The 57671-nt window shown below is 70.0% G+C and carries 52 protein-coding genes and 1 pseudogene (2 of these 53 only partly in view); 27 read left to right on the top strand and 26 right to left on the bottom strand.

What is annotated here, in order from left to right; genetic code table 11:
• From EV376_RS25300 to EV376_RS31090, 6 genes and pseudogenes are all read right to left on the bottom strand, one after another.
• Positions 1-744 carry the 5' portion of a histidine decarboxylase gene (locus EV376_RS25300; protein ID WP_130327210.1) on the bottom strand. It extends 513 nt beyond the left edge of the window, so the window shows 744 of its 1257 coding nt (coding positions 1-744); it begins with the start codon at positions 742-744; its stop codon lies beyond the left edge, outside the window.
• The gene (locus EV376_RS25305) at positions 741-1403 is read right to left on the bottom strand and encodes a hypothetical protein (protein ID WP_207228427.1); all 663 of its coding nucleotides are present in this window, start codon (positions 1401-1403) and stop codon (positions 741-743) included. The genes EV376_RS25300 and EV376_RS25305 overlap by 4 nt, the downstream gene beginning before the upstream one ends.
• 353 nt (positions 1404-1756) lie before the next feature.
• On the bottom strand, positions 1757-3247 hold the full coding sequence (locus EV376_RS25310; RefSeq protein WP_207228606.1) for an APC family permease: 1491 nt from the start codon (positions 3245-3247) through the stop codon (positions 1757-1759).
• 407 nt (positions 3248-3654) lie between these two features.
• On the bottom strand, positions 3655-4389 hold the full coding sequence (locus EV376_RS25315) for an N-acetyltransferase (protein ID WP_130327212.1): 735 nt from the start codon (positions 4387-4389) through the stop codon (positions 3655-3657).
• A 707-nt stretch (positions 4390-5096) separates the two neighbouring features.
• The gene (locus tag EV376_RS25325; protein ID WP_486482932.1) at positions 5097-5753 is read right to left on the bottom strand and encodes an IS3 family transposase; all 657 of its coding nucleotides are present in this window, start codon (positions 5751-5753) and stop codon (positions 5097-5099) included.
• Positions 5744-6007, bottom strand: a pseudogene (locus EV376_RS31090) (IS3 family transposase); the annotation flags it as partial. The pseudogene EV376_RS31090 and the gene EV376_RS25325, both read right to left, overlap by 10 nt.
• Before the next feature lie 247 nt (positions 6008-6254).
• Between EV376_RS31090 and EV376_RS25330 the strand changes: the two are divergent.
• Positions 6255-7343, top strand: a complete 1089-nt coding sequence (locus EV376_RS25330) for an IS110 family RNA-guided transposase (protein ID WP_130321139.1) — start codon at positions 6255-6257, stop codon at positions 7341-7343.
• Here EV376_RS25330 and EV376_RS25335 read toward each other — a convergent pair.
• Both EV376_RS25335 and EV376_RS25340 read right to left on the bottom strand, forming a co-directional pair.
• A complete protein-coding gene (locus EV376_RS25335; RefSeq protein ID WP_165438117.1) occupies positions 7297-7611 on the bottom strand; it encodes a transposase in 315 nt (104 codons plus the stop codon). The genes EV376_RS25330 and EV376_RS25335 overlap by 47 nt on opposite strands.
• Before the next feature lie 314 nt (positions 7612-7925).
• Positions 7926-9314, bottom strand: coding sequence for an IS1380 family transposase (locus tag EV376_RS25340; RefSeq protein ID WP_130327216.1), 1389 nt, complete (start codon positions 9312-9314; stop codon positions 7926-7928).
• A gap of 287 nt (positions 9315-9601) precedes the next feature.
• On the opposite strand from EV376_RS25340, the gene EV376_RS25345 reads away from it, so the two are divergent.
• Entirely contained in the window at positions 9602-10978 is a 1377-nt protein-coding gene (locus EV376_RS25345; protein WP_130327218.1) for an NsdA family TPR-like regulatory protein, read from the top strand.
• Here EV376_RS25345 and EV376_RS25350 read toward each other — a convergent pair.
• A complete protein-coding gene (locus EV376_RS25350) occupies positions 10975-11841 on the bottom strand; it encodes an aminoglycoside phosphotransferase family protein (RefSeq protein WP_130327220.1) in 867 nt (288 codons plus the stop codon). The two genes, EV376_RS25345 and EV376_RS25350, sit on opposite strands and share 4 nt — an antisense overlap.
• 351 nt (positions 11842-12192) lie before the next feature.
• Here EV376_RS25350 and fxlM point away from each other — a divergent pair, with 351 nt between their 5' ends.
• The 7 genes from fxlM (at position 12193) to EV376_RS25385 (ending at position 22492) form a co-directional block, all read left to right on the top strand.
• The gene (gene fxlM / locus EV376_RS25355) at positions 12193-13431 is read left to right on the top strand and encodes a methyltransferase, FxLD system (RefSeq protein ID WP_130327222.1); all 1239 of its coding nucleotides are present in this window, start codon (positions 12193-12195) and stop codon (positions 13429-13431) included.
• A 14-nt stretch (positions 13432-13445) separates the two neighbouring features.
• Positions 13446-13592, top strand: a complete 147-nt coding sequence (locus tag EV376_RS25360) for an FxLD family lanthipeptide (protein ID WP_130327224.1) — start codon at positions 13446-13448, stop codon at positions 13590-13592.
• A gap of 63 nt (positions 13593-13655) precedes the next feature.
• On the top strand, positions 13656-16400 hold the full coding sequence (locus EV376_RS25365) for a lantibiotic dehydratase (protein WP_130327226.1): 2745 nt from the start codon (positions 13656-13658) through the stop codon (positions 16398-16400).
• Positions 16397-17473, top strand: a complete 1077-nt coding sequence (locus EV376_RS25370) for a lanthionine synthetase C family protein (protein ID WP_130327228.1) — start codon at positions 16397-16399, stop codon at positions 17471-17473. Before EV376_RS25365 ends, EV376_RS25370 begins: the two co-directional genes overlap by 4 nt.
• 15 nt (positions 17474-17488) lie before the next feature.
• Positions 17489-18265 (top strand): thiopeptide-type bacteriocin biosynthesis protein, encoded by a 777-nt coding sequence (locus EV376_RS25375; RefSeq protein ID WP_130327230.1) that lies wholly within the window; start codon positions 17489-17491, stop codon positions 18263-18265.
• A 151-nt stretch (positions 18266-18416) separates the two neighbouring features.
• Entirely contained in the window at positions 18417-18689 is a 273-nt protein-coding gene (locus EV376_RS25380) for a DUF7677 family protein (RefSeq protein ID WP_486482933.1), read from the top strand.
• A gap of 599 nt (positions 18690-19288) precedes the next feature.
• The gene (locus tag EV376_RS25385) at positions 19289-22492 is read left to right on the top strand and encodes a hypothetical protein (protein ID WP_486482798.1); all 3204 of its coding nucleotides are present in this window, start codon (positions 19289-19291) and stop codon (positions 22490-22492) included.
• 787 nt (positions 22493-23279) lie between these two features.
• On the opposite strand, the gene EV376_RS25390 is transcribed toward EV376_RS25385, so the two are convergent.
• The 10 genes from EV376_RS25390 to EV376_RS25435 all read right to left on the bottom strand — a co-directional run bounded on the left by EV376_RS25390 (position 23280) and on the right by EV376_RS25435 (position 31703).
• Positions 23280-24572, bottom strand: coding sequence for an AcrVA2 family anti-CRISPR protein (locus EV376_RS25390; protein WP_130327236.1), 1293 nt, complete (start codon positions 24570-24572; stop codon positions 23280-23282).
• Positions 24569-25249, bottom strand: coding sequence for a diguanylate cyclase domain-containing protein (locus EV376_RS25395; RefSeq protein ID WP_130327238.1), 681 nt, complete (start codon positions 25247-25249; stop codon positions 24569-24571). The genes EV376_RS25390 and EV376_RS25395 overlap by 4 nt, the downstream gene beginning before the upstream one ends.
• A 99-nt stretch (positions 25250-25348) precedes the next feature.
• Positions 25349-26239, bottom strand: a complete 891-nt coding sequence (locus EV376_RS25400) for an IS3 family transposase (RefSeq protein ID WP_130321138.1) — start codon at positions 26237-26239, stop codon at positions 25349-25351.
• Complete coding sequence (locus tag EV376_RS25405; RefSeq protein WP_130322071.1) at positions 26236-26532, bottom strand: transposase; 297 nt, start codon at positions 26530-26532, stop codon at positions 26236-26238. The genes EV376_RS25400 and EV376_RS25405 overlap by 4 nt, the downstream gene beginning before the upstream one ends.
• Before the next feature lie 357 nt (positions 26533-26889).
• A complete protein-coding gene (locus EV376_RS25410; protein ID WP_130327240.1) occupies positions 26890-27168 on the bottom strand; it encodes a hypothetical protein in 279 nt (92 codons plus the stop codon).
• A gap of 104 nt (positions 27169-27272) precedes the next feature.
• Positions 27273-27707, bottom strand: a complete 435-nt coding sequence (locus EV376_RS25415; RefSeq protein ID WP_130327242.1) for a hypothetical protein — start codon at positions 27705-27707, stop codon at positions 27273-27275.
• Between the two features lie 51 nt (positions 27708-27758).
• Positions 27759-28760 carry a DUF4192 domain-containing protein gene (locus EV376_RS25420; RefSeq protein ID WP_130327244.1) on the bottom strand — a complete coding sequence of 334 codons (1002 nt, stop codon included), beginning with the start codon at positions 28758-28760 and terminating at the stop codon, positions 27759-27761.
• Positions 28761-28900: 140 nt separating this feature from the next.
• Complete coding sequence (locus EV376_RS25425) at positions 28901-30103, bottom strand: hypothetical protein (RefSeq protein WP_130327245.1); 1203 nt, start codon at positions 30101-30103, stop codon at positions 28901-28903.
• A 285-nt stretch (positions 30104-30388) separates the two neighbouring features.
• Positions 30389-31255 (bottom strand): DNA methyltransferase, encoded by an 867-nt coding sequence (locus EV376_RS25430; RefSeq protein ID WP_130327247.1) that lies wholly within the window; start codon positions 31253-31255, stop codon positions 30389-30391.
• Positions 31248-31703, bottom strand: coding sequence for a hypothetical protein (locus EV376_RS25435; RefSeq protein WP_486482799.1), 456 nt, complete (start codon positions 31701-31703; stop codon positions 31248-31250). Before EV376_RS25435 ends, EV376_RS25430 begins: the two co-directional genes overlap by 8 nt.
• 386 nt (positions 31704-32089) lie before the next feature.
• Between EV376_RS25435 and EV376_RS25440 the strand changes: the two genes are divergently transcribed.
• Positions 32090-32866, top strand: coding sequence for a hypothetical protein (locus EV376_RS25440; RefSeq protein ID WP_130327249.1), 777 nt, complete (start codon positions 32090-32092; stop codon positions 32864-32866).
• A gap of 194 nt (positions 32867-33060) precedes the next feature.
• On the opposite strand, the gene EV376_RS25445 is transcribed toward EV376_RS25440, so the two are convergent.
• Positions 33061-33474 (bottom strand): hypothetical protein, encoded by a 414-nt coding sequence (locus tag EV376_RS25445; RefSeq protein ID WP_130327251.1) that lies wholly within the window; start codon positions 33472-33474, stop codon positions 33061-33063.
• Between the two features lie 569 nt (positions 33475-34043).
• Here EV376_RS25445 and EV376_RS25450 point away from each other — a divergent pair.
• The 15 genes from EV376_RS25450 (at position 34044) to EV376_RS25520 (ending at position 49848) form a co-directional block, all read left to right on the top strand.
• The gene (locus EV376_RS25450) at positions 34044-34331 is read left to right on the top strand and encodes a pilin (RefSeq protein ID WP_130327253.1); all 288 of its coding nucleotides are present in this window, start codon (positions 34044-34046) and stop codon (positions 34329-34331) included.
• 11 nt (positions 34332-34342) lie between these two features.
• A complete protein-coding gene (locus tag EV376_RS25455; protein WP_130327255.1) occupies positions 34343-35254 on the top strand; it encodes a TrbL/VirB6 family protein in 912 nt (303 codons plus the stop codon).
• The gene (locus EV376_RS25460; protein WP_130327257.1) at positions 35251-36141 is read left to right on the top strand and encodes a PrgI family protein; all 891 of its coding nucleotides are present in this window, start codon (positions 35251-35253) and stop codon (positions 36139-36141) included. The genes EV376_RS25455 and EV376_RS25460 overlap by 4 nt, the downstream gene beginning before the upstream one ends.
• A 44-nt stretch (positions 36142-36185) precedes the next feature.
• Positions 36186-37892 (top strand): TraG/VirB4 family ATPase, encoded by a 1707-nt coding sequence (locus EV376_RS25465; protein WP_130328861.1) that lies wholly within the window; start codon positions 36186-36188, stop codon positions 37890-37892.
• Positions 37889-40348: a type IV secretion system DNA-binding domain-containing protein gene (locus tag EV376_RS25470; RefSeq protein WP_130327259.1), complete on the top strand. Its 2460-nt coding sequence runs from the start codon at positions 37889-37891 to the stop codon at positions 40346-40348. Before EV376_RS25465 ends, EV376_RS25470 begins: the two co-directional genes overlap by 4 nt.
• Positions 40349-40552: 204 nt before the next feature.
• The gene (locus EV376_RS25475) at positions 40553-41407 is read left to right on the top strand and encodes a replication-relaxation family protein (RefSeq protein WP_130327261.1); all 855 of its coding nucleotides are present in this window, start codon (positions 40553-40555) and stop codon (positions 41405-41407) included.
• A 304-nt stretch (positions 41408-41711) separates the two neighbouring features.
• Positions 41712-42401, top strand: coding sequence for a hypothetical protein (locus tag EV376_RS25480; protein WP_130327263.1), 690 nt, complete (start codon positions 41712-41714; stop codon positions 42399-42401).
• 94 nt (positions 42402-42495) lie between these two features.
• Entirely contained in the window at positions 42496-43227 is a 732-nt protein-coding gene (locus EV376_RS25485) for a hypothetical protein (RefSeq protein ID WP_130327265.1), read from the top strand.
• A 617-nt stretch (positions 43228-43844) separates the two neighbouring features.
• The gene (locus tag EV376_RS25490; RefSeq protein ID WP_130327267.1) at positions 43845-45176 is read left to right on the top strand and encodes a helix-turn-helix domain-containing protein; all 1332 of its coding nucleotides are present in this window, start codon (positions 43845-43847) and stop codon (positions 45174-45176) included.
• A gap of 150 nt (positions 45177-45326) precedes the next feature.
• Positions 45327-46316, top strand: a complete 990-nt coding sequence (locus EV376_RS25495; protein ID WP_130327269.1) for a DUF932 domain-containing protein — start codon at positions 45327-45329, stop codon at positions 46314-46316.
• Between the two features lie 119 nt (positions 46317-46435).
• Entirely contained in the window at positions 46436-46834 is a 399-nt protein-coding gene (locus tag EV376_RS25500; protein WP_130327271.1) for a hypothetical protein, read from the top strand.
• The gene (locus tag EV376_RS25505; RefSeq protein ID WP_130327273.1) at positions 46831-47268 is read left to right on the top strand and encodes a ParB N-terminal domain-containing protein; all 438 of its coding nucleotides are present in this window, start codon (positions 46831-46833) and stop codon (positions 47266-47268) included. The genes EV376_RS25500 and EV376_RS25505 overlap by 4 nt, the downstream gene beginning before the upstream one ends.
• A gap of 538 nt (positions 47269-47806) precedes the next feature.
• The gene (locus tag EV376_RS25510; protein ID WP_130327275.1) at positions 47807-48088 is read left to right on the top strand and encodes a hypothetical protein; all 282 of its coding nucleotides are present in this window, start codon (positions 47807-47809) and stop codon (positions 48086-48088) included.
• A 140-nt stretch (positions 48089-48228) separates the two neighbouring features.
• Positions 48229-49344: a C40 family peptidase gene (locus tag EV376_RS25515; RefSeq protein WP_130327277.1), complete on the top strand. Its 1116-nt coding sequence runs from the start codon at positions 48229-48231 to the stop codon at positions 49342-49344.
• Positions 49345-49377: 33 nt separating this feature from the next.
• Positions 49378-49848 (top strand): hypothetical protein, encoded by a 471-nt coding sequence (locus EV376_RS25520; protein ID WP_130327279.1) that lies wholly within the window; start codon positions 49378-49380, stop codon positions 49846-49848.
• A 184-nt stretch (positions 49849-50032) separates the two neighbouring features.
• Here the strand turns inward: EV376_RS25520 and EV376_RS25525 are convergent, their stop codons facing one another.
• On the bottom strand, positions 50033-50539 hold the full coding sequence (locus EV376_RS25525; RefSeq protein ID WP_130327281.1) for an STM3941 family protein: 507 nt from the start codon (positions 50537-50539) through the stop codon (positions 50033-50035).
• A gap of 131 nt (positions 50540-50670) precedes the next feature.
• The gene (locus EV376_RS25530) at positions 50671-51351 is read right to left on the bottom strand and encodes a hypothetical protein (RefSeq protein ID WP_130327282.1); all 681 of its coding nucleotides are present in this window, start codon (positions 51349-51351) and stop codon (positions 50671-50673) included.
• A 164-nt stretch (positions 51352-51515) separates the two neighbouring features.
• Between EV376_RS25530 and EV376_RS25535 the strand changes: the two genes are divergently transcribed.
• Positions 51516-52220: a hypothetical protein gene (locus EV376_RS25535; RefSeq protein ID WP_130327284.1), complete on the top strand. Its 705-nt coding sequence runs from the start codon at positions 51516-51518 to the stop codon at positions 52218-52220.
• 59 nt (positions 52221-52279) lie between these two features.
• Complete coding sequence (locus tag EV376_RS25540) at positions 52280-52942, top strand: immunity 21 family protein (RefSeq protein WP_486482800.1); 663 nt, start codon at positions 52280-52282, stop codon at positions 52940-52942.
• Positions 52943-53166: 224 nt separating this feature from the next.
• Here EV376_RS25540 and EV376_RS25545 read toward each other — a convergent pair whose 3' ends face one another.
• The 4 genes from EV376_RS25545 to EV376_RS25560 form a co-directional block, all read right to left on the bottom strand.
• Positions 53167-54165, bottom strand: a complete 999-nt coding sequence (locus EV376_RS25545) for a hypothetical protein (protein ID WP_130327286.1) — start codon at positions 54163-54165, stop codon at positions 53167-53169.
• 149 nt (positions 54166-54314) lie between these two features.
• Positions 54315-54545, bottom strand: a complete 231-nt coding sequence (locus EV376_RS25550) for a PH domain-containing protein (RefSeq protein WP_130327288.1) — start codon at positions 54543-54545, stop codon at positions 54315-54317.
• 18 nt (positions 54546-54563) lie between these two features.
• Entirely contained in the window at positions 54564-55397 is an 834-nt protein-coding gene (locus EV376_RS25555) for an SAM-dependent methyltransferase (protein ID WP_130327290.1), read from the bottom strand.
• A gap of 177 nt (positions 55398-55574) precedes the next feature.
• Positions 55575-57671, bottom strand: partial view of an AfsR/SARP family transcriptional regulator gene (locus tag EV376_RS25560; protein ID WP_486482801.1) — the 3' portion only. 750 nt of this gene lie beyond the right edge of the window; only the last 2097 of its 2847 coding nucleotides appear in the window; its start codon lies beyond the right edge, outside the window; its stop codon occupies positions 55575-55577.

A 57671-nucleotide genomic window follows, 5' to 3' on the forward strand; every position in this document is an offset into this window, starting at 1 on the left:
GGGTGTGGCGAAGAACTTGTGGCCGGAGATGGCGATGCTGCCGATGCCGCTGGTGTCGTCGAGGCGTAGCCGGCCGTCGAGGGCGAGGGGGATGCCGGACAGGGCGGCGTCGACGTGCAGGTGCCCGGCGATGTTGTACTGGTCGAGCAGGGCGCGGATGCGGTTGGTGTCGTCGACGGCCTCGGTCATCGTGGTGCCGGCGGTAGCGACGATGATCGCCGGCCAGCGCCTGCGTCGGCGTAGTTGCGCGGCCAGGTGGGTGTAGTCCATCTCCCCGTCCGGGCCCGCGTGCACGATCGCTTTGTAGGCGCCGAGCATGTTCACGATCTTCGGGATCGAGTAGTGGGCGGCGGTTGAGAAGTAGATGCGGGCGGTGGGCCAGCGGCGGTAGGCGGTGTGCAGGGCGGACAGGTTGCCTTCGGTGCCGCCGGTGGTGACGTATCCCCAGCGGTCGTCGGTGGGCATGGCGAGCAGGTCCGCGACCCAGGCGATCACCGCTTGTTCCAACACGCGGGTGTGGGTGACGCCGCCGGTGTCGGCGGGGTCGCCGATGTTGTTCCACAACCGGTGGCCGAGGCGGGTCATGACCGTGCTGTGGTCGAGGTCGACCGCGCCCGGGTAGCCGATGCTCGTCGCCGCGGCGGCGTCGGCGTCGCGGAGGAGCTGGTCGAGGACGGCGGTGATGTCGATCGGGGCGCGGGTGAGGTCTGCGGCAACGGTGAGGTCGAGCGCGATGTCAGTCACGCGGGCTGCCCTCCACGGCACAGGTATGTGGTCAGGGTGTCGTGCAGGACCGCGAGTTGCCGCCACACCTCTCGGATCGTGTAGTCGCCCCGCTCCGGGAGGTCGGCGTGGGGGTTGTGCCAGTGCGCTGGCCGGTCCGCGTCGAGTGTCTTGGTGCTGCGGATGCCGTCGTCACCGAGGCGGGCGTGCGGGTTGCGGTCGATGTGCATGGCGGTGCCGTCGGTCAGCAGCACGTAGCACTGGCCGCGCAGGTCCCAGGCCGAGCGGTACCGTCCGGTCGCGGCCGGCTCGCGCAGGCTCCGGGCGATCTGGTACCAGTGGCCCTCCTCGGAGTCCAGAGTGCTCACCCCGATTCCGACGTAGGCGGCGTCGGATGGCGTGTTCATGTCGCCGCCGTTGACCATCGACCCGTCCGGGCCCAGCGGATGCCACCGGTGGCGGCCGGCCACGGCGCGGGCGATGTTGGACGCGGCGACCTGCGTGAGGTCGGCCAGCAGCCGAGGCAGGTTGTTGGACTCCGGTGAGGCGAGGAACAGCCGGTAGGCGGTGTGCAGTCGGTAGCCGTGCGGCTCGCTGGGCGCGCCGGAGGTGAAGAACAACGCCACGGCGTGCGGGCCGAGCGCGTCGCGGGTGCCGAACCGCTGGTCGGCTTCGATCATGTGGCCGGAGTTGAGGCGCTTGCACCGGTAGGCCACCTGGCGGCGGACATCCGCCCACCATCGGGCCTCGGCAGAAGGCGCCGCCCCGTCCGGCTCCTCCCCCACCACGTACGACGGCTCAGGTAGGGCTGGGGCTGGCGGTGGAGGGGGAATCGGCGGTCCCGGCGGGCGCTGGTGCGGGTACGGGCCGGGAGCCGGGCCGTGTCCAGGTGGTGGTATCTGGGTGGCCGGAGGCCGGTGGCCGGGCGGCGGTGCCGTCGCGGGTCGCTCTGGCCGCCAGTCGGGGTGTAGCGGGTCAGGGCCGTACCGCCCGGCGGGCATGGTCGCGTGAGTCCTCATCGTTGGTTCCCTTGTCAGATTGAGACGGTGATGGCGTCGGGAACGGCGTGCGTGGCCGGGGTGCCACGACCGATACCGGCGTAGACCTCGGGCCGGGACTGACGCAGATGACCTGTCCACGCCCCGCCGGCCGCGGCGGTGCCGGCCAGGATCGCCGGCAGCAGAAACGGCAGAGGCGACCCGGGATCCGCGCCCAGCAGGGAGCCGACGTTGACCACCATCAGCGCCAGCACCACCGCCCCGCCGAGCAGGCCGAGGGCGGGCGCCAACCGCCACTGCCACACCCCCGCCCGGTCACCCCGCATCCGCGCTGGCGCCGCCAGCGCGGCAACCGACGCCGCCAGCAGCAGGCACAACAAGCCCATCGCCCCCAGCGTCGACAACCACGTGAACATCACCGCGAGGGGGTCGACGCCGGCGACGGTGAACGCGGCCACCACGAGCGCGGCGACCGTGGTCTGCGTCAAGGAGCCGCCGCGCGGTGCGCTGACGCGCGTGCCGGTGCCGGCCCGCGCGAGCCCCGCCGGCAACACGCCCTCCCGGGCCATCCCGAACACATACCGGGCGATAACCGAATGGAAGGCCAGCATCGAGGTGAGCACCGCGAACACCAGCACCACGCTCGCCAGGGAAACCCACCAGCCGCCGGCTCGCTCCAGGACCACGAACGGCAGCCCGCCCGTCGGATCCGCCGCGACCGCCGCCACCGCGTCCGGGCCGACCGCCGCACCCATCGCCCACGCCGCCGCCGCGTACACCCCGCCGAGAACCAGCGCCCCGGCGATGGTGGCCCGGCCAACCGACCGCCGATCGGTGGCCTCTTCGACGAACGAACCGGGGGCGTCGACACCCATGAACGCCGCGACACACAACGCGACCGCACCGCCGATACCGCTGACCGCCAGCCGCGAGGCGTTGAACCCGTCCCAGGACAACCCGCCGTCGGCGGGCTGGCCGAGCCCGGCGAGGATGAACACCGTCACGATCAGCAGCGACACCGCCAGCACCGTCGCGAGGACCCGGGTCGACAACACGATCGCCCGCACCCCCAACACCCCGACCACCGCCAGGGCGATGCCCGCCCACACCCACCAGGTGCCGCCGAGCTGAGCGGCCATACTCGCCCCGAACAGCCCGTAAAGGCTGATCTGGATCGCGTTGTAGGCCACCAGCGCGACCAGGCCGGCGGCCACACCCCAACCAGGGCCCATCCCGCCCGCGAGGATGCCGTAGTAGGCCGCCGGGTGACCAAGCTGCCGGGCCATCGCCGTGTACCCGACCGCCAACAGCGCGACCACACCGGAGACCAGGAGGAACGTCAACGGCAGCGCCGTCACCCCCGTGGTGGCATACGTGGCGACGATGCCACCAGCGAGCACCACCATCGGCGCCGACGCCGCCGCCCCGAACACCCACAACCCGGTCGGAGTCATCGTCCGCCGCGCCAGAGCCACCTGCGCGTGCGTCGCCCTCACCGCTGCCCCCGCCCCACAGCGTCCGGGCAGCCAGAGCGCCGGCAGCCATCCACCGGGTGCCGGTCCACGTCGGCGGCGCTGGCGGCCACGAGATACACCGCCACTGGCCGCACCGGGCCAGCCCGCCAGTAGCCCTGGTCACGGTCGAGCCGCCGCTGTGCGACGTGAGCGTCCGGTGTGAACCCGAACAGGTCGTGAGCACCGTCGGGCCACTCGCGTCGAATCGCGTACCCCCACGCGAACTCGACCGACGTCACGCCTCCCGCGTCCGCCACGGTGGCACCGGTGCGGGCGGTGGTCAGCCGTGCCGGCCACCACCGTCCGGCATCGAGCCGTCGCGGTGGAGCCAAGGTGCGCACATGGGTAATAGCAGGCAGCATGAAAGCAGCCCTCCTACGAGATCAGGGGTGCAACGAGGTAGCCCGCCGGGCGCGAGGTCATCGCCCGCAGGTGATCGGCTTTCGGTACCGGCCGGTAATCAGGGAGAACGCGGTGACACCGGCAACACCCGGCTCGCCCGCCGGTATCACGGCTCGGCCGAGACGAACCCGACGGGGAAGGCCGTCGAGATGCCCGCCGCCGGCAGCGGGACGCCACAGCCGCCACAACGCCGGCCCACCCGGCTCCAACAAAATCGGCGAGCGCGGCACATACCCGAGCCGGGCCAGCAGACCCTCCCGCGGCCGATCACCGCACACCTCCGCGTACGCCGCCAGCCCGCCACCATCCAGCACCCGGTGATGACTGGCCAGCAACACCGCCGCAGCAGCGTCCTGACCAGGGCGCGCCGCCACCTGCGCCAGATAGTGATGCGGCGCTTGCGGATGCGCCGCGTCACGGTAAGCGTGCAACAACGCGAACCGAGGCGCGTACGGGCCGAGCAGCCGGCGCAGGTCGTAGCGCCACAGCACCGACGACGGCGGCGGTGGCCGCAACCGCGCGTACCAGACCGCCACCGCACACCGGTCAACCGTGGTATCGACCCGGCCATTCGCCAACCCACGCTCCAGCACGAACCGTGCGTAGCGGCACAGCACCTCACCGCGATCGGCCGCGTCCGGCACCAACCACACACCCAAGCCACCAGCCATCAACGCATCCGCGACGACCGGCACCAGCACCTGCACGTCCTCGCCGGACGCCCGATGCACGATCACGTCCACCGGCGTCATGGCTCATCCCTCTGGCATCCGGCATCGACCGCCGGCCCCAACCAGAGCAGCTCGCCCGGCGCTACGTGCCGCACCAGCATCCGGGACACCGAGCCCTCCTCGGCGGAGCGCACGTTCCGCTCCACCGGCCGCCCGCCCGCGCGCCCATAAGTGGTCGACGGCGCGGTCTTGCGCGTCGACGGCCATCGCCACGGCGGCTCCGGATCCTGTCCGGCTGTTTCTGGCGTCGGCTGCACAGGACTGCCCGGGAGCCCAGGGCTGTACTGGCCCGGGGAAGGGCAGCCGAACGGATTGAACGGCCGGTCACCGGCCGGGAGAAACCACTTCATCCGGCGCACTCACCCCCTCCTTTGTCGCCAGCGCTGGGGCATTCACGAGTAGCTCGTTTGCCAATTAACGATCACGCAACGACCCGGAGCTGGGAATACCGACTTCCGGTCCGACTTCCCGCACCGACCTGCGATCCGACCACCGGACGACCTGCGCAAACGTGACGCACCGTCAGCTGCGGCGACGTAGCAGGCGGCACGAAATCCCAGTACACCTGCGGCCGCAACTCCAGCCACAGCGACGATGGCAGCTGCTTCGAGGTTGCCTACACCCACGAGCGGGTCCTTGTGCGCGACTAGAAAACAGCACCGGGCCGTACTGCGATTCGACCCGACACAGTGGCACGTGTCAATCCCCCGGAATCGTGGAGGACTCCGTTATGCGGCCTGGGCTCCTCGGGCCTCGGCCATGAAGCGTTCGTAATCGATGGGTGACATGCCGTCGCAGGCGCTGTGACGCCTGCGGGCGTTGTAGAAGTCGACGATCCAGGTGGCGATCTTGATGCGGGCCTCGGCTCGGGTACGGAACCGTTGCCGGTGGATGTACTCGACCTTGATGGTGGAGTTGAACGCCTCGGCCGCGGCGTTGTCCAGGGCGCAGCCGACCCGGCCCATGGACTGGGCCACGCCGAGGCGCCGGCATGCCTTGGCGTAGTCGGCGGCGCTGTATTCGCTGCCGCGGTCGCTGTGGAAGATCACCCCGTCCACGGCACCGCCACGGGTCGCGGCGGCCATCGACAAGGATGCGGTGGTCAGGTCCGCGTCGTGATGCTCGCCCATCGCGTAGCCGAGCAGCCGGCGGGAGTACAGGTCGATCACCGTGGACAGGTACAGCTTGCCCTCGTCGGTGGTGATCTCGGTCAGGTCACCGCACCACAACAGGTTCGGCGCTACGGCGGTGAACTGCCGCCGGACCCGGTCCGGCGCGGCCGGGCGTTTGCCCTGCTTGGTGAGGCTTCGCCGGCGTCGGGATGTGCGGCCGGCCAGGCCGAGGGCGGCCATCCGCGCGGCGACGTGTTCTCGCCGACCCGCCAGCCGGCCGCCCGCAGGTCGAGGGTGACCCGGGGGGAGCCGTAGGTACTACCGGAAGCCGCGAAGCTCCTCCGGATCGCCTCATCCAGGTCGGCCTGCCGCCGCTGACGAGCCGTCGGCGTCCGACCGCGCCACTTGTAGAACCACGACTCGGACAGCCCCAGGGCGCGGCAGGTCACCGTGTGTGGCACGCCGTGCTCGGTCCTCTGGGAAGCGATGAACGCGGCCACGCTCACTTCGTCGCCTCTTTGACCCACAGGACCACGGATCGCTTGAGCACTGTGAGGATGGACGGGTGCCGCCCGGCGGCGGGGTTTGACTCAGCTTGAGACTGGCCCTGCGGGTGCCTTCGTGATGACCCGTCGACCTCGCTGCGGGTGGCACCGACCCGGCCGGGCGTGGCTGTGTCCCGATAGGGGCCTCGCCGATGGGCACCGTCACAGTCCTGACCACCGCGTCCGGTCGACGTCACCGCCTTGACCCCGCACCGAAGGAATCCCCGGTTTGTCCACCGTCACCTCGACCGATGCCACCGCCGTGGATGAGGAGATCATCCTGGGCGTGGACACCCACAACGACACGCACGTCGCCGCGGTGATCACCGTGCTGGGCGCCCTGCTGAGCACCCGCGCGTTCCCCACCACCACCGCCGGATACACCGACCTGCTGGCCTGGGCCAGCGAGCACGGCCGACTGCTGCGCGCCGGCGTGGAGGGCACCAGCTCGCACGGCACCGCCCTGACCCGGCACCTGCACCGCAACGGCGTGCAGGTCATCGAGGTCAACCGGCCCGACCGCGCCACACGACGCCGGCGCGGCAAGACCGACGCGATCGACGCGGAGAACGCCGCCCGAGCAGTGCTGTCCGGTCAGGCCACCGGCCTGGCTAAAAGCGGCGACGGCGCCGTCGAGATGATCCGCATGTTCAAGATCGCCAAGGACTCGGCGGTCAAGGCCCGCACCCAGGCCATCAACCAACTCAAGGCCGTGCTGGTGCGCGCCGACCCGACGCTACGCGAGTCACTCGACGGCCTCGGCCGCGTCGCGCTGATCCGCGCATGCGCGACCCTGCCCGGCACCACCGAACACAGCACCCACGCGGCGACCACCACCGTCCTGCGCAGCCTGGCCCGCCGCGTCCTCGCCCTCACCGACGAGACCCGCGCCCTGCAACAGCAGATGAGCAGCGCCGTCGCCGCCTGCGCGCCGCAGCTGCTCGACCAGTACGGCGTCGGCCCGGACACCGCCGCGGCGCTGCTCATCACCGCCGGCGACAACCCCGACCGGCTGACCAACCAGGCCGCGTTCGCCGCCCTCTGCGGCGTCAACCCCATCGAGGCGTCGTCGGGCAAGACCCGCCGCCACCGCCTCAACCGCGGCGGCGACCGGCGCGCCAACAGCGCCCTCTACACCATCGTCCTGACCCGACTCGGCCGCGACCCACGCACCCGCGACTACGCCACCAAACGGGCACACGAGGGCAAATCAACGAAGGAGATCATCCGCTGCCTGAAACGCTACGTCGCCCGCGAGGTCTTCCCCCTCATCACCGCAGCCCTGCCACCAGCGACAACACCGAACCCGGCGACTTGACAACCATAGGGGCGTCGTCACGCTCCATCGCCAGCTCGGCGTTCTCCCGCCGCAGCCGCAGCAACTCCGCACGCTCGTCGGCGTCCAGACCGCCACCGGCAGCGGCCTCACCACGGGCCCGCTTGTCCTGGTTCACCCAGTTACCGAGGGTGCCCTCGTTGATCCCGAGATCCCGAGCGACCTGCGCGATCGGCTTACCCGTCTCCCGCACGATCCGCACCGCGCCCTCACGGAACTCCCGATCGAACCGGCGTCTCGTTTCAGCCATGACCATCTATCCCCTTAGGTCTGGCCTCCACGCTAACGGGGGAACCTCACACGTTCTCATGGAAGGCCCTTGCTATGACGGATTCGCATCTCCGACCGCAGACACGGGCCGGTAGCGTCACGGCCCGGGCTGAGCCTCGATCCACCGACGCGGTTTCCACCGAACATCGGTTGATCATCTCGGTATTGGGTGATTCGGCGGGTATGGGGAAGCCGCTGATCACGTGATCGGCTTGCTCCGGGCGTGTTTGTTCGGGGTGGGACCGGGGTTGTGGCCTGTGGTCGGGCCGCCTGGTTTCAGTCGTTATGGCGTGGTCAGCCGGGCGCTGGGTGGACGGCGGTGAACAGGTTGTCGAATCCTGCCTGCCAGGGCCAGTGCTCGGGTAGGTGCAGGTGGATGGCGCGGGCCCGGTGCGCGAGGCGGGCGGTGACATTGATGATCCGGGTGCGGATGGTGGCGGTCCGAGCGGTGGCGTAGCGGCCGGCGGCGAGGTGTCCGGCGGCGCGGTTGAGGTTGTGACTGATGGCGGCGCAGGTCAGCCAGGCGTCGTTCGCGGCGAACCGGCCGGACGGCAGGTGCGCCAGGGGCCCGGCGATCAGATCCGCGTTGACTTGCTCGATGACAGCATGTTGGCGGTGCTGGGCTTCGGCCTGCACCAGGGTGAACGGGCTGTCGGTGAACACCGCGTGATACCGGTAGGCGGGCAGCAGTTCTTCCTGGCCGGGGATCTGTGCCGGGTTGTCGCGGCGAACCCTGCGCACGATCAGCCGGGCGGTCACAGCGTGCCGGGTGCCGACGAACGCGGTGTAGACGGTTTCGGCGATCTGCGCGTCGGAGATCCACCGCTGGGCGTCGTCGTCCCAGACGGCTTGCGGATACCGGATGTCGATCCACTGGTCCTCGTTGATGCTCGCGCACGCGGCACGGATCTTCGCATCGATCCGGCAGGTGACCGAGAACCGCACCTTCCGGCGGCGGCACGTGGAAATCACGGTCTTGGCGTAGAACGCCGAGTCGGCCCGGACCACGATCTCCCCGGTGGCGCCGCACGATCGGGCGGTGGTGATCGCTTCGGCGAGCATGCTCGCGGCACCGCGCGCGGAGCCGGCGTTACCGCTGCGCAGCCGGGTGGCGGCGATCACCGGCGCGGACAGCGGAGTGGACAGCGTTGTGATCAGCGGGTTGTAACCGCGTAGCCAGACGTTGTAGCCGCCGACCTTGGCATGGCCGAACCCGGTGCCCTGCTTCTGCTTGCCGTAGACGCGCCGCAGCATCGAGTCGATATCCACAAAGGTCAGCACGTCGGCGCCGGCCAGCAACGGTGTGCGCCCGGCCAGGCCGATCAGGGTGTCGCGGGCGGCGCCCTGCAACTGCCGCACGTGCCCGTGGGTGAACGTGCGCAGGAACGAGCCCAGCGTCGAGGGCGCGTACACGCCGGTGAACAGCGACCGCATGCCACCGTGCCGGGCGATGCCCAGGTCGTCGATGCTGTCCGCGCCGGCCAGCATGCCCGCCACGACCGTGGCGGCCTTGCCCGCCGGGTTCGCGCCCTTGTCCGTCGGCAGCCGCACCCGGTCGGCGACCGCGTCGTGCAGACCGGCCTGCTGAGCCAGGCGCATCACCGGGACCAGACCGGCACAAGACACCAGATTCGGATCATCGAACGTCGCGCGCACCACCGGCGCATCATGGCGTAATCTCACCTGCGAGGTGCCCTCTCGGACCGGCGGAATAGAAGCGTCGCAACTCCTATCCTTCCAGTTCAGAGGGCACTTTCTATCTCCGGGGTCCCGTCATCCCAGCATTGATCGGTGGATCGAGGCTGAGACCCGCATCCGGGAGGCCGATATCGGCCCCGCCCTCACGGCGACGCCGTCCGGGACTTCCTTGACTCTGTGTGTGCCCGCAACCACGATGGCGGCGGCAGGTCGCGCGACGCTTATGCGCTCGCCGGCCCCGGCGAACACGCCTGCACACGAGGGAGGTGTAGATGCCGCGGCACCCTGACACCGTCATCACGCCCAACCGGCTGCTCGTCCGTGCCCGCCAGCGCCGGACGTCACCGCATCGGCCCGGCCAGTACCTGTCCCGAGCCGAGTTGGCAGACGCCGTCAACGCCGCCCTCGATCGCCTCTACCCCGGGCGAAACCTCACCGCCCACTACGTTGACCACCGCTGGGTCGGCAAACTCGAACGCGGAGAGCACCGCTGGCCCAGCCGCGAACGCCGCGCCGCCCTCCGCCAGGTGCTCGACGCCGCCACAGACGCCGACATCGGCCTCTACAGCCCTCGACGTACCGATAGCCGCGCGATCCCTGGTCGCCGGCAGGTGACGGCTGCGTGGTTCGGCAAGCTGCCAGGTGACCTTGCGGAGCTTCCGGGGCCGTGGGCGCCCGGACTGGGGTTGCAGGCACCGGCCAGGATCGAGCGGCCTCATGTCGAGGCGCTTCAACGCAGCATCGCTCTGTTCGAAGAGTGGGACCACCAACATGGTGGTGGACTCGCCCGCGCGGCGATGGCTGGGCAGTTCGAGTGGGCCTGTCGGGTCGCCCGTCAGGCGTCGGCAACCGAGGCGGTACGCCGAACCTGGCTGTCGACTGCAGCCCGACTTGCTGATCTTGCCGGATGGGCGTGCTTCGATTCGGGCGATGAAACCACGACCACTCAGCGGTACCTCGTTACGGCGATACAGTTGGCCAGCGAAGCCGATGACGTGCAGCAACGGGCACACACCGCTACCACATTAGGCCGGCATCTCACGTACGTCGGGCAGGTCTCGGACGCTCTTGATGTGATTGGTCTCGTCCACTCGCATTGGCGTGAGATTCCTCCGCTGGGACGTGCGGCGGTGCGGATCGTAGAAGCTCGCGCCTATGCAAGGAGCCACGATGGACGAGCGTGCATCCGCGCGGTCGCTCTATGCGATGAAGAGTTTTTGGCCAGCGGTTTGGATGGGGCAGAAGATCCGGTATGGGGCTATTACGCCGATGCCGGACAGATTCTCGGTGACGCTGGTCATGCCTTGTTTGACATCGCTATGTCCAACCATGACCACCAACAGGTACCTATGACGATCGATCGGTTACGCTCGGCGTACTCCTACCATTCGATAGAAGCTGCCAGATCACGGGCTCTCACCATGATTAGGATTGCCTGTCTCCAGGTTCGAAGCGGCGATTTCGCCAGCGGATTGAACTCGATACGGGCTGCTTTGACAGATGCGCGGGGCGTTCACTCGAGCCGTCTACGCGATGACCTTCGCGCACTGGATTCCATCCTCGCAAACTCCAAACCGGAGCCGAGCCTTGCGGGTGAACTCGCGGCAGCGCGGGCGCACGTAGCCGAGACCGTACGCCAGCAGATCTAGTAACCTGTCCAGCCAGCGGGAGCGGTTCCGTCGCGCAGCGTGTCGATGCGATGCCGTAGCTGGCGAAGTCGTTGCGGGTCGTTGTCCGCTGACTGGGCCAGCCATAGAGTCATCCGCAGCATGCGAATCAGCCGCAGCACCGGCCACGACGGGCTGCGCCGGACATCGAATCCATAAGCTTGGACAAAGTCAGCGTATTCCTTGGCGGAGAACCATCCGCACTCGTAGTAGAGGGCCGTCAGGGTCAGATCCCATTCCGGGGGTCCGATACTCACTGTCTCCAGATCCACGAATGCCTTCCGACCGTCGGCCGTGACCAGAAGATTCTCCATGTGCGCGTCACCGTGGAGCACCGCCTCGCCTAGCGTGAATTCCGCGGTGGTCCACTGCGCCGAGACGTCATCACGGAACTGGCGAAGGAAAAGACGGTCGCCGGTATCGAGACCAGCGCCGGTCTCTAGCCGCTCTTCGAACTTGTCAAACGGCGACAAGGGGGGCAGCAAGTTTCTCGGGATAGGGACTCGGTGAAGCAGACGCAAGCACTCGGCGAGGGTGACCAAGTCGGCCGGGCGGCTATCGGGAAGATACTCCCACAGCGACACCGCGTACTGCCTGACGATGATCGGCTCCGGCCGTGCGGCGTGAACGACCGGCACCTGTCGCGAGGCCAACCAATCGGCTATCTCGATCTCCCGACGGTCGCTGTCCATGGCCGCCCTTGGTACCACCCGCGCCAGCACACCAGCGCTCGCCAGCAGGACCACACCGTTCTCCCCGACACGCACCACAGTGGCGTCGTGAACAGGGAGGCCCACTCCGGTGGCTGCCGATGTCGCCGCTTCGATCGCCTCTTCCGCACGCACCCGACCATCTTCCTCTCGGTGCGGCGCACCGCCTCGTTGCCTCTCTAAAGGTCCGACTGACACAAGATGACGGCAAGTCGGACCGCAAGTCGGTATTCCCGCAACGTTCACTATGGGTAATCGTGTGAGGCGTGCATGGTAGGCCTCCGGGCGCAGCTGGTCGCTCTACAGCCATCTTGTACGTAGATCAAGGGCGAACGACGCGGTGCAGTCGTGGCATCTAGTCACCGTAGGAGCCGTCGCGGCTGGTGTAGGCGTCATGCGCGACGTCGTGTCCGTCTTCCGGCGGACATCGGTGGGACCGGGTCGTCCTGTCGAAGCGGCCCTGACGATAGGGAGAGTGGCGCAAACATGAGTGTCGGCACGACGAGCAGCAAGGGCTTACGTGACGCAATGGTCGACCACCTGGTTGCCGATCACGAGGCCAAAGGGCTCATGATGCGGCCCGAGGTGGAGGCGGCGCTACGGGCGGTGCCGCGTGAGCTGTACACGCCGGGTGTCCCGGTGGAGGAGGCGTACCGCAGCGACACCGCTGTCATCACTAAGCGGCAGGGGGATGAGACGGTCAGTTCGGTCTCGGCGCCGTGGCTGATCGCGGAGATGCTCGGTCAGGCGGCCGACGCCCTCGACGGCGGTTTGACGGGGCGGCATGTGCTGGAGATCGGGTCGGGTGGCTATAACGCGTCGCTGCTTCGGGAGTTGGTTGGTCCGTCGGGGTCTGTCACGACCGTGGATATTGACCCGGAGGTGACCGAGCGGGCCGTGGCGTGCCTCGCGGCAGCGGGGTACGGCGACGTCACCGTGGTATGCGCCGATGCTGAGAAGCCGATCGACCCGAACCGTCGTTTCGACCTGATCATTGTCACGGCCGGCGCGTGGGACATCCCCCCGGCCTGGATCACCCAGCTCGTCGATGACGGCGTGCTGGTGGTGCCGTTACGCACGTTCGGGATGACCCGGTCGTGGGCGCTGCGCCGTGTTGGCGGCCGGCTGATCAGCCGCAGTCAGCGCCTGTGCGGGTTCGTGGCGATGCAAGGCGCCGGAGCCCACGAGATGCGGTATGTCGACATCGCAGATGGCGTCCACCTGAGGCTGGACGAGGGCCAGCAGGTCGACCCGGACGTCATTCGCGGTCTGCTGTCGCAGCCGCGGGAGCAGGCGTGGGCCGGGGTGAGCTTGCCGGCTCGGACCGTCCTTGCCGACTTGGACCTGTGGCTGGCGACGCGCCTCGCCGATGAGGCGGATCTGTTTGTGGTGCTGTCGGCGCAGCAGGCGGCCGTTGATGCCGGCATCGTCACCCCTGCCTGGCGGTTCGGCACCCCCGCCGCCTTGCACAACGGAACCTTTGTCTACCGCTCGTCACTGGCCTGGACCGACGAACTGTTCGACCTGGGCGCGTGTGTGCACGGGCCCGATGCGGTCGTGGCGGCTGAGCGGATGGTGGAGCACATGCGCGCGTGGGTGGAAGCTGGCGAGCCTGCGCCGGTGCTGCACGTTCTGCCCCATCGGACTCCCGACGGCGACCTGCCGGCCGGGACGGTGCTGGACAAGCGGCACAGCCGCGTCGTCCTCACCTTCACCCCCGCATAGGAAGGGAAACGCGAGTGGACGCCACAGAACTCGACGAGCTCGACCTGGACATCACTCTGGTTGACGCCGGCCCCGCCGCTGGCGGGTACGCCACCGCCACCGACGACGGCTGCGGCTCGGGCAACACGGGCTCGAACGCCTGCTCCGGCGGCGGCAAGTAATCGATCCTTACGCTTGCGGCCCGGCGTTCACGGACGCCGGGCCGCGCCTTTCGGTGGTGCGTCATGTTTTCCGCGGCTGCTGCGGCGCTGGTCAGAGTCGCCGCCTACCCGAGTGGTCTGTCCCTGCCGGCGTGGCCCGACCTGGCGTCCGGGCACCCCGATCAGTGGCGGCAGTGGCTGGACACGGTGTGGGCGTTGCCGGGGTTCGCCACGGCCGTTGCCTTCGCCACACCGGAGCTGGCCGAGCAGATCAGCCGGGCTGTGACCGGCGAGCCGACTCCACACCGTCGGCTGCGACGCCTGGTCGAATCGGCGGTCCGGTACCTGCTGAGGTGGACCACCCGTGCCACACCCTTCGGCATGTTCGCCGGGGTAGCTCCGGTCGAGTTCGGTGCCCGCGCATCTGTCCGCGTGGGCGAGGCACACCACGCGGTCGTTCGCCCCGACGGCCAGTTCATCGCCGAGCACACCGCGCGGGCCGAGCAGGACCTGGACGTGCTCCAGCGTGTCGCCGTGGTGACGAACGCGTTGGGATACCAACGCGGCGGGGTGTGGGTGCTGCCCTGCGCCCGCTCCTACGACGACCGCCGGTGGGACATCGAGATCCCACTGACCACGCACGTGCAGGCGGCGTTACAAACAGCGCGTTCTCCCGTCGTGTTCGGTGAGCTCGCCGCGACGATCGCCGGTCCGACGCTTACCGGGGTGGACGCGGTCGAGCGGTTGCTGGCCTCGCTGGTCCGCACCAGTGTCCTGCTGTCGGCGCTACGGCCGGCGATGACCGTCACCGACCCGGCCGCCCACCTGGCCCGTAACGTCCCAGTACCGGATCCAGGCGATCGGGTCGCGGTCGACATGCGGGTCGACGTCTCGGTGACACTGCCTCCGGCGGTTGTGCACGAGGCGGGCAAAGCCGCCTCGACGCTGGTGGCGGTGGCACCCCAGTTCCCCGAGTGGGCGGAGTACCACCGCGCGTTCATTCAGCGGTGGGGCCCTGGCGCGGCCGTGCCGGTACGTGATGTCCTGACCGTGCTGGGGTTCCCCGCCGGATACCGCGGTTCCACCCGCCGCCTACCTGCGGTGTTCTCCGCCCGCGATCGGCTCCTCGCGCAGCTTGCCCAGCAGTCCGCTCTGAACGGCTGCGCGGAGGTGGTCCTCGACGACGAGTTGATAGGCCGCCTGCGGGCCGACGATGACCGGCCGCCTATCCCGCACACCGAACTGCGGTTCACCCTCGCCGCCGCGACGCCACAGGATCTGGACCGGGGCGCGTTCACGTTGACGGTCATCAGCGGGGCCCGCCACGCAGGGGTTTCCGCCGGCCGATTCATGCACCTGCTCACCCGCGCAGAACTCGCGTCGTTCCAGCGCGCCTACCGCAACCTCCCCACTGCGATCCCCGAAGCGGAGCCCGTTCAGCTGTCCGGTCCTCCGCTGGATGCCCGCCTGACGTCGGTCGCCCGGACACCCGAGATGCTGCCCGTCCTGCCCGTCGGCGACTTCCATCCCGACCCGCCATACACGGTTGGGGACCTCGCGGTGACCGGGGATGGCCAGCGTCTGTGGCTGGTGTCGCGGACCAGCGGCCGGCCGGTAGAGCCGCTGCTGTTCAACAGTGTTCTGCTCCCCGGCCTTCAACATCCGCTGACGCGGTTCCTGACCGAGATCTGGGCGGCGTGGACGGCTCCCTGCAGCAGATTCGACTGGGGGCACGCGAGCGGCCTGCCGTTCCTGCCCCGCATCCGGCGCGGACGTAGCATCCTGCATCCCGCTCGCTGGGTCATCGACCGATCAGCCCTTCCGCACACGGCGCCGTGGCCGCAGTGGCGCGACGCCTGGCAGCGCTACCGCGACCAACACCGGATCCCCGGCGAGATCCTGGCCGGCGACGATGACGTGCAGCTGCGTCTGAACCTGGACGACTGCGCCTACCTGACCATGCTGCGCCGACACCTCGACCGGCAGGCCCGCACCGTCGTCACCGAAGCCCCCGGCCCGGCCGGCTGGATCGACGACAGGCCCGCCGAAGTTCTCCTCACCCTCTCCCACGCCTCCCCCGTCAGCCGACCGAGACGACCGGTTCGAGCCGCGACCGCACTACCGCACCGGCCCGGATCGTCACCGTGGCTGGAGGCCCGGCTACATGGCCGGCCCGACGACATCCTCACCGACCTCGCCCGCCGGGCCGACAATTTCCTCACCCCCGGCTGGTGGTTCCTCCGGTACCCCGAACCCGAAACGCACCTGCGGCTACGCATCCCGGTCCGAGATGCCGACCGGTACACTGGCGCCGCCAAGCGCCTGGCCGAGTGGGCCCAGTACCTCGAGCGGCAAGGCGTCCTGCACGACTACAGCCTGCACAGCTACCGGCCCGAGGCACGCCACGGCACCGGGCCCACGCTCGCCGCCGCCGAATCAGTGTTCGCCGCGGACTCCCGCGCCGTCCTGCAACGGCTGACCGGCGACCGCCACGCCACCACAGCCGCCGGCATGATCACCATCGCCGACGGATTCACCGACGGTGACGGGCTACGGTGGCTCGCCGACCACGTCCCCCATCGCAGCGGCCCCCGCCTCAACCCAGCGCAGCTCGACCTCGCCCGCACCCCCTACCGCGACGACGGTCTGCAAGCGGCGTTGGCCACCTACCGGCCTCTGGCCCACGCCGACAATCTCGACCTCGACCACGTGCTGGCCGACCTGCTGCACCTGCACCACGCCCGCATGATCGGCGTGGACACCGCCTCCGAACGGCACTGCCTACGCCTGGCCCGAACCATCGCCCGCTCCACCCAGGCACTGTCATGACCGCAGGACAGTCCCTCGCTGACGGCGCCGCCGGCGTCGCCCTCCTGCATCTGGAAGCCGGCAACTGGCCAGCCGCGTACGCGGCCCTGCGGGAGGCCACCGCCACCGGCGTCACCACCGCCGCCGGAGCCAGCCTCTTCTACGGCGCCCCCGCGCTCGCGTTCGTCCTCGCCACCACCAACCACCCACGCCTCGCCCGAGCACGATCGATCGCCGCAGCCGCAACCGCCACAGTGACACGTCGACAGTTGCAGGCAGCTCACCGCCGCATCGACTCTCACCGGCAGCCCCACTACGCCGAATACGACCTCATCCGCGGCCTGACCGGACTCGGCGTCGCCCTACGCCGCCTCGGCAACCACCACCTGCTCCGCCAAGTACTGGACTACCTGGTCCGACTCACCGAAACGATCAACGACCTGCCCGGCTGGTGGTGCGCCAACGGACCCGACCGCAACCAAGCCCCGCCACCCGGAGGCCACGCCAACCACGGCATCGCCCACGGCATCACCGGCCCACTCGCGCTTCTCGCCCTCACCCTTTACGACGGCATCACCGTCGACGGACACACCGAAGCGATCACCCGCATATGCCAATGGCTGGACACCTGGCAACAGCACACCGAGCGCAACGTCTGGTGGCCGCAGACCCTCACCCTCGATGACCTGCACCGCGGGACGCCGGCACAACAACAGCCGCTGCGCCCCTCCTGGTGCTACGGCACCCCGGGCATCGCCCGCGCCCAGCAACTGGCCGCCCTCGCCCTGCACGACACCACCCGCCAACAGCTCGCCGTGACCGCGTTCACCGCCTGTGTCAGCGACCCCGCCCAGATCCGCCGCCTCACCGACCGCAGCCTCTGCCACGGCACCGCCGGGCTCCTGGCCACCGGCCGGCGCATCACCGCCGACGCCCTCACCCCGGTACCCCTCACCCCGCTGGCACACCTGCACCACCGCACCGCCCCGTCCGCCGACGAACCCACCGGACTCCTCGACGGAACAGCCGGCTGCGACCTCGCCACAGCCCCCGCCACCTCAACCGGGTGGGACGCCTGCCTCCTCCTCACCTGAACGAAAGAGAACGCCGTGGAAGACAACCCCTGGCGACAGGTCAACATCGCCTATCCCGGCCACAGCCGCCGCGAGCGCGAACGGCACGCGACGACCCACCTCAGAAGCGTTCTACCCGCCGCCGAAACCGCCGGCCTCATCACCTCATGGTGGTTCATGCGCAAAGGACCATGGCGCATCCGCTACCTGCCCACCACACAAAGCGGCCCCGATCCCATACACCGCCTGCTCACCGAGACCGTCACCTGGACCAGCGACATCTACGAGCCAGAAATCCACGCCTTCGGCGGCCCAGCCGCGATGCACGCCGCCCACACGCTGTTCCACCACGACAGCCACCAGATACTCACCTACCTCGACGACCACCCGACCGACCGGCGGGAACGCTCACTCATCCTGTGCACCGCCCTCATGCGCGCCTCAGGGCTGGACCTCAACGAACAAGGCGACGTATGGGCACGAGTCACCCAACGCCGCTCCGAAACCCTCGGCTGGCCCCCTGCCCCCGACCCGGACGCATGGAAGACCTTCACCAGCAAGGTCCGCCACCTGCAACTCGGCACTCCCCGCCGCCCCAGCGACTGGCACACAGCGTTCGAACATGCAGGCACAACGCTTCGACGCCTACGCGAAACAGGCAAGCTCACACGCGGACTACGTGCCGTCATCACCGAACACGTGATCTTTCACTGGAACCGGATCGGGATACCCGCCAAAACCCAAGCCACCCTCGCGCAAGCGGCCACGGAAGCCATCCTCGGTAAGACTCCAGTCCGGGAAGGACAAAAGTGACTTAAGCTGGGGCATTCAGCCGACAAGACGGTCTGCCCCCACCCTCATTACACCGGCCTGGCTGGTCCTCGCCTGATGATCGCCGCCGCCGGGGTGGAGACAGTAAGGTTCGGGCCGTGTCTTCCCGGCTCAGCCCCGGCGCCTCTGGGCGATCCGCCGCTTCGCCGGATGGGTCGCCCGCGGCTCGGTCGGCCATCCCATGCTCGACGCAGTCAACTACTGGGACGAGTTGAAGGACTCACCGTCGCAGATGGAGATCTGCTTCGCCATTTTCGCGAACCTGCTGGAACTCGACGATCACGGTGAGCCGGTCAACGAGAAGTACGCCGAGCGGCGCGCCGCTACCTGGCTATACCGGTACTGCACCGGACAACTCCCGCCAGGCGAGCCCGACCTCGAACCGTGGGAATGCGAGCTGTACTGACACCGACGCCCCTCGCCTCACCCGTCCAGTTGCGGAGCAAGCCGCGTCTACACATCTCGGCAAGTCTCGCCGCGACGGCGTCACCGTCGAGGAGCACTCGGGCTTCCACCGGCCAGCAGACCACCTCCCCGCCATCGCAGCCGAGCAGCGCGACGACACCCCGCCTCACCCAGTAGGCGTTGTCCGGTTTCCCGCGAAGGTAGGCCGCCAGGTCGCCGAACCTGAAGTGATCGAGCACGAGCTCGGCATACCCGCCCGGCACGTCGTAGCCGGCGGCCCACTCGTAAAGGCGACCAGGTCGACCAGGCGGACGTCATCCACGTATGGCAGCAGCTCGCGCGCAGGCGGCGAACCGTCGCCCCACGGGCGGACCCTCGGACCTGATCTTGCGTACGGGCGGCGAGTTGGCACGGACCACGTGTGATGCAGCCTCAGACGCCTCGGCCCACCGTGCGTCCTGCAAACGGGGACAGCGACACTGGCCGGGTAACCGCATTAATGGATCTCGTCCGGGCGCGCTCGTGGGCACAATGAACGCCGTGCTCGCCGCCACCCGTGCCTTGCTGACGTCGCTTGATCCGCTGCCGTATCGAGCGCGGATGAAGCGCTTCGTGGAGTGGGCGCGGACCACGCCCGACTGCGCCCAGGTCTGCGCCGATCTGCGCGAGCAGGGTCCGCATGAGCGGTATCTGGCCCTGGTCGCCGCGATGGTGGTCCGGGACAGCGCCGGCATCGCCGCCGCAGTCGACGACCCGCTGCCGTCGATCAGGGCAGCCGCGCTCACCGCCGCGCTGCGCGCCGGCGTTCCAGTCGGTGGTCTTATCGATCGGCCGGCGGTGGAGCGGCGCCACGTCTACCGGGTGCTGCGCCGATGGCGTGCGCCGGGCGTCGCGGACGCGCTGATCGGCGAGGTCCGCGCGGCGTTCGGCGACGAGGAGGCTGCCGTGCTGTTGCCTGCCTGCGGCGCCGATACGGTACGGACGTTGCTGCCGGACCTCGAGCACGCGCTGAACCTCGAGCGGCTGGTCCGGTGGCACACCAGGCCGCTGCTGGAGCGGGTCCGTGAGCGCCTGGCCGCGGCCCCGCCAGAGCTGTGTGCCCGGGTCTGGGGCGAGGTCGCCGGTGCGGTGTTGCGCTGCGACCCGGGGCAGGCCCTCGACCTTCTGGAACGGTACGCACCGGAGGAGTCGCTGCCCGGTCCGCTGTCCGCGTACGGCGTGCTCGCCGCGCACGACGCGGGTCGCGTGGTCCGCCTGCTCACCGCACCCGGCCGCGCTGGCTGGCTGCGACGGACGGCGCTGCCGCCAGCGGTGCTGCGCCGCCTCGCGGCGCTGCCCGTCGACGAGCTCGCGCCGCTGGCCAGCCGGCTGCGGGAGCACAGCCGGGCGCTGGCGGCGCTGCTGGACGCCGTCGCACCGGCCCGCCGCGCAGAGTTGTACGACCGGGCCCTGGCCGACGTCGACACGGCGGTGCTGATACCTGCGGCCGAGGTCATGGAGGTGATTCCGGCCGCCGCGCGCATCCGCGAGGCGACCCGGGTCCTGGGTCTGCCGAAGATCCGCGAGCGGGAGGCCGAGGTACGCACCTGGAGTGCCTACCTGGCCTGGCCGGATGCGTCCGCAGCGCTGGACGTCGCGCTGCGCTCCGGCGACGCCGACGAGCGGGCGCACGGCTACACCCTGCTGGTGGAGGCCGCCCGCCGCTCCCGGAACCCGCAGGCGGTGGCGGAGATGATCGGCCGGCTGGGCCGGCTGCGCAACGAGCAGGATCCGGTACGCGCGGCCGCGCTGACCGCGCTGGCGAAGGTGGCGCCGCTGCTCACCGCCGACACGGCGGTCGGGCTCACCCACTTGACCACCGACGCGGTCGACGCCCGCGACGCGTCCGCGGCGACCACGACGGCGTTGAGCGCACTGGCCGTCGACGTCCTGCAACACCACGTCGGCGTACCACAGCTGTGTGAGTGGGCGCTGCTCACGATCGACCTGGTAAGCACCGGTGCGCACGTGCCGGTGCTGCGCCGCTTCGACTCGGTGCTGCGCCGTGGGCAGGAGGCGATGGTCTTCCAGCGGCTGCAGGGCTGGGTCGAGGCGGGCGTCGCCCGCAGCCGCTACGGCCCGCTGTTCGCGCTCACCCGGGCGCTCGGCAAGCGGGCCTGGCGGCTGCCGCCGCTGCAGGATCTGCTGCGCCGGGCGGCCGGGCCGCACACGCTGCCGTCCGTGGCCCGCACGGCGATCGGGCTGTGGCTCGACGACCCGCGCACCCGTCCCGACCGGGTCGCCGAGGTGCTGGCCATCGACGTGTCGGCAGTGGCGCTCCCCGAGGTGTGGGCGACGCTGTGCACCTCCCGCACCGATCTCCTCGACCGGGTGCTGGACGACCGCCCGCGCGGCCGGTTCGTGGAAGCGGGGGTGCGCTGGGTGCCCGGCTGGGCGCCGCGCCCCGAGCGGTGGCTGCCCCGCCAGCAGTCCCGCTTCGTGCACCTGCAGGAGCTGATCATCGGCGACACCGGGCAGGGCGTGTGGCAGCGCGCGTCGGCGGTCCGGGCCGCCGCACCGGTTCCCGGCGCCGGTCGCGAGCTGGTGCTACGTCACCTCGACGACTCCGAGGTGGTAATCGCGGAGGCGGCGTTGGGCGCGCTGGTCTGGACCGACCGGCCGGCCGAGGCGCTGCCGGTGCTGCTGGGCTACGCCGACGGCGACCGGGCACGGGTCGCGCTGTACGCGGCCGCCCGGGCCGCCCAGCACATATCCCCGTCCCGGCTGCCCGGCATACTCGGCGAGGTAATGACCGGCCCCGCGAAGATCACCAGCCGCAAGGAAGCCGCCCGGCTGCTGGCCCGCTACGGACCACCGCAGGTGATGGACACGCTGTTCGAGGTGTACACGAACCCGCACACGCACCGGGACCTGCGCGCCGCGATCGTCTCCGCCGCCCGGCAACGCCTGCACACCGAGACAAGCTGGACAATCCTGCAGACCGCGGTGGACGGCAGCCGCGAGGAGCGCCGGGCGGTCCTGGCGACGTACCCATACACCATCCCGGAACGACACCGCCCCCGCTACGGCGCGCTCATCATCGAGGCGTGCCGCGCCACCGACCGGGAGGTCAGACGCGCCGCGTTCGGCCAGCTCGGGCAATGGTCACCCTGGCTCACCGGGGCCGGCGACCTGGTGGTCGACCGCCTCACCGACCTCGGCGAGACGATAAACCAGATCGAGGTCGCCAACCTGCTCAAGGCCGGCGGTGACACGGCGCTCGGCCTCGCGCTGGCCCGGCTCGTGGACCGCGAAGCCGGCGACCAGCATCCCGGCGACCCGGTCGCGGACCGGCCGGCCCGGCGCCGCATCACCCTCCTGGCACGCGGCGCCGCCACCCGGTCCCACAGCCTCCCGGCCGGCGCCGACCGGACCGCGCTGGTGGAATCGGCGCGGTGGCTCACCCGCCACACGGCCTTCGCCGGTGTCGGCACCAGGCTGTTGGTCGACCTCCGACAGCTGGACAACCTCGACGAGATCGCCGACCTGTGCGCGGGCCGGCCCGTCCTCGCGGTCCGCAGCGCCGAACACGTCGCCGACCGTCTGCGCAGATTCCGCGAGTGGCCCAACCCCGCCATCCTCACCGGCAGCATTGCCCGACTGACACGCCGCGGCGACCTCGCCGGAGGGCTCATCGCCGTGGCGCTGGTCCGCCACGGCGCCGGCTTCGGATGGACCACACCGTGGCGGGACCTGCTGATCGGGCTGCGCCGGCACCCCGACACCGACGTACGCGACGAGGCCTACGCCATCGACATGAGCTGAACGCCTCGCTGACGACCGGACGTCCACGGACGAGGCTGCTGATTGCGATGCCCGGCATCACCGTCGCCCGGTCAACGGTCCGGATGCGGGCGTCCCTGTGCTACCTGCGGAAATGTAGTTGGGGCAGATCGTTCTCGGTCAGGACAAGCGTCGCGGTCGCGTCGCGTGGTCGGGAGGCTTGGTCGCTCGCTCTCAGCGATTGGTGGACTGGGCACAGGCAGGCCCCGTGCGTCGGATCGGGGCAGCGGGTCAGCGGGGCCTCCAGGCGATGCACGTCCTGAACAGTCACGGGCCACCGCCAGTTCATGTCCCACGGCTCATCGTAGGGAGGTGCGAAACAGTCGTGGTCGAAGTGGACGAGCACTCCCGTACCGCAGCGCAAGCACACGTAGAAGTCTGTCCATCGATACGTGTGCTGGTGGCCGGGGCTTCCGTGTGGCACGCCGCCCTCGTCAATCCGGATCCGGTACTCCTGACCGCTGCCGCAGGTCGCGCAGACATCCATCGGTCCTCCCCCGTCCGAGGTAGATAGCATTCATTGTCTTCCCGGACGCCAAACGGCCCAGGAGCGGCCTCGATTGCAGCCGCGAGTTGCCGAGCGTCTGTCGTGTGCCGCCGACGGCCGGCGGCCCCAGACCGGGATATGCAACGGCTACAACAGTGGTACCAGCTAGTTCTTCCGATCTCGGTGGCGCCACCTCCAGCCCGGCCACCCGTACGTTCCCGTCGAGGTCCGACATCGGTGGTGGCAGGGGACTCGCCCCTGCCACCACGTGGTTACCGCCGTCTAGTCATGATCTTTTGGTTTCGGCCGGTGGCTTCTGAGCACGCGCACGCTGGTGCTGAGTTTGATCGGCGCGTCGTCTGGGCCTCGCAGGAACGGGTTGATGTAGACGGGCCGGCGCAAGGTGCGGCCGGGTCCGAATGGCTGGTTGCGCCAGTGGCCGGACACCCAGAAGCGGCTGGTTGTAGGGCGTTCTGGGCCGGCCGTCGTTGATCGTCGGCTGGGTGGCGTGGTGTCGCGGCTGGCGCGGATGCGGACGACCCGCACCTCTGGCGCGGGCCGGTTGGTGCGGGCATAGGTCTTGCGAACGGCCTTGTCGACATCTGCCGTCGTGATGTCTCCGGCTTGCTGTGTGATCAGCAGCCATGTGGCGATCAGCGCTGCGGCTGGGTGGCCGCTGGGCAGCAGGTGTCGTTCGTGAACGTGCGCGGCGTGCATCGGGGCGAACCATCCGACCTGTTCGCGTAGCCGCTGCAGCGGTGTGCCGTCCAGGCCACCGCCGATGGTGCGGTAGGTGACAAGGTGCCAGCCGTCGCCGGTGACGGTCCAGGACGCGGCGGTGATCTTCCGACGCGTGACGGGTCGGGACCACACGAGCAGCCCGTCCGTCGAGGGCATGAGGTCACGCCCGACAGCGACGTCGGGCAGCTTCTCGGCGGCGTACTCGGCCAGGTCGGTGAAGTCGTCGTCGATCCAGTACAGGCGTGACCGGTCCAAGCCGTCGGCGGTCTGCTGCCGTATGTCGGTGGACGCGAGCGCGAAGGGCAGGTTGTCGCTGCCTCGGTAGAAGCGGGCGAGCCGGTCGCGCACCCTGGGCAGGTCGCGGGCGGCGACGGCGGTGGCCGGCCACGCGGTCGTGGTGATGAGCGTTCGTCCCGAAACCCGGGCACTGAGGAACGCCACATGCAGCTGCTCGATGCGTTCTCGTGCCTCGGGATGGTTGCCAATCCCGAACGTCCGCACGGCCCGGTCGACGACTTTGTCGGTTCTGCCGTCGTCGATGTAGGTCTGGCACGTCGCGCACGCTGCCCATGCCTGGCCGAAGTTCTGCACCAGTCCCCCGGCGGCGCCGATCGCAACGGCGGCGACCTCGCCGCCGACGAGGGTCCATGTCGGATACGGGTCGCCGCAGAAGTCGCAGCGGCGCTGCACGGTGTCAAGCTGCCTGACCGGGATCGGCACGGGTTCGTGCCCGTCGATGGTGAGTTGGATCGGGTGTACGTAGGTGGGTGGGACGCCGAGGGTGTTCAGTGGGGACAGGCAGATCTGGCAGGCCATCTCCTCGGGCGCGCTCATGCCGTCGCCTCGCCGCTGTGGCGGCGGTCGCGCAGGCGGGGCCCGCGGCGGTGCTGCGTGGCGGGCATTGCCATGCCGGGTTCGTAGACGACATGACAGTTCCGGCCGTTGTGTTTGGCGTGGTACATCGCGATGTCGGCGCGGCGCAGAGCTACCTCGTCGAGCGGGTCGGTGGCTTCGGCGAGCACCAGTCCGACGCTGGCGGTGACGGTGAGGGGTTCGCTGTCGGTGGTGAGGTGGACGGGTTGGGAGATCAGGGCGACGAAGGTGTCGGCGATGCGGGCCAGGTCGTCGGTGCGGGCCGGAAGCAGTGCGGCGTATTCGTCGCCGGCGAGCCGGGCGGCGGTGCCGCCGTGGAGTTTGGCGACGTCGGTGATGCGGGCGCCGATCGCGGCCAGGACGTCGTCTCCGCGGTCGTGGCCGTGGGTGTCGTTGACCGGTTTGAAATCGTCGAGGTCGATCAGGACTACGATGATCGGCCCAGCGGTGTCGGTGAGGGTGGCGTGTGCGGCGAGCAGGCCGGTGCGGTTGAGCATGCCGGTGACCGGGTCGTGTTCCAGCTGCCAGATCGCTGTGTCGAGTCGGTTGCGGAGTCGGCGGATGGTGGGCCATGTAGTGAGGCCGCCGAGGGTGAACGCCACCACGGCGGTGGCGATCATGATCAGTGGTAGGGACACTGGAGTCCTCCATTTCAGTGGAGAACCCGGGGCGCGACGTTTCCTAGGCGGGCGTCCCGGGTCCTGAATGTCAATCCCCCGGAATCGTGGAGGACTCCGTTATGCGGCTTCGGCTCCTCGAGCCTGGGCCATGAGTCGCTCGTAGTCGATCGGTGACATGCCGTCGCAGGCGCTGTGACGTCTACGGGCGTTGTAGAAGTCGACGATCCAGGTGGCGATCTTGATACGGGCTTCGGCGCGGGTGCGGAACCGGTGCCGGTGGATGTATTCGACCTTGATGGTGGAGTTGAACGCCTCGGCCGCGGCGTTGTCCAGGGCGCAGCCGACCCGGCCCATGGACTGCAGGATGCCCAGCCGGCGGCAGGCGGTGGCGTAGTCGGCGGCGGTGTACTCACTGCCGCGGTCGCTGTGGAAGATCACCCCGTCGATGGTGCCGCCGCGGGTCGCGGCGGCCATGGACAGCGACGCGGTGGTCAGGTCCGCGTCGTGGTGGGCGCTCATGGCGTAGCCGAGCAGCCGGCGGGAGTACAGGTCGATCACGGTGGACAGGTAGAGCTTGCCCTCATCGGTGGTGATCTCGGTCAGGTCGCCGCACCACAGCAGGTTCGGTGCGACGGCGGTGAACTGCCGCCGGACCCGGTCCGGCGCGGCCGGCCGTTTGCCCTGCTTGGTGAGGCTGCGCCGCCGGCGCGGGGTGCGGCCGGCCAGGCCGAGGGCGGCCATCCGCGCGGCGACGGTGTTCTCCCCGACCCGCCAGCCGGCCGCCCGCAGGTCCAGGGTGACCCGCGGGGAGCCGTAGGTGCCGCCGGAGGCGTCGAAGCTGGCCCGGATCGCCCCGTCCAGGTCGGCCTGCCGCTGCCGGCGGGCGGTCAATGGACGATCGCGCCACTTGTAGAACCACGACTGCGACAGCCCCAGGGCGCGGCAGGTCACCGCGTGCGGCACGCCGTGCTCGGTCCTCTGGGAGGCGACGAACGCCGCAACGCTCACTTCGTCGCCTCCTTGACCCACAGGACCACAGATCGCTTGAGCACGTCGCGCTCCATCGCCAACTCGGCGTTCTCCCGCCGCAACCGGACAAGCTCCGCGCGCTCGTCTTCATCCAACCCACCGGCGGCGCCCTCACCACGGGCCCGCCGGTCCTGCGCCACCCAATTGGCAAGGGTGCCGTCGTTGATCCCCAGGTCCCGGGCCACCTGTGCGATCGGCTTGCCCGTCTCCCGGACGATCCGCACGGCGCCCTCGCGGAACTCCCGGTCGAACCGTCTCCTCTTCTCAGCCATGACCATCTATCCCCTTAGGTCTGGCCTCCACGCTATCGGGGGAACCTCACGAATGCGACGACGGCCCGCCGTGTGGCGGGCCGTTCTTTCTTGTTGGTGCCGCCCGGCTGGCGGCACGGCCGTGGCTGCCTCAGTTGCGGAGGCTTTCCCCTGCATCGCTCACGCAGGCGATGTGGCCGGCGGCGGGGAGCTAGGACGTCCCAGTTGGGCCGCGATGGGTGCGGACGGGGCGCGGCAGGTCGGTCGTGCCGCGGGCAGCGCTGCAGGGTTCGCGCGAAGCGGCCGGGCGACGGCCGGTGGCCCCGCTGTGTGCGGGTGCGATGCGGCCCACAGTGCGACGTTGGGCCTCGGGTGGTGTTAGCGGCGGGCCGGGTGCGCGGCTTGGTCGGCACGCAGTGTGGCGGCCAGGTCAGCCGGGATGGTGGCGTAGGGTTCGACGGCCAGGAGCACCTCGGTCGGGTCGAGGATCGTCTCGACCAGGCCGACGCGGACCGTGTCGGGTGGGTGGTCGGCGTCGGTGACGGGGTCCCAGGCGTAGTCGGCGACGGTTGCGAAGTAGGTGCGGCGTGGGTTCCAGCCGACCTGAATGGTGTAGCGCTCGCAGCCGGGCTTAGGCGTGAGCGTGTAGAGGCTCATCGGTTCCTCTCACAGGGGTACGTGGCAGGGCCCGTCTCGCAGGAGTCGCGCCACGATCGAATCGCCGTACGGCAGACAGGACTGGTAGGACACCCGGACGAGTTTCATGCCCCTGAGTGGCGGGCGCGGTCCTCGGCCAGTTCGATGATCTTGTCGCGGCGGGCGGCGGGAAGGCCGGCGAGCAGATCGACGTACTGCTGCTCTTCTGCGGTGACGGGTTCGGCGTAGGCGGCCTTGTAGGCCAGCCGGGCTGCCTCGTGTGCGGCCTCGATCGGGCCGCTGTGGTCGTAGGCGACAACCGCCTGACGGAGTTGCTTGGCCGCGGTGAGGGGGTCGCGGGACAGCGTGATGTCGTAGATGCGGAAGCTCGCCGGAAGGTCGGCGGCGTCGATCGCGGTGATCAGGCACAGGTTGGCCTGGACGTGGTAGGCGTACGCCTCGGTGTGGGCGGGTGTTTCGCCGCGGGCCCTTACTGCGGCGCGTTCGGCGTTGCAGCGCAGCCGGGCTTCTTCGGCGTGTTTGGCGAGGGCGAGCAGCATTCTGCGAGCGGGATCCACTGTGATCCTCCGGTTCCTGGCCGACATTGCGGATTACTGAGTCGAGGAGTTGCTGCGGGTCTGGCCGGTGGTCTGCTCGAACGCCGATGGCGGCAGTCCGGCTTGCAGGGCTTGGCGCAGCAGGTCGGCGAGTTGGTAGGCGGGGTCGACCTGTAGGGCGCGCTCTGCTGCCATGGCGGCAAGGGCGCCGTCGCCGCAACGCCACGCGGTAAGCGCGAGCAGGGTGGCCGGTGCCGGCACGAGCGCCTCGTCGGCGCGGCGGGTGATATCGGTCCAGAACGTGACATGCTGGTCGTGTGGCTGGGTGAGATCGACGGCGAGGTCCCGCACCGATGTGCGCTTCAGCAGCAGGGTCAGGCAGGCGACCTCGTCGTCGGTGAGGTGCTCGCCGGCCTTGTGCCGGCGCAGCGCGTCCCGCACCGCGTGCGCGCCGACCTGGTCCAGGACGGCAGCGCCGGCCCCGGTCACCACTTTCAGGCGAGCGGCCGCCGCGGTCGTGGCGCGGCGCATGCTGTCGCGGGCGACGCCGGTGACGGGCGCGAACCGGGCGGCTACGGCTGCCCGGTCCGGTAGCGCGACCAGCCCGGCGGCGGTGGCCTGCACGGCGACCAGTGAGGCGGTGGGGTCGAACGGGATTCCCTGCGGTGGGCAGCAGTCGGGGTTGTCGCAGGCGAGATTGACGATCCGCGCGCCGGTGACGCGCAGCAGCGTTCGGACGGTGATGCCGCTGGCGGTGAACGCCTCACCGACGGCGGGCAGTGCCAGATCGACGTGGTCGGCGGTCCCGTAGCCGACGAGCATGACGTCGGTGATCGGCTGCTGGCGCCGCACGACCGGGACCAGGGAGGCGGCGAGGTCGGTGACGTGGTGTGCGGGCGCGGGCAGGTCGGCTCGGGCGGCGAAGACGATCCGCCGGTCTCTGCTGGCGATGACGACGATGCTGCCGTCGGCGGGTCGGAAGCCGAGCAGGTAGGGCACTGCGGCCGCCAGGTCGGCCGGGGATCGCACGGTCAGCTTGGTGTCGGGAACCGACATGATGATCTCCACTTCAGATGTCGGGGTCGGCAGGATGCGGAAGGCGGCAAGCCGGAGAGCCGTGTCTGCCCGCGACTGGTGCGACACGGCGTCTTGCGGAGGCAGGCGCGCCCACCTGCCGGTGGGCGCGCTGACGGGGTTCAGTCCCGGTCGGGGTCCAGGTACAGGTCGACACCGACGCCCTCGACGCTGACGCGCACCGTGACCACGGTGTGCTCCACGCCGGTCAGCGCCCGGCTCAGATCCGCGCGCACGAGGGCCTCGGCTGCGGTGGTCGCCTCGGCGGTGGTGGTGTGTCCGCGCAGCCGCATGTCGTACTCGTGGCGCCAGAGGATCCGCCAGCCGTCCTGCTCGCGCGCGGCGTGCTCGGGGACCGTCCACCCGTAGGCGGTCCAGGGCCGCTGCTTGTCAGGGCTGCTGGTCGTGGCCGCCCGCATCGCGTCCCGTACCGCGTCGTATGCCTGCCGGGCGGTGCCGGTCCCGGCCGACAGGATCAGGTCGGCGACCACGGTGACGTGGTGTGCGCGCGGCAGCGGGTCAAGCCCTAGATCGACCAGGAACCGGCCGGCGCGCTGCGCGGTGTGCTGATAGACCCCGCCGATCTCGTCCTCGACTAGGGCGCTGATCGCGCGGGCGCGGATGCTGCGCCGCAGGTCCGCGAGAGCCTGTACCGCTGCGTCGCGTGCCGCCGTCGCGGCGGTGAGGTCGTCGACGTCGGGCAGCTGCGCGGTGCCGGACGCCGGCCGCACGCCGGGGTCGATGTCGTCGGCCGGGACGTCGTCGGCGCCGTCGACGCCCTGCCAGGTCAGGCCGGTCAGCGTGATGCCGGCGTCAGCCAGCGCGGGCAGGTGGCCTTCCACGATCGCCCGCGCGTCGTCGAGCGCGGTGGCTTCACTGGTCGCTGTGACCCACGTCTGGAGCGTGACCTGCACCGTGATGCGGTACCGCCGCGGATCAGGCTCACCGGTCCCATCGGGGGTCACGTCGATGACGTGTCGCGGGTGGACCGCCATCGCCGGTTCCAGGTGGCGCAGGTCGTCAGGAGCGCCGAAGCGTGCCTGCTCGCGGGCCTCGCCGAGGTCGGCATGCGGGCGGGTGTATGACAGGTGGGCCTGGGCGGAGACGGTCCAGCGCTGCGGCAACGGTTCCAAGCCCCAGGTGGCGAGGGCGTCCTCGCAGCCGGACCGGCAGATCAGCCCGTCGCGCAGCGCGCCGATGAGGGCAGCGCGGGCTTCGGTGGCCAGCGTCTGCCGCTGCTCGATGGCGGCGATGGTTTCGGCGTGCAGGGTACGGATCTGGTTCGGGAGGGTGGCGGCTGTCAGCCGCTGGGTGGAACGAAGCATGTGTCCTCCTTGGACATGCAGAAGGGGGCGGCCACCGGTGGTGGCCGCCTGACGGGATAGGGGATGCCGTGCCCGGGGCCGCAGGTGCGGCGAGGGGCACGATGTGCTGAGGGTCTGCGAGTGATCGACGGCAGCCGACCGAAAGGGTGGGCGCGATACCGTCGCGGGACGCGTCAGATCAGCACATGGAACAAGGAAAGAGCCTTCAGGCTAACGGTGTTGCTCCTGGTGAGCGCTGGGCTGTCAGGTCCGGCCGCCTGGCACGACCTGACAGCCCAGCCGGCATCAGCCCTCCCCTGAGCGCGGCTGCGCGCCTCGCCTCAGGACCAGCACGTCCTCGTGGGCGACGAGATGCACAGGCACGCCCTCGGCCCTGGACCTGCGAACCGCCATGAGCCCGAACATCGAGGCACGGTGCACGATCTGACCGTCGCGGACGGCGGCGAGCAGTGCCGCGCACCGCTGCACCGGTATCAGCCCGACCGACTGCGCCACCGTCAGGAGCTCACCGGGCAGGTCGATGAGGTCGTCCGGGCGGCGGCGTACCGGTCGGCAGGTGATGACCACGGTGCCGCCGGGGCGCAGCAGTTGGTGGCTGGCGGCCAGGATGGCGGCGAACCCGTCGAGTAGCCCGGACCATCCGGCGTAGGCGAGGTTGCCGCGCTGCCGGTCGCCGTACAGGTGGGCCCGTTTCCTGACCCTGGCGCCGGTGACATGGACGAGTCCGTGGGTGGACCGCCCGTACGGCGGTGAGGTGAGCACGAGCCCGACCTCGCCGGCCGCGGACGCGGGTGCGAGGTCGAGCAGGCGGGTGGCGTCGCCTGTGATGACCGTCGCCGCGCCGGCTGCGCCTTGGGAGACGGCGAGGGCGACGTTGGCCGCCGCCAGGGCGGTGAACCGCGGTTCGATGTCCACGCCGACCGCGTGCCGGCCGAGGTGCATGGCCTCGACGAGGGTGGTGCCGGACCCGCACATCGGGTCGAGCACCAGGTCCCCCGGCGCGGTGTAGGCGGCGATCGCGTGCGCCGCCAGGTGGGGCAGCATCTTCCCGGGGTGGCTGGAGGTCTGCGGGACGTAGCGGCCTCGCCGTTGGTCACGGGCTGGCTGCTGGCAGGTCAGCCACACCGAGGTGATCGGCAGGGCTTCAGGCATCGGCGTCGCCGGTGTCTGTCGCGCTGCAGGTCAGGATCAGCACGTCGGTGTGGATGTCGAGCTGCGTTCGCTGGCCCCGGCGGGGCGGCCGATCAGCCGCCACGACGTGCTGTAGATATGCCAGCCCGGCTCGCTTGGCGGCGATGACGACGTCGACCGGAAGTGTCACGTCGCCGTGTGGCAGCAGGACCGCCACGCAGCCGCCGGGCACGAGGCTCGCGCGGCAGCGGGCGAAGAACTCGCCCGGTGAGGTCTCGGGCGGCCAGTCGGTGACGATCAGCGTCGCCGGCTCCCGACCCCACCCGCCGGTGTCGGCCGGGTGGAGGTGGCTGCGGCGGTGCGCGGCGATGACCGCGCGGGCCAGCTGCGGCCCCACGGTCAGGTCGATGACCAGATCAGACGGGTGGGTGAGGTTGTGGACCAGCCGCACGCCCATCGCGTTGGACATGGTTGCGTCCGGCGGTGGGGCGGGGACCGGCCAGACGGTGATCGGCACGGGCGGGTCGCCGGGCACCACATCCCCCACAGGGACGGGTGCGCGGCGCGGGTTTCGGTCGGTCATAGGCACGGTGGCCCCCGGGACCGGCGGGCGTCCTGACGATTCCCAGGGCCGCGGTGACAGGCCGATCGAACCCGCCCCCGGTCTGACAGGACCCGTCACCGCGTCCTGCTGACAACCACATCAGCGGGTGGACCGGCCGCCTGACCGGCGGTGAACCTGACGCGACCTGTCCCGGTCTGACAATCGGCCCTGGTGTCAGGTCGGGCTGTCCCAATCGGGGGCCTCGGGGCCGTCGCACCGGGCGACGCGTCCCAATTCGAGGGGACATCACCATGGCAACGACCACCCACGCCAGGGCGGCCGGGACGGCGCTGACCACCGCCGAGACGGCGTTCACGCTGCTGACCTGCGCACCCGCGCCGCTGGTGTTCGACGCCCGGCCGGTACCGGGCCTGCCGGACACCACGATGCCGCTGGACGGGCTACGCAACCTGCTGGTGTTCGAGCGCTACGACAGCACCACCACCGACGCCCTGTGGCGGCAACTGGCCCACCACGCCCGCGAATGGGGACCGGCCTGGGTCGTCGGCGCGATCGGCGTCGCGCTGCCGGCGCTGACCCACCTCGCGGCGAAGATCAGCCGCGGCCACGCCCGGCACGCCGACGACGTCGACTCCGAAGTCCTGGCCGGGTTCCTCCACGCGCTACGCACGGCGGACCTGGCTGCGCCCCGGCTGTGGCTGCGGCTGTGCTGGGCCGCCTGGCGCGCGGGCATCAGCGTCATCAAGGCAGACGACGGCGAGGAACTCCCACCGGATGTGCCGAGCGGGTCACGGTCGCCGAGGATGCCCTACGGGCATCCGGACCTGCTGCTCGGCCGGGCAGCCGCCGCCGGACTCATCACCGCCGACGCCGCCGAGCTGATCAGCGCCACCCGCTTCGGCGACGCGTTGATCGAGCACCTAGCCGCCGAGCAGGGCGTGACCGCCTCGGCGCTGCGGATGCGCCGCCGCCGCGCTGAGCGTGTCGTGGCCGCCGCCGTGGTGCGAGGCGACCTGTCCGGCCCCATCCGCTCGTCCGATCACCGCGAGACCGCCACAGCGGCCTGACAACACCGCTCTGTCGGCATACCGAGGAGCACGCGGGTCGTGGCAGATCGGGATGGGGGTAGCCCGTGACTGTGACGGCGATGACGTCGCCCGCCAACCTCAGTAGCTCTCCGTCATCCGCTCAGGCTGACATCGGACTACAGTGTTTGGCCTTGCTGGGCGCGGCTTCCCCGACGGGCATCGAGTCCACCAGCTCAGGCGCTCCGCCGGTCAGGCGCATAGTAGGCGTACAGGGCGTTGAGCTGCCTGATCCAGAATTCCTGCTTCGCCAAGGCGGATGGGCGACGCGGCAGCATGCCGAGTTCGACCGCCAACGCGTAGAACCCCGGGCCGGCGTCATTGGCGTTCAGGTACTGCACTAACGCGGAGATCATGAGCTTGGTCGTCGGACGGTTACGATCCACAATCAGCCCCAGTAGGTGCCCCATGGCCGCACGCTCGCTGTCCTGCTCGAAGTCGAATCCGCGCGAGCCGGTCCGGCGGCACAGCGTGGCATTGAGCTCGGTGTACGTCGTTGTCTTCTTGAGCCGCGCCCGCTCGATGAGAAATGCCAGGCCAGCCTCAGTCAACCGGTCCCACTCGTCGTCGTCGCGCCCGTATCCACTCATCGCGGCCACCACAACCGGACCGCCGAGCAACGCAGGCCCTCGGCCTCCCTGCACGTACGCAGCACCCTGTCGCCTTGAGCTTGATCACGCTTCACGTTCCATGCCTACCGTCGGCCGGTGTCATCGCGCCACCATCCGGCTGGCCACAATGGCCGCTCGGAACGAGTAATCCGTGTCTACGGCAGCGGCAGTTTGCTCGCAGGCGTCTGGCATTCGGCTCGGCTTGGTGCCGTCTCGGGCGACCGCCCAGACGCCTCCACCTGGTCTCCCCTGTCCTCTCCGAGGCGGCAATGCGAGTCGCTGACCGATCCTGTTAGGGCGTGACAGGCGAACGATGGGTTCGATCCACCTGACAGCCGGGATCTGAGCGGTGCATGTCATCCACGGCATGCCCGCTGCGGTGGGGACCTCCCATCCAGTGAGGCCAATGGCCCGGCACGGCTGGCGCGGCGTCCTGACACCGCGATCCCTTCGCCACCCGCAAGGGAGGAGCGCCCCCGACCGGACCGCACTGGTCCTTCACCCTGGTCCCCACCGCGGCGGCCACACATCCCTTGTGGAGCGCCGCAATGCACACGACTTTCTCCGTGCTGTCCGACCTCGCCGCGTCTCAGCCGATGGCGGCCAACAGCATCAACCAGGTCATCTCGAACATCACCGGCTGGATCATGGGCATCATCGCGTTGGTCGCGACGATGTTCCTGGTCATCGGCGGGCTGCGCTACATGGCCGCCGGCGGCGACCCCGCCCAGGTCGAGCAGGCGAAAGGCAACGTCAAGTCCGCGCTGGTCGGCTACGCCCTCGCAGTGCTCTCCCCAGTCATCCTGCAGGTGCTGCAGGGCATCCTCGGCGGCTGAGGCGGCCGGTCATGGTCGACTGGATGATGAACGGCCTGGTCAGCTGGCTCGCCGAGACGGTCGTCAACCTTCTCGGCGGCCTGCTGGCCTTCCTGGCCTCCTCCATCTTCGTCTCACCGGACGTCACCGTCCTGCCGCAGGTGCAGTCGATCGCCGGCAAGAGCGCGCTGGTCGTCAACGCCTGCTTCATCCTCGCGATCATCGCCGTCGGGATCGCCACAATGGTCGGCGACTCGGTGCAGATGCGCTACACCGTCAAGGAACTGGTCCCCCGGCTCGTCGTCGGGTTCGTCCTGTCCGCGTTCGCGATCCCGCTGACCGCCGTGCTCATCGACGTCGCCAACGCCCTGACCGTGTCGCTGGCCGGCACGTCCGCGCCAACCACAGAGGCGGTCACCTTCGTCAAAGCCCGCATCACCTCGGCGATGACCGACGAGAGCAGCGCCCTCCTGATGGCCATCATCGGACTGCTCATCGTCGTGCTGATGTTCATGCTCGTCGGCAGTTGGCTCGTGCGCATCGGGGTGCTGATCGTCCTGGCCGGGATCGCGCCGGTGGCCCTCGCGTGCTACGCCACCCCCTGGACGCAGGGCGCCGCCGACCTGTGGTGGCGCACCCTGCTGGGCTGTCTGGCCACACCCACGCTGCAGGCGGTCGCGTTCTCGGCAGGCATCAACCTGCTGATCGACCCGGAAGCCAACCTGCCGATCCTGCTCGGCCTACCCGGCTCGGACACCCTCAACTTGCTGCTCGTCATCGTCGTGCTGCGGGTCACGGTCAAGATCCCCGGCATGGTACGCCGGTACGTCACCCGCGCGGGCTCGCCGAACATGGGCGGGGTTCTGCTGCGCGCGGTGTTCATCCAGGGCATCACCCGCACCCTGCCGCTCGGCCGGCTCGCACGGTTGCGGGGCGCGCCATGAGCAGCGAGGACACCACTCCGCGCGCCGTCGTACCGGCCAACATCAGCGAGGCCGACCGGATCGCGTTCGGCCTGACCTTCCGGCAGCTCGGCATCATCGGCGGTACCGGCCTGGCCGGCTTCGGCGTCTACCGCGCCGTCGGGCACCTACTCCCGCCGATCGCGTGGATCGTCGCCGGGGTCATCGTGTTCGCCGTCGCGATCGTGATCGCGCTCGGCCGCCGCGACGGCCTACCCCTCGACGCCTGGCTGCGGCACGGTCTGGCCCTGTCCCGCAGCCCACGGACGCTCGCGCCGGGCACGCCTCGGGCCAGCGCGGTCGCGGCCATGGCCGGCACGCCGAGCGTCCCGGCGCCGCTGCGCTCACCGGTCACGGCGATCAGCCCGACCGGAGTCCTCACCTGCGAGGGCAAGAACCGGGTGCTGATCGGCTGCGGCACCACGAACATCCACCTGCGCACCGGTAGCGAGCAGGGCGCACTGCTCGACGGGTTCGGCCGGTTCCTCAACTCCCTGACGGGGCCGGCGCAGATCGTCGTGGCCGCGCAACGGCACGACCTGACCGTTCACGCGCAGGCCATCGTCGACCACGCGCCACGCCTGCCGCACCCGGCGTTGCAGGCCGCCGCCGACGACTACGCCGAGTTCCTGCTCGACCTCGACAGCGAACGCGACCCGTTGCGGCGTCAGGTGCTCGCGGTCGTCACCGGCGAGCAGGCCGCCGACACCGCCGTGCGTACCCTGTCCGGCCTCGGCGTCGAAGCCACCGCCCTGGACGGGCCAGCGGTCGCCGCGGCCCTGGCCAACGCCGTCGATCCCTTCTCCCCACCGGTGCCCGGCCCCCGAGCGGTGCCCGGCGCCCCGATCACGCTACGGAGCACACCGTGAACCTGTTGAAGACCCGCAAGAAGAACGTCGCGGCCGGGGAGCAGATGCCCTCCCCGGCCGCCCTGTCGGTCACCCCCTCGCACGTGCAGGTCGGCGACGGGTACGCCGCCACCTACGCCGTGTGCGGCTACCCCGCCGAGGTCGGCCCGGCCTGGCTGGACCCGCTGCTGTCCTACCCCGGCCGCGTCGACGTCGCCGTTCACCTCGACCCGGTGCCGCCGCAACTTGCCGCGCCGATGCTCAAGCGCCAACGCGCCCGCCTCGAATCCTCCCGCCGGCTCGACGCCGACCAGGGCCGCCTCGGTGACCCGATGGTCGAGGCGGCAGCGGCCGACGCCGCCGACCTCGCCGAGCGGGTCGCCCGCGGCGCGGCGAAGCTGTTCGAGGTAGGTATTTACGTCACGATCCACGCCCGCACCCTCGACGAGCTTGCCACCGTCACCGCGGGTGTGAAGTCGGCCGCCGCCAGCGTCCTGCTGGACTTGCAGCCGGCGACGTTCCGCCACCAGCAGGGCTGGATCTCCACCCTGCCCGTCGGGGTGGACCCGCTGCGGATGCGCCGCATCCTCGACACCACCGCCCTGGCAGCGGCGTTTCCGCTCGCGTCGGCGGACCTGGCCGCCCCAGCACCGGGCGCCGTCGCCCCACCCGACGGGGTGCTCTACGGCGTTAACACCACCAGCAATGGCGTGCTGCTGTGGAACCGGTGGGCGCAGGACAACCACAACAGCGTGGTCCTGGCGCGCAGCGGCGCCGGGAAGTCGTACTTCGTCAAGCTGGAGGTGCTGCGCAACCTGTACCAGGGCACAACCGTCAGCGTGATCGACCCCGAGGACGAGTACACAGCGCTGGCCGAGCACGTCGGCGGCACCGTCGTGCAACTCGGCCAACCCGGCGTAAGGATCAACCCCCTCGACCTGCCCACCGACAACCGGCCCGACACGCTGACCCGCCGCGGCCTGTACCTGCACACCCTGATCACAGTCATGCTCGGCACACCGCCGCCACCGGCCGAACGCGCCGCCCTCGACCGGGCCATCACCACCACCTACAACAGGGCGGGGATCAACGGCGACCCGGCCACCTGGACCAAGCCGGCCCCGCTGCTGCGGGACCTGGCCGACACCCTGGCCGCCGACGACGGCGACCCGGCCGCCGGGCAGCTCGCCGCCCGGCTCGCCCCATGGACGGCCGGGAACTTCGCCAGCCTGTTCGACGGACCGACCACCACCACCCCGCGCGGGCACCTGGTGGTCTGGACGCTGCGACACCTGCCCGACGAGCTACGCACCGTCGGCACACTGCTGGCTCTCGACTCGATCTGGTCGGGCATCGACACACCTGCCAACGGCGCCCGCCGGCGGCGGCAGCTCGTCGTGGTCGACGAAGCCTGGTTGCTGATGCGCGACGGGGAGGGAAGCCGGTTCCTGTTCCGGATGGCCAAGGCCGCCCGCAAGCGCGCGGCCGGGCTGTGCGTCATCACTCAGGACGCCGCCGACGTGCTGTCGACCGACCTCGGCCTGGCCGTGGTGTCCAACGCCGCGACCCAGGTGCTGATGCGGCAGAGCACGCAGTCGATCGACGCGGTGGCTGAGGCGTTCTCCTTGACCGCTGGGGAGTCGCGGCTGCTGCTGTCGGTGCCCAGGGGCGAGGGTCTGCTCGTCGCGGGGCGGTCGCGAATTCCCTTTCGCAGCGTCGGGTCGGCCGCGGAGCACACGATCGCCGTCACGGGGATCGGTGAGGCCGAATGACGACCACTTCGGCCTGGCCGGCAGAGGTCGGGCACTGGATCGTCGTCCGGCCGTGGCTCGGCTTCATCGCCGCCGCCGCGATCGTGGCGACGGTGTTCGGCCACGACCAGCTGCTCGCCTGGCGGCACCGCCGGTTCGCGGCCGGGGCGCGGTGGTTGACCATCGCCGCCCCGCCGGAGGTCACTGCCGAGGCCGCCGCCGCGTTCTGGACCACCCTCATGGGCGTCCTGACGCCGTCGGTGTGGCGGCGCAGGGTGTTCGGCTACCCGCACGTCGGGTGGGAGTACACCTGGACCGGCCGCGCCCTGACGATTCGGGTGTGGGTGCCCGGCACGGTGCCGCCCGGCGCGGTCGAGGCCGCCGTCCGCGCGGCCTGGTCCGCCGCCACCCTCACCACCGCCGACGCCGCCGCGCCGATCCCGCCGACGGTGGGTGAGCAGGTCGGCGGGGCGCACTGGCCGCAGCACACCGACGGGCTGCCGCTGCGCGCCGAGCACGACACCGACCCGCTGCGGTCGCTGCTCGCGGCCGGGGCCGAGGTCCGGCACCGCGAACACGCGTGCGTGCAGATCCTCGCCCGCCCGGCACCCGCCCGCCGCGTCCGCGCCGCCCGTCGCGCGGCGGCGGCCACCAGCACCCATCCCCACGGGGGGCCCGACCTGGCCGCCCGCGCGGTGTCGGGGGCTGCTCGGCTGGCCATCGAGCCGCTGCTGTGGCTGCTCGAGGTGTTCACCCGCGGCCCGTCCCGGCCGCCACGCACACCGGCCACGGTGCGGCGGGGGGCCGAGCGGGACCCTGTGGCCAGCGCGGAGGCCCGCACGGTCGTGGACAAGGCGGTGCGCGTGCCGCACTTCGAGATCTCGGTCCGCTTCGCCGTCGCCGCCGATCCGGACAACACGCCACCGGACAAGGAGCGGGCGACGCAGATCCGCGAACGCCTCGTGGGGCTCGGGCACACCATCGCCTCGGCCGCCGCGGCGTACACCGGCCCGAACCGGCTACGGCGGATGAAGATGCCCCAACCGGTGGCCACCCTCGCCGGACGCTGGCTGCGGCGCGGGTTCCTGGCCACCGTCCCGGAACTCGCGGCCTTCGCCGCGCTGCCGCAAGACCTGGCAGTGCCGGGCCTGGACCGGGCTCGGGCCAAAGCCGTGCCGGCGCCCGTGCAGGTGCCCTCCGGCGGTCGTGGTGTGAAGGTGCTGGGCCGCTCGCAGATCGGCCACCACAGCATCGGCCTACGGGTGACCGACGCCCGCCAGCACGTCCACGTCGTGGGCAAGACCGGCGTCGGCAAGTCCACGCTGCTGCTGAACATGATCCTCGGCGACATCAAAGCCGGCCGCGGCACGGTGGTCATCGACCCGCGCGGGGACCTGATCACCGACATCCTCGACCGGCTTCCCGCCTCGTACGCCAAGAAGATCGTGATCATCGACCCGGACCAGGAGAATCCCGGCTGCTTCAACCCGCTCGACGACCGGGGCGATCCGCACCTGGCGGTCGACAACCTGGTGGGAATCTTCGCGAAGATCTTCCAGGGTCAGTGGGGTCCGCGGATGGACGACACGATGCGGGTGGCCTGCCTGACCCTGATGCGCCACGCCAAGCCCACCCTGAGCCTCGTACCGTCGCTGTTGCAGGACAAGCAGTTCCGGGCACGGTTCACCCACGGCTTGGACGACCCGGACGGCCTCGGTGGGTTCTGGCTGTGGTACGACGGCATCAACGAACAGTTCCGGGGCCAGGTCATCGCACCCGTCCTCGCCCGGCTGCGGGCGTTCCTGCTGCGCGACTTCGTCAAGTCGGTCATCGGCAACGCGCACAGCTCGTTCGACATGGGCACGATCCTCGACGGCGGTGTGCTGCTGTGCCGGCTGCCGAAGGGCATCCTCGGCGAGGAGACGAGCCGCATCCTGGGCTCGCTCATCGTCGCCCGCGTCTGGCAGGCCGCCATCGCCCGCGCCTCGATCCCCGAAGACCAGCGCAAAGACGCCACGTTGTACGTGGACGAGTGTCAGAACTTCCTGACGCTTCCCGGCTCGGTTGGGGACATGCTGGCCGAGGCGCGAGGGTTTCGGCTGGGTCTGGTGCTGGCGCACCAGGATCTCGCCCAGCTGCCCAAGGACGTCGCCGCGGCGGTGTCGGCCAACGCCCGGTCGAAGCTGTTCTTCACCGTCGATCCGGCCGACGCCCGGGAGCTGTCCCGGCACACCCGCCCGGAGTTGGACGAGCACGATCTCGCCCACCTCGACGTCTACACCGCCGCCGCCCGGCTGCTGGTCGGCAACCGGGAGCTGCCGGCGTTCACGTTCACCACCAACCCACCGGCCGACATCGTCGGTGAGGCGACCGCGATCCGGCAGGAATGCGCCGCCGCGCACAGCCGCGCCGACGATGAGCCGCCGATGCAGCAGCTCGCCCGCACGGCGATGAAACGACGGATGGCCGAACGCTGATCACCGCCGCTCGTTTCGGGCCTCGTCCGGATGCGGCATTGGGGGCTCGCTTGGGGGTGTCCGCGACACGAGACCTCAAGCGAGTCCGCTCCCACCGGCCTGTCAGGTGCCTGACCTGCCCAAACCCGACCGATCCCCGGCCAGATAACAAGATCAACCCATCCAGACTCCCTACCGGGACTCCCTCTCCAGGGGTGACCACGTATGCCGCAATCGCGCTCTCCTGGCCTGCTGGCCATCTACCCGCACATCACCGCCCGTGACCGACAGCTCCTCCAACTCCTCGACGACCATCACGTCCTCACCACCGGTCAGATCCACCAGATGTTCTTCCTGGCCCGGCGTACCTGCCAGATCCGCCTCGGCGAGCTGTACGGGCTGAGCCTGGTGGACCGGTTCCGGTTCGCCCGCATCGGTGGTGGCAGCCAGCCGTGGCACTGGACCCTCGGCCACAACGGCCACCGGTTCCAGGCCGCCGCCCACGAACGCCCCGAGCCCACGGCCCGGTCGAGTCGTCAGACCGTGCAGCGGCTGTCGGCCAACCCGAACCTGACACACCACGTCACCGTCAACGAGTTCTTCGTGCGGCTGCGGGCGTATGCCCGCCGGCATCCCGAGGCACGCCTGGACCGGTGGTGGTCGGAGACGATGACCACACGGCAGTTCCGGACCATCACCGCCGACGGGCACGGCCTGTGGAGCGTCGCTGACGCCACGACCGGGTTCTTCCTGGAGGTCGACACCGGCACCGAATCCCTCGGGCGGGTGGTGGCCAAGCTCGACCGGTACACAGGGCTCATCCGGCGGGGCGGCCCCCGCTACCCGGTGCTGTTCTGGCTCGGCAGCGAGCAACGCGAAGAACACCTCCACCAGGTTCTGCGCGGCCGGCGCGGCGACGTCCCGATCGCGACCGCCACCCACCACCATGACCCCGCCGCAGCGGTCTGGCTCGCCGGCGGCGCCACCGGGCGGGTCCGGCTCACCGAGTTGCCCAGCGACCACGGTCATCCCGTGGCGGACAACCCGAACTTCGACGACGACGGACTCTTCGTGCTCTGACAGACCCTGACGGTCAGACGGCCAATCCTGTCATCGCAGGTCAGAGGCGTTGTCGTGATTCCTGGCAGGGCTAGTGCTGTCAGGTCACGAAGCTACGGTGCAGTTTCTTCTCATGCTCGCGCCGCCGCCCGTCTGGTCCTTTCTCGGATCTGCCCGCGCCAGCGGGATCACCCACAGCCCACCTTCTGGTCGGCTCGTGATCCACGCCCGCGCCCCGCACGGCAGCGTCCCCGGTCCAGACGCCCGCGATCCGGTGGCACCACCACGCACCCCTGCCCACTGCTTCGCGAAGGGAGCCCTCGCCATGCCCATTTCCCGGCCGCTCACCGACCAGGTGGTCACCGTCTGCTTCGCCCCCGGCGACGACGCGGACTGGTTCGCCGCCTCCGAGAAGGTCCACGACCTTCTGCACGCCAACGGCACCCCGGCCCGCCGCTACCACGTGCGCCACCGCCGTCTCATCGGCTGGCTGACCCGGTTCATCGGCTACTACCTGCTCGACGCCGCCCGCCGCTTCGGCGCGGTCACCATGGCCGCCGGGGGCCGCAAGAGCCGCCTGGACCTGACCGGCACCGCCGCCAAAGCCGCCCACGACGCCGCCCTGCGCTGGCGTGCCTGGAACACCCACATCGCCGCGACAACCCGTCCGGCCCGCCCCTTCGAGGACTACCTCGCCCAGCACCACGCCGACCCGGCCAAGGTCAGCGTGGCCGAGGCCCGCCGCCGCTTCGAGCAGCAGCCCCGCGTCCTGGCGATGCTCGCCCACCACTTCGACCCGTACGAGCTGTCCGTCTTCCAGGCGGGCGAAGCCACCTACGCCGGTCTGCACTGGCGCATCGCGCTGATCGGCGACGCGCTGATCACCACCGACGGCCGGCTGCTCACCCCGGCCAGCGACTCCGTCGCCGACCGGTTCCGCTTCCTCAACGACGCCTGCGCCTACGTACGCGGCCTGCGCTCCAGCGCCCGGCTGTGCGCCGTCGCCATCGCCTAAGCCCGCCCCGCTGAACACCCGAGACCGGTCGCAGCCCCGCTGCGACCGGCCTTCGCCATGCCCACACACCCTCGTCCGCGAAAGGAGATACCCGGTGTTCCTGACCGATCCGGCGCTGCGGCGTATCGCCGCCGACACCAACGATGTTCTGCCCGAGCACCTGTGGCGCCACGACACGGCCACCCTCGACCCTCTCGGCGACCTCGCCCGCCTCCTGCACAAGACCGCCCGCGAGTTCACCGACAGCACCGCCGCCCTCGACCACGCCCTCGCCCGCGTGGGTGAACTGGCCGCAACCGCACGGCACGGGCTGGCTGCTCGAGCCGACCTGCACATGCCCGGCTACCACCAAGCCCTCACCGACGCGCTCGCCGCCCGCGAACGGCACATCGTCCTCGGGGCGGCGCTCGTCACCGCCTACCGCGCGTGGCGCAACCACCGACCAGTCGGCGTCGGCGACGAGCGACACCTGCTCCTGCGACGCAGCGACCCGTCGCAGGGCGTGGCGACGCTGCGGCTCACCGACCAGCGCACCTGGCTGGTGGTACCCGACGCCGAAGCCGCCAGTTCCTTCGACATCCCGTATCCGGACCGCGTCGTCGGCGAGGTCACCGAAACCGACCACGGGTGGGCGCCGACCGCGTACACCGACCCGCAGCACCGCCGGACCCAGCCGGGGATGACCTATCCCCTGCCGGTCTGTGACGACCTCGCCTCGGCCTGCCGGTCGCTGCTGCGCTGGTGGCACCTGCGCCACTCCGACGCCTGGCGAAGCCGCACCCCCGCCGAGCTCACCCCGGCCGAACTCGCTCACCTGGCCAGCTAGGAGCAGACCTCATGCTCCACCTCGAGGCGATCGGCCGCTGGATGGCCCTGACCACCGGTCGCACCCTGTCAGCACGGTCGCCGGCCCGGAGGAAACGATCAAGGAGCGGCCCGCGCGTACCGCTACGCCCGCAACTGGATCAACACCCTCATCGACGACCGCGCCCGCGCCGCGTACGCCGAGACGAACCCGGGCCGCTCGGGGCAGCGGCGGTGCGTCAACCCCGGCGACACCGTCCTGGTCGTGCTGCCGCACACCGACTCCTGCCGCCGACAGAACCTTGCCGGATACGTCATCCACATCACCGTCGGCACGTCCGACGCCCGCGCGGCAGCGTCAACCCGCTGCGGCTGTCCCACGGCGACGCCGGCATCTACCGGGAGCCAACCGAGGACCGCAACTACATCCTGCAGGCCGCGACCTCCGGTCGCTGACGTATCAGCGCGGCGGCCCCACCGCCAAGACCACCGGACCGCACCCAGGCGGCATCCCGCATGGCAGACACCACTTCGCCGGTGCTTGCCGCGCTGACCGCTGCCCGCGACCCGGCGCACCACCGCCCGGCACAACCCCGCGTCCGGCGTCCCAACACCGCGTTCCCAAGGAGGGAAACACTGATGGATCACCTGTCCCTGACGCCTGCCACGCAGGCCGTCCTCGACGCCCTGACCGCCCTCGGCCAGGGCAACGTCCACGAATTGAGCGAGCGGTCCGGCAAGGCCCGGTCGACCACCGACCGGGCGATCAAGACCCTGGCCGACGCCGGGCTCATCGTGCCGGTGGACCCCGACGCCGACCCGGCCGAGGGCACCCCTACCCGGTGGACCCTCTCCGAGGGCGTCGCGACCGAGGCCCATGACCACGACTTCAGCACCGACGCCGACCGCGGCGACGGCGACCCGGCCGGCGGCGAGGACTACACCGACATCGCCGAGACCGACGAGCCCGACACCGATCCGGCGGAGAACCGCCAGGCCGAGGACGACGACGCCAACGGCGACGACGTGGAGCCCGGCGACAAGCCGGACGGCGCCGACGCCGACCAGAACCCGGCCGAGGTCGACGAAGCCGACCAGGGCGACGCCAACGACCACGACACGGGCGAGGACACCGATGACCCGGGCAACTCCGACGACGGCGCGGACGAGGGTGACTCCCACGACGAAGACTCGGACAAGGGCAACGGCGGCCAGGTCACCGTGGTCCAGCCCAGCCGTCCCGGCGACCGCAAGGTCATGACGATCAAGGCGGTGCTCAGCGAGCACGGCGACGACGGCGCGGCCATCGGCGAGATCGTGGCCGAGAGCGGCATCGGGGAGGCGACCGTCTCCCGGCTGCTGACCGCGATGGAGCAGGCCGATGCCGCCCGCCGCCTGCCCGGCGTCCCGGCGCGGTGGATCGCCGGGCCCACCAAGGCCAGCGAGGTCGACCCGAACCCGGAGCCGCCCCGCTGCCCGCTGTGCTTCCAGGTGATCAGGGGCCTGTCCGAGTCGCCCGAGGCGGTAGCCCAGGTGCAGCCCCTCGTCCGCCCGGACGGGACGCTGCACATCGTCGCCGAGGACGGCACGGTCCACACCGTGGCCCTGCCCAAGCGGACGCCCACCCGCACGCCGGGTCTCGCGACGGCCGGGGCGCGCCGCACAGACGTCACGGCCAACGCGGACGGCAGCCAGCCGTTCGCCAAGGGCGAGCTGGAGCGGCTGACGTTCGACACGCTGAAGGCCAACGCGGGCCGGACGATGACGCCGCAGGAGATCGCCACCGCGATCAGCAACCAGCTCGGCGGCCGGACGGTCAGCTCGGGGGCGGTGCGCAACAACTGCGGCAAGCTCGGTGCCGCCGGCCGCATCGTCATGGTCTCCGAGTCGCCGTGGGCGTTCCAGTACCCGAGGCAGGGCGAGGACGGCGGCGCGGACCAGGCCGACGACGCCACGGCCGAGCAGTCCTGACGGCCGCCTCGCCCAGGTCGACCCGGCGCCCATGACGCTCGCGCATCCCGCACGGGCCGACGGCGACGCCGGACAGCAGTGACCCAGCCCATCCCTCCGGGGGCCGAGCCGTGCGGCTCGGCCCCCGCGGCATGTCGAGAGGAGACCCCTGTGCCGCACGAACTTGAGACCTTCGCCAACGGACAGACCGCTTTCGCCAGCGCCCGCCTGTCGGCTTGGCACCAACTGGGCACCGTCACCCAGAACACCATGAGCGCCCAGGAGATCATGGGTGCCGCCCTGCTCGGCGACTGGGGCGTGCGCACGATCCGCGTCCAGGGCATCGACATCGTGGACGGCGTCGAGGTCCCGATCCCGACCGACGACAAGCGCATGACCGTGCGCCGCAACCCCGTGACGGGTGCGACCGAGTATCTGGGAATCGTCGGGACCGACTACACCGTGGTCCAGAACGAGCAGTGCGCCGAGATGCTCGACCGGCTCGTGGACCAGGTGGGTGGCGCCCACTTCGAGACCGCAGGCAGCCTCCGCAACGGCAAGTCGGTGTTCGTCACCATGAAGCTGCCCACGGCGATGGAGATCGCCGGGGTCGACCGGATGGACCTCTATCTGATCGGGACGACCTCCCACGACGGCACCGCCGCGCTGCGCGTGGACGCCAGCCCGATCCGGGTGGTGTGCGCCAACACCCAGCGCGCGGCCTTCGCCGACGCCGTGGGCCACTACACGTTCCGGCACACGAGCAACGTGAACTCCCAGATCGCCCAGGCCCGCGAAGCGCTGGGCCTGATGTGGAAGTACATGGACACGTTCGAGAAGGCCGCCGAGCGGATGCTCCAGACGGAAATGACCATGCGCGAGTTCGAGCAGATCGTCGCGCAGGTGTGGCCGGTCAAGGACAACGCCTCGGAGAAAACCCGCAACAACGCCAAGGAGCGGCTGGGCACGCTCAAGTACCTGATCACCGAGGCAGACACGCAGCGCGCCATCGCCGGCACCCGGTGGGCCGGATACCAGGCCATCACCGAGTACCTGGACCACTACCAGCAGGCCAAGGACGCCACCACCCGCGCCAACCGAGTGGTGACCGGCAAGGTCGGCGAGCTGAAGGTGGCCGCCTTCGACCTGCTGAAGGTCTGACCGTCGCCCACCCATCGGCCGGGGCGGCGGTCGCACGACCGCTGCCCCGGCCTGCCAGAACGGAGCCAGCCACCCCATGACCCGACGCACTGCGTGCCATCGGATCGGAGGACCCGCTGATGATCGGCCACATCCGTCACCCGCGCGACGAGCGGCAAGCCGTCTGCGGCCTGCTCGCCACCGCCGTGACCCGGTGGGAGGCCGAGGAGCCGCCTCGCGTGGACCGCACCTGCGAGGACTGCCTGACCCTGCTGCCCGAAGCCGTCCGGCCTGACGACTACAACCACCCGCCCGGCGACCCGACGCTCATCGAGTCGCTGCGGCGGATCGTCGCCGAACGGCAGCACGCCAAGATCGATGGAGTGCTGGTGGACCTGTGGTCGGCCGGCGTCACCATCGAAATCTGGGACCGCCTCAAGGAGAAGCACCGGCAGCAGCTGCTGACCCTGCCGTCGCACGAGCTGATCCTGCGGTGCATAGCGATCTACTCCCGTGTCACCTGTGGAGGCGGCCGATGACCGAGCCGACCCACCAGTGGTTCCACTTCGGCCCATGGGTGTTCTCGGTCGACGCCGCCTTGGCGCTGATCGCCGCCACACCCCGCGACACCCGGCCGCTGGACGTCGCGACGTGGGCGCAGGCGTACGGCCTGACCCACCACGACAACCCGGACAGCTCCACGATCGGCCTCATCGGTCCGGCCCGTGATGGCCTGGACCGCGCCTACGCCATGACCGCTGACCTGACCAAACCCGTGATCGTCGCGCAGCTCCTCATCAGCGGCCAGCCATCCTCCCCGCTGCTCATCGACGGCACCCACCGGCTGTACCGCGCCTCGCGCGAAGGCGTGCCACAGCTGCCCGCCTACCTGCTCACCGACGAGGAGACCCGCCAGGTCCAGCGCGACGTGCGCCTCGGACCCGGCCGGACCCGCCTCGCCCCGCCTCGCTGACCGCGGCCGTCACCCCACCCACGGCGTACGCCTCGGTAAGCCGCCCACGCCGGCGGTCCCGAGGCGTACCCATGCCACCCCCTCAGGAGGAACCACATGGCCTACACGCCGCCGTGGCAGCGGCTCTGAGACTGCCCCTGCCCGCAGCACCACGGCCACCAGCGCACGACCTACAACGACGACCGCTGCGCCTGCGCGATCACCTGCGCCACCCAGCCGACGGCCCTGATCACCGAGCACTGGAACTGCGCCCTGTTCCTCGACCACGGCGGAGACCTCTGGTTCGTCAACCGTCTCCCCGGCGGCCAATGGGACTGGCCCAACGCCGACCACATCCACGAGCACCACGACTTCTACGACGCCAGCCTCATCATCGAGCGGCAGCTACGCCAGACCGCCACCATCCTGCGCAACCCCCTACGAGCAGCGCCGCCAGGCGTAGTCGCTCCGAACTCACCCACACCCATGGACCTGTCGGGCCGCCCCGCGAGGGCGGCCCACGGCCCTTTTGCGTTTCACGACCCATCAGGGAAGCAGCGTGTACCGCACCTACCGCAACGCCTACGAGCGCTCCTGCGACTGCACCTGCCCGACTCACCACGGCCAGCCGCGCTCGATCTACAACGACCCCCGCTGCCACTGCCTGACCACCTGCGCCAGCAAGCCGATGACCCTGCTCGCCCCGCAGATCGGCGAGGCGCTGTTCCTCAACTATCACGGCGCGCTGTGGTTCGTGCCCGCTTTCGAACCGGGTCACTGGGACTGGCGCAACGCCGCCCCCGTCGACTCGGCCACCCGCTGTTCGACGCAGCCGACCTGATCGCCGAGTTCCTCCGCCAGACCCACGCCGAGCTGGTTCCGCTGATCCACCGCATGTAGCCGATATCCCGTCTCGTCCCCGGCCGGCCGCTCACCCGCGCGAACACCGGCCCTTTCTGTTTTCACCTGGAGGCATTCGCCATGACCAAAACCATCATCGGAATCGTCACCGTCGTCATCGGCTGCTTCGGCCTGCCGATGCTGCTGCTGTCCTCCGTCACGGGCGGCGGCCCCGGCGGGTGCGGCGTCGCCGCCGTGCCCGCGCTACGGCCTTCCGGGCAGCCACCCGGCCTCAGCTGGGACACCGAGCAGCTCGAGATCGCCGCGACCATCATCGATGTGGGTGTCGCCAAGGGCGTGCCCCGCTGGGGGTGGGTCGTCGGTCTCGCCACCGCGATGCAGGAATCCGGCCTGCGTAACCTGCCGCACCTCGGCAACCGCAACGACCACGACTCCATCGGCGTATTCCAGCAGCGCCCCAGCCAGGGCTGGGGCACCGTCGAGCAGCTGTCCCAGCCGGAGTACCAGGCCGGAAAGTTCTTCGACAAGCTGCTGACCGTCACCGGCTGGGAGCAGATGCCCCTCACCCAGGCCGCGCAGGCGGTCCAGGTGGCGGCCTACCCCGACGCGTACGCTAAGTGGGCCGACGACGCGATCCAGCTCGTCGAACAGCTGACCAGCACCCTGACCGACTGCGCCACCGACGCGCTCGCTGCCCTGCCGGACGGATTCACCCTGCCGATCGGCACCCCGCCCCAGGTCACGACCGCGATCTTCTGGGCGCTCGGGCAGCTGGGCACCCCATACCACTTCGGCGGGTCGTGCACCGACCCGCACTCCGGCGACCCCGACAAGCAGTGCGACTGCTCCTCGCTTATGCAGTCGGCGTACCGGGCAGCCGGCATCACCATCCCGCGCATCACCACCGATCAGGTCAACGCCGGAGAACCCGTAGCCGACCCGGCTCTCTTGCTGCCCGGCGACCTCGTCTTCATCCCCGGCAGCCGAGGCACCATGGCCGACCCCCGCCACGTCGGCATGTACCTCGGCCAGGGACTTCTCATCCAAGCACCAAGAACAGGCCATACAGTAAAAATCATCTGGTTGAGCGGATGGCTCGATCAGATCGCAGACATCCGCCGCGTCGTTACCTGGTGGCAGAATGCAGGTCTAAGCTCGCTTACACATCCTCAAGATCACGCCGACGCCGATGTCGCTACCAACATCGGCAGGCGGCCCGATGGCACCCGGATCTAGCCGATGAGCGGGCGCTCCGACTAGCGTTCACACATGGCCGAGTCTTTGGACCTCTGGAGTCCGGCTTCGCGTCGGGAGGCGCTCCGGATGGTTGACGTAGACGATCCTGGCCCTTACCACGCGATGCTCCGAGAGATCTTCGACCTCGAAAGGGCGTGGCGCGAAGGTCCGGACGTGGGCGAGAGCGACGAGTACGAGCAGGTCTACGTGACGGCCTTTCTGCTGTTCCTCATCGGCGATCCAGCGGACTCGCCCCGCCTGTATGGGGCGAAGTTCCGCACGGGCGACATGGACCTAGGCATCGGCTTCGACGCCCAGGCAATCTTCGGAGCGGGCCGGGGCGACACGCTTCGGTGGCTCCTGGAGAACGGATACACCGACGAGCACGCGCGTCTGTCTGAGTGGTTGTCGCAGTCGGAAGACCCGAAGATTGAAGACTGGGCTTGGCCCGTGCGCGATTACTTCTACTCACCGGACGGCGTGCTGCTCCTGAATCCGCTCTAGACACGCCCTGGCCAGCAGGATCCGTCCGCTCTTGCCGCCGACCGTGCGCCAAGTTCAGTAACGGGCGTGGTGGCGCTCGACGCGCGCTCCTGCCGAAGCGGATGTTTTCTCGACCTGCTCGCACCCGGTCACCTTGACGTTGTTGACGAGATCCACCCCGGCCGGCGGTGTCGTTGTGGCGTGCCTAATCGGCGGATACCTGAAGCTCGGGGTTATGCCGGCGCATCTCGTCGACGAGCGCCTCCAACGAGTACGGCAGGGCGGACTCTGGCAAGTTAACCGGCGGGAAGCCGGCTGCGCGGTTCATCCGTAGGAAGGCGCGGCGCACGAACCCGGATCGGGCAACTACCGTATCGGGGTCATGCGGCAGGATCGCCAGCATCCGTTGCCCCGCAACGGAGTGGATCCTCACAACGCCGATCTCACGCCACCGGAGCCGGCCAGCCGAGGCCAGTGACGCCCGATCGGTAATGCCCTCCGCGTCAACCTGCAGGGACGGCCGCCGATAGATCAGTTCGAGCAAGAAGTAGACACCGGCCAGGCCAAAGAACGCAACGCCGGCCATCGCGACGACAATGCCGACGACCCCCGCGAACGAAGCGATCCACAGACTCCCTGACACGAAGCCGGCGGAGGCGAGCAACAGAAGCAGCAGCCTCGATCGGGGGGCGTAGACGCGGACCGTTTCCACGATGGGACCGTAGCGGCAACTGCCGCTCAACCCAACACCGTCACCTGACCCCAGTCATGTGCTTCAGCTTCCGGTACTGGCCGTTGAGCGACCAGCGTGCTGTCGAGGCGGTCCCAGGTACGAGCCCGTCGTCACGCTGCCGCGGTCGGATACCCGATCGCGGTGAGGTCCTCGTGCAGCCTGGCGACGGTCATTTCTGGGTTCAAGGCTTGCACAACGACGTCAGTGAGCGGGCGGTGCGCGACAACGTGCTCGACCACCGTCGGGTCCACCTCGATCTCGTAGTAGTCCTCGGCGAACGTGACGTACCGGTCGACGATGTCGTCGAGCAGGATCTCGAGCAGCCCGGAGCCGTCCGGGGCGTTGCCGTCGTACGGTCCGCGGAGCGGGGGGAACGTGATGCCTTCACCGGCGTGCCAGCGGTCGTCACCGGATTGCCGCCACAGCACAGCGGTGGCGAGGAACTGTCGCTCCTCGTCGCCGAACGCTGGTTCCTCGATCTGCGGACGGAACACCGCCGGGATTCCGTCGAGCAGGCCGGGCCACAGTTCCCGGTCCGGACTGCGGTAGGGCGTCATCGCCGACTCGTGGTCGAACACACGGATGAACGCGCCCTCGGCGGTGAACACGACCGCCCACTCGTCGCCGCTGCCGTTGTTCATGAACGCTGCCTCGTCGTCACCCCAGGCGCGGGTGTAGGCGTAGTAGGGCTCACCACCGTCGAGGATGCACTCCAGGACGGCGAGTGTCTTGCAGCGGTCACGCAGCACGCCGATGGAAGGCAGCTTGGCGGCGATGTCGTACACAGTCACCCGGGGAACCTACGCCAGGACAGCATCAAGATCGTCGCATGCCTCCAGGCGTCTGCGACACCTCGGCGGCGGTGCACGCTTCATGGCGCGATATCGACGGGTCCGGTTTGCGCTCCAGGCATACCCTTTGGATCTCAGCGTCGGCAGACGTCAGGTGGGCGGGCTTGCAGATCATCGAGCACAGCATCATCGGGACCCGCTCCGCGGTGTTGCGCCTTCGGCGCCCCGGCAGCCAGTTGCAGTTCGTGCTGTTCCCCATGCTGCATGTGGCGAGCCCCGAGTTCTACGCGGCGGTGGCGCAGCGGCTCCGGCAGTGTGACCTGCTCGTCGTCGAAGGCGTCAGCGGACGCTCGGTACTGACGTGGGCCCTCACGCTCACCTACCGGGTCATGCCAGCCAACAAGCGCTCCGGACTCGTGGTCGACAACATCGCGTACCGGTCGCTCGGCGTCGAGCTGATCAACCCGGATGTGACGACGGCGGAGTTCACCCAGGGCTGGCGAGCCATGCCGCTGCGATACCGGCTCTTGATGTGGTGTGTCATTCCGATCGTGGCCGTGGCCCAGTTCTTCGGGGGCACGCGACGGCTGCTCTCGCCTGAGGTCGAGTTGAACGACCTGCCCAGCGCCAAGGACGAGATGTACTCAGACGACGAGTTCGCCGAACATTTCGAGCGCACATTCGGCGGCGACCGGGATGAGCGAGTGCTTGCCACGCTGTCCGAGCTGATCCGTACGCGTTCGTCCGAACGGATCGACGTCGCGGTCGTTTACGGTGCCGGGCACGTCCCAGCGATCGTGCGGGGCCTCGCGGACCGACACGGCTACCGCCCCCGGACCGCCGAGTGGCTCACCGTGCTGAACACCTGAGCGGCATCCACAGATGCCGCGAGTCGCGTGGTACCAAGCGATCTGTCGAGCTGGCCTGAGTGCCGTTCAGCCATGTGCCGATAAGTGCGCACAGCCGGGCGATCCAGCGGCCCTCGATCTGCGGCAATCAGCTCTCCGGTCATGACAAACGCGCCTTGCCGAGCACACGTGTATCGCCGTTGCCTGGCAAGATCGCTGTGGGAGGTGGGTCATTGCGGTACATGTGGGTTTCGTCGGCTGGCGGACCGCTGCTCGTTGCTCCGCAATCGGCGCTGTCGCTATGGACCGGCGCTGATAGCACTGACGGTCCCGTGGAGAGTTGGGGGGACTACGGCCGGGCGTGCGCGATCGACGGTTACGTCGGCGTGGTCGCCATCGGTCAACGGCAGGCACTTGTTCTGGGCGACGAGCCGGCAACGACGACGTATCTACCCTCGGAACGGCTGTTCCTGCGGTGGGCAGCGGCAAACGAGGAAGACGACCTGGTGAGCGCTGCACGCCGAGCGCTGCGTGACGGCGTGAGTTGGGACGAGGACGAGGATGTCCGCTGGGCGGTGGACGGGCCAGTCGTGCTGTTTGATTCGGCATGGCCCGGGGCGGAGTTGGAGCCTGACAACCACCTCGTGATCGATCTACGCCCGAGCGAGTACCGGGTCCGGGCGACATCTCGCGCCGACGGCGCCAACTGGATGATCCTCGTTCAGCTTCAACCCGTGTTGTGAACTCGCACAGCTGCAGGCAGACGCAGCTTCCACCAGGTCGTCCGGATCTGCTGCGGATCGGGCTCGACGCAACGGATGAGGGTCGTTCCCTGGTGGCCGCCGGGCTGCCTGAGACCCCAAACGTGGCGGGCCACGGGCGCAGGTCATTGATAGAGGTAGCCAGCGACCGCGCGCCCGATCTGCATCCGCTCGTTTGACGACCGGAGCTGATGGCTCGGCTGTGTTCAGTCCTCGAGTGGATCCCAGTGGTTGCTGTAGCGCAGCAGTGATTGCGCCAGGTCGGAGTGAGCGGCCGCCCACAGGGTGTCGAATAGGAACCACTGCTGGTACCCGAATGACCCACCACAGTGCATGGTGACTTGGGCAAGATGTTTGTCGGCCTCGATGCGTGATGCGTCAGGGCGTCGCCCGTCGACGTATTTGCCCGTCGTGAGAAGCGCCATGGCTTCGTGGTGGGCGGGGGTGTGCTCGTTGGGCAGGTTGGGCCACGGGTCGGCGTTGAGGTTGAAGCCGGGCCATCTGTTGCACCGCTCCAGCGCCGGCCTGATGGCGTCGTCTTCGGGTGCGACGAGTGCTCGCAAGACCAGCAACTCGGGTGGCCATGCTGCACCGCTGTCGGGGTCCGCGGTCCGCAGATGTCCGGGCAGTTCCCACAACCCGACCCCCGGGAATACCAGCGGCCGGGAACAAGCGAGGCTCGCGCCGTCGTAGAACGTGAGGAACACCGCGTACGTGCTGGCGCCACCGGTGCCGGCGGGCGTAACGACTGTCACTGGCACATCCGTGACGAACGACGTCGACTCACCGCCCGCGCCGGGCAACGGCCACGACTGGAGCGGGTATGCCAACCGGTCGAGGGCGGTCGCGACCACCTCGTCATCGAGGAAGAAGTACGCCAGTTCCACCTCGTCGTCATCGGTCCGTACCCGGAGGCTGTGATCGTCGAGGCGGATGAAGTCCTCGTCACCCTCCACGTACAAGTGCTCATGCAGGAGCTCGCGCAGCTCGCTGGTCGTGGCCGCCCGAGACAGCCCGTGCTTCCGTGCCGCCTCGAAGATCGAATCGAGGCCGTAGACGTCACCGCCCAGCTCGTTCTCAACCCACGACTCCGGATCGTCGCTGTCCCAACCTCGTTGAAACCAACTCAGCACAGTCTCGTCCGGCAGCCGCCGGACCCGCTTACTCAACAGGCCCTCGTAGTGGGAGCGATACACGAAATGCACGGCGTGACGGTACTGCAGCCGGTCACGCAGACGGGGACGGCGGAAGCCACTCATCTGGCAACAGGTGCGGCCTGGGCTGGGATAGGGCCTGGTGGTGGTCACGGTGTGCGACTGGTGGAACGATCACGATCATGGCGGCTTTCCGGCTCTTACGGCACACCGACCAATCCTCCCGATTCGCCCACGTCAGGTCCTGGCAAGCGACGTTTGCTTACGTCGATCTGCGCGCAGTCGACCGACTGGATCGCGCTCCACGGTGTGACCTTGTCACGGCTGACGAAGCCGCGAACGCGGACACCGCCTGCGTCGATGACCACGCCGAGTCGAAGAGCCCGCCAGATCCCGGCCAAGCCGCTCGTGACGAGCACGCATCCCAGCACCCTGCCGAACCATTCAGGCTAGGGTTTGCGGGCGACGCCGGCCCAGTAGTAGGCGGCGTGCGGGTCGGTGGGCTGGCCGGTGTCGGGTTGCCAGGCCATCACGGGCACGATTCCCGGTTCGACCAGGTCCCAGCCGTCGAAGAACCGGGCCACCTGTTCGCGGGTGCGGGGTACGAGGGTCATGCCGTTGTTGACGGCCGCGGTGACGGCTGTGGCCATGGCCTGGGGGTTGAAGTCGCCGGTCGGGTGGGTGATCGCCACGTAGCTGCCGGACGGTAGGGCGTCGAGCAGTACGCGGACCGTGTGCCAGGGGTCGTCGGCGTCGGCGAGCAGCATCAGGATCGCGATCATCGTCAGCGCGACCGGCTGGTCGAGGTCGAGTGTTTCGCGCAGCGTCTGGTGGTTGAGGATCATCTTCGGCTCGCGCAGGTCGGCGTGGATGTATTCGCTGCGCCCTTGCTCGGTGCTGACCATCAGGGCGCGGGCGTGGGCGAGCACGATGGGGTCGTTGTCGACGTAGACCACTCGGGTCTCGGGAGCGATTTGCTGGGCGATCTCGTGCAGGTTCGGTCTGGTCGGGATGCCGGTGCCGATGTCGAGGAACTGCCGTACACCGGCCTGGCCGACCAGGTAGCGAGCGACGCGGTGCACGAAGTGGCGGTTCTCGGCGGCCATCTCTCGGATCGTCGGGATCGCCGCGGCGAGGGCTTCGGCGACGGCGCGGTCGGCGGCGAAGTTGTCCTTGCCGCCGAGCCAGTAGTCGTAGATCCGCGCCGAGTGCGGCACGCTGGGGTCGATCCCGGACGGCGGTGTCTGTTGCTGGTCTGCCGCAGTCTCGTCACCGGGCCGCACGGGAGCCTCCTACAAAGGACAGTTGAGAGCAAGCAGCGTTCAGCCTAGCCCGAGACGGACACCGGTCTCGATGGTGTCCTGCAGAGAGCCAGCCTTCGGCGGCTGAGCGCCAACCGCACGTAGCGTGGACTGCCCTTGCCAGAGGCTGCCGACGTGTCGGAGCGATGTCGGCGGCGGTTACTTCTGGTCCAGGTCGCTGCGGAGTTGGGTGGCCAGCGTGACCGTGTCGTCGTGGGGTGTGGCGTCGAGGTCGGTGAGGGCTTTGGTCAGGGCGCGCAGGAGTGTGGTGATGCCGTCTGCGTCGCCGAGGGTGTGGCGGGCGTGCATCGCTTTGATGTAGAGGGTCTCGTTGTAGCGGTCTAGGTTGAGCGCTTTGTCGAGTAGGCCGGATGCGGCCTGTGGGTCGTGATGGAGCAGGTCGTCTGCCAGCAGTAGGTGCGCGTCGATGCCCCAGCGGTGGACTGTCTCGCGGTGCGGCTGCAGCCATTCGTAGTCGTGGCCGTCCGCGAGCGGCGCGGTGTAGAGGTCGCAGGCGGCGGTGAGCAGGTCGCGGCGGCGTGCTCCGGTGGCGATGGTGGCGGTGCGCAACAGGTCGCGCAGTGTCCACACGTCGACGTCGACGGTGGCGGGGTCGAGTCGGTAGCGTCCGCCGGTGGTGATGACGTAGGCGTTCTTGCGGTCGGTGGTGGCGGCGCGGCCGAGGACGTGTCGCAGGTTGCTGGCGTTGGTGTGGACGCGTTGGTCGGCTTGGCTGAGGCGGGCGTCGGGTTCGAGGTATTCGCCGATGTCGCGGGTGGTGGCGCCGTCGGGGTGGCAGGTGAGGAACACGGCCAGTTCGAGGGCTTTGGCGCGCAGTGGCCGGCCGGGTTTGGTGATGTTGTCGATTCGTGGCTGGCCGAGGACCCGCAGCCGTGCCTTCCCCGTCGCGGCGGGCGGGGCTGGCACGACGGATGGCTTGTCCGGCTCGGTGTCGGTTCGGCTTGTGTGCAGTGGTACGACGGCGGCCTGTGCCGGTGCGGCGGTGGGTGGTTCGCCGGTGTGTGCCTCGCGCAGGGTGGTGAGGATCTGGATCGTCGTGTCGGCGTCGAGGACAGGCAGCCGCGGCGGCACCGGCTCGACGGTTTCATTGGCAACGAGTGTGGTGTGGCCGTCGTGGGTGACGTCGATGGTGGCGCCGTGCGGCCATTCGCCGAGCAGCAGAGCGGACACGTGCAGGTCGCTGCCGAGGGTGAGGGCGACTTTGGCGCGCATGCTGGCCGCGGCCGGCGGGGTGTGTGTGATCAGGACGAGCGGTGGTAGCGGTTCCTCGCCGGAGGTTTGCTGGCGCGGGGTGTCCAGGTCGGTCAGGGCGTGTTCGTCGAGGATGCGGCTGCGGTGCAGGAGCCGTGCCTCGATCGCGGTGAGCGCGTTGTCGATGGTGTCAGTGACGTGCAGCCGTGACCACGGGCTGAGGGGCGCCTCCTGGGGGCCGAGTAGGTCCGTCAGGGTGGCGGCGTCGGTGATGACTTCACCGCGCGCGTCGGGGTGGTGCGGGCCGCCGGTGGACAGGGTCGCGACGAGGACACCGCGAGCTGCGGGGTGCGCCCCATTTCCGATGAGGCCGGTTCCACCCGGGGGCAGCGGTACGAGGTCCGGCACACGCGCGGCTGGCTCGGTGTCGTCCGGGCGCGGAAGGTCGGGATTGCGGGCTACGGCGCGGCGCAGCTGCCGCACGGGTGGTGGCAGGTCGGTGGGCGGGTCGGTGTCGGGCTGGCCGGTGTATCGGCGGCGGCGGTGAGCCCAGACGAGCGCGGCGGCGGCGCTGACCGCGGCGGCGAGTGACCAGGGCAGCCACGCCGACGGCGACAGACTGACGCCATCACCGTCGGTTGCCGCAGTCGGGCTCGGTTGGCCGTCGACCGCTGGCGTGGTGGATGGTGATGCCGGTGTGGTGGGGCTGGAGGTTGCGGGCGGCACGGTCGTGGGCGCATCCGTCGCTGACGCGGTGCCGTGTGGGGTGGCTGGTTTCTGCGAGGCCGTGGTGGCCGGCGGGGTAGGACGTGAGGGGTCCGCAGCGGTGCTCGGCGTCGCCGACGGCGTGGCGGTCGCCTGTGGTGGTGTCGGCCGGTTTGGTGCGGTGGCGGGTATGGCGTCTGCTGGTGGGCGGGCATCGGCGGGCAGCCGTAGGTCCCAGCCGGGGTAGATGAGGTCGCAGTCGCGCAGGGTACCGCCGGTTCGGGGGAAGTGGCGGTGCTTGTTCAGCCGGCAGATTTCCGGCCACCGGTTCGCGTCGCC

Source organism: Micromonospora sp. CNZ295, from assembly GCF_004217535.1.

Coding starts and splice junctions, on each gene's coding strand:
- EV376_RS25520 (WP_130327279.1), top strand. CDS start 49,378: ATGGCCGAGTCTTTGGACCTCTGGAGTCCGGCTTCGCGTCGGGAGGCG.
- EV376_RS25405 (WP_130322071.1), bottom strand. CDS start 26,532: ATGGCTGAGAAGAGGAGACGGTTCGACCGGGAGTTCCGCGAGGGCGCC.
- EV376_RS25415 (WP_130327242.1), bottom strand. CDS start 27,707: ATGCTGCTCGCCCTCGCCAAACACGCCGAAGAAGCCCGGCTGCGCTGC.
- EV376_RS25365 (WP_130327226.1), top strand. CDS start 13,656: ATGTTTTCCGCGGCTGCTGCGGCGCTGGTCAGAGTCGCCGCCTACCCG.
- EV376_RS25505 (WP_130327273.1), top strand. CDS start 46,831: ATGACCGAGCCGACCCACCAGTGGTTCCACTTCGGCCCATGGGTGTTC.
- EV376_RS25480 (WP_130327263.1), top strand. CDS start 41,712: ATGCCCATTTCCCGGCCGCTCACCGACCAGGTGGTCACCGTCTGCTTC.
- EV376_RS25470 (WP_130327259.1), top strand. CDS start 37,889: ATGACGACCACTTCGGCCTGGCCGGCAGAGGTCGGGCACTGGATCGTC.
- EV376_RS25335 (WP_165438117.1), bottom strand. CDS start 7,611: ATGGCTGAAACGAGACGCCGGTTCGATCGGGAGTTCCGTGAGGGCGCG.
- EV376_RS25345 (WP_130327218.1), top strand. CDS start 9,602: ATGCCGCGGCACCCTGACACCGTCATCACGCCCAACCGGCTGCTCGTC.
- EV376_RS25515 (WP_130327277.1), top strand. CDS start 48,229: ATGACCAAAACCATCATCGGAATCGTCACCGTCGTCATCGGCTGCTTC.
- EV376_RS25465 (WP_130328861.1), top strand. CDS start 36,186: ATGCCCTCCCCGGCCGCCCTGTCGGTCACCCCCTCGCACGTGCAGGTC.
- EV376_RS25500 (WP_130327271.1), top strand. CDS start 46,436: ATGATCGGCCACATCCGTCACCCGCGCGACGAGCGGCAAGCCGTCTGC.
- EV376_RS25390 (WP_130327236.1), bottom strand. CDS start 24,572: ATGAGCGCGCCCGAGGAGATGGCCTGCCAGATCTGCCTGTCCCCACTG.
- EV376_RS25455 (WP_130327255.1), top strand. CDS start 34,343: ATGGTCGACTGGATGATGAACGGCCTGGTCAGCTGGCTCGCCGAGACG.
- EV376_RS25490 (WP_130327267.1), top strand. CDS start 43,845: ATGGATCACCTGTCCCTGACGCCTGCCACGCAGGCCGTCCTCGACGCC.
- EV376_RS25460 (WP_130327257.1), top strand. CDS start 35,251: ATGAGCAGCGAGGACACCACTCCGCGCGCCGTCGTACCGGCCAACATC.
- EV376_RS25430 (WP_130327247.1), bottom strand. CDS start 31,255: ATGCCTGAAGCCCTGCCGATCACCTCGGTGTGGCTGACCTGCCAGCAG.
- EV376_RS25370 (WP_130327228.1), top strand. CDS start 16,397: ATGACCGCAGGACAGTCCCTCGCTGACGGCGCCGCCGGCGTCGCCCTC.
- EV376_RS25315 (WP_130327212.1), bottom strand. CDS start 4,389: ATGACGCCGGTGGACGTGATCGTGCATCGGGCGTCCGGCGAGGACGTG.
- EV376_RS25425 (WP_130327245.1), bottom strand. CDS start 30,103: ATGCTTCGTTCCACCCAGCGGCTGACAGCCGCCACCCTCCCGAACCAG.
- EV376_RS25450 (WP_130327253.1), top strand. CDS start 34,044: ATGCACACGACTTTCTCCGTGCTGTCCGACCTCGCCGCGTCTCAGCCG.
- EV376_RS25440 (WP_130327249.1), top strand. CDS start 32,090: ATGGCAACGACCACCCACGCCAGGGCGGCCGGGACGGCGCTGACCACC.
- EV376_RS25420 (WP_130327244.1), bottom strand. CDS start 28,760: ATGTCGGTTCCCGACACCAAGCTGACCGTGCGATCCCCGGCCGACCTG.
- EV376_RS25475 (WP_130327261.1), top strand. CDS start 40,553: ATGCCGCAATCGCGCTCTCCTGGCCTGCTGGCCATCTACCCGCACATC.
- EV376_RS25385 (WP_486482798.1), top strand. CDS start 19,289: ATGAAGCGCTTCGTGGAGTGGGCGCGGACCACGCCCGACTGCGCCCAG.
- EV376_RS25305 (WP_207228427.1), bottom strand. CDS start 1,403: ATGATCGAAGCCGACCAGCGGTTCGGCACCCGCGACGCGCTCGGCCCG.
- EV376_RS25435 (WP_486482799.1), bottom strand. CDS start 31,703: ATGTCCAACGCGATGGGCGTGCGGCTGGTCCACAACCTCACCCACCCG.
- fxlM (WP_130327222.1), top strand. CDS start 12,193: ATGAGTGTCGGCACGACGAGCAGCAAGGGCTTACGTGACGCAATGGTC.
- EV376_RS25410 (WP_130327240.1), bottom strand. CDS start 27,168: ATGAGCCTCTACACGCTCACGCCTAAGCCCGGCTGCGAGCGCTACACC.
- EV376_RS25445 (WP_130327251.1), bottom strand. CDS start 33,474: ATGAGTGGATACGGGCGCGACGACGACGAGTGGGACCGGTTGACTGAG.